The sequence below is a fragment of the Photobacterium kishitanii genome (genome assembly GCF_000613045.3).
In the GTDB taxonomy this organism is placed as follows: domain Bacteria; phylum Pseudomonadota; class Gammaproteobacteria; order Enterobacterales; family Vibrionaceae; genus Photobacterium; species Photobacterium kishitanii.
In genome coordinates this window covers 2,072,637-2,130,307 of the sequence record NZ_LN794352.1, presented here as the reverse complement: position 1 = coordinate 2,130,307, position 57,671 = coordinate 2,072,637, and the positions used below count along the sequence as shown (strand labels likewise).

The 57,671-nt window shown below is 38.4% G+C and carries 53 protein-coding genes (2 of these 53 cut by a window edge); 32 read left to right on the top strand and 21 right to left on the bottom strand.

Annotated features, from left to right (window positions below; all coding sequences use genetic code 11):
- Window positions 1-57, top strand: the final stretch of a protein-coding gene (gene lolE / locus PPBDW_RS10035; RefSeq protein WP_036795232.1) for a lipoprotein-releasing ABC transporter permease subunit LolE. The gene continues 1,188 nt to the left of window position 1, outside the view; the window shows 57 of its 1,245 coding nt (coding positions 1,189-1,245); its start codon lies beyond the left edge, outside the window; its stop codon occupies window positions 55-57.
- Window positions 58-664: 607 nt separating this feature from the next.
- Window positions 665-1,216, top strand: coding sequence for an outer membrane beta-barrel protein (locus tag PPBDW_RS10030; RefSeq protein ID WP_036795231.1), 552 nt, complete (start codon window positions 665-667; stop codon window positions 1,214-1,216).
- 78 nt (window positions 1,217-1,294) lie between these two features.
- Here PPBDW_RS10030 and PPBDW_RS10025 read toward each other — a convergent pair whose 3' ends face one another.
- From PPBDW_RS10025 to PPBDW_RS10010, 4 genes are all read right to left on the bottom strand, one after another.
- Window positions 1,295-1,960, bottom strand: a complete 666-nt coding sequence (locus PPBDW_RS10025) for a DedA family protein (RefSeq protein ID WP_036795230.1) — start codon at window positions 1,958-1,960, stop codon at window positions 1,295-1,297.
- Window positions 1,953-2,309 carry a hypothetical protein gene (locus PPBDW_RS10020; protein WP_146145947.1) on the bottom strand — a complete coding sequence of 119 codons (357 nt, stop codon included), beginning with the start codon at window positions 2,307-2,309 and terminating at the stop codon, window positions 1,953-1,955. Before PPBDW_RS10020 ends, PPBDW_RS10025 begins: the two co-directional genes overlap by 8 nt.
- 253 nt (window positions 2,310-2,562) lie before the next feature.
- Window positions 2,563-3,120, bottom strand: coding sequence for an HdeD family acid-resistance protein (locus tag PPBDW_RS10015; RefSeq protein WP_036795227.1), 558 nt, complete (start codon window positions 3,118-3,120; stop codon window positions 2,563-2,565).
- A gap of 313 nt (window positions 3,121-3,433) precedes the next feature.
- Complete coding sequence (locus tag PPBDW_RS10010) at window positions 3,434-3,958, bottom strand: DUF2062 domain-containing protein (RefSeq protein WP_036795225.1); 525 nt, start codon at window positions 3,956-3,958, stop codon at window positions 3,434-3,436.
- A 31-nt stretch (window positions 3,959-3,989) separates the two neighbouring features.
- Between PPBDW_RS10010 and PPBDW_RS10005 the strand changes: the two genes are divergently transcribed.
- From PPBDW_RS10005 to kdsB, 5 genes are all read left to right on the top strand, one after another.
- Window positions 3,990-6,302: a DNA internalization-related competence protein ComEC/Rec2 gene (locus PPBDW_RS10005; RefSeq protein ID WP_036795224.1), complete on the top strand. Its 2,313-nt coding sequence runs from the start codon at window positions 3,990-3,992 to the stop codon at window positions 6,300-6,302.
- Window positions 6,303-6,427: 125 nt separating this feature from the next.
- Window positions 6,428-8,185: a lipid A ABC transporter ATP-binding protein/permease MsbA gene (gene msbA, locus PPBDW_RS10000; protein ID WP_036795223.1), complete on the top strand. Its 1,758-nt coding sequence runs from the start codon at window positions 6,428-6,430 to the stop codon at window positions 8,183-8,185.
- Window positions 8,186-8,187: 2 nt separating this feature from the next.
- The gene (gene lpxK / locus PPBDW_RS09995) at window positions 8,188-9,222 is read left to right on the top strand and encodes a tetraacyldisaccharide 4'-kinase (protein WP_036795222.1); all 1,035 of its coding nucleotides are present in this window, start codon (window positions 8,188-8,190) and stop codon (window positions 9,220-9,222) included.
- Entirely contained in the window at window positions 9,203-9,382 is a 180-nt protein-coding gene (locus PPBDW_RS09990) for a Trm112 family protein (RefSeq protein WP_036795220.1), read from the top strand. Before lpxK ends, PPBDW_RS09990 begins: the two co-directional genes overlap by 20 nt.
- On the top strand, window positions 9,382-10,128 hold the full coding sequence (gene kdsB, locus PPBDW_RS09985) for a 3-deoxy-manno-octulosonate cytidylyltransferase (RefSeq protein WP_036795219.1): 747 nt from the start codon (window positions 9,382-9,384) through the stop codon (window positions 10,126-10,128). The genes PPBDW_RS09990 and kdsB overlap by 1 nt, the downstream gene beginning before the upstream one ends.
- Before the next feature lie 86 nt (window positions 10,129-10,214).
- On the opposite strand, the gene PPBDW_RS09980 is transcribed toward kdsB, so the two are convergent.
- Together PPBDW_RS09980 and elyC are read right to left on the bottom strand one after the other, a co-directional pair.
- Window positions 10,215-10,451 carry an RNA recognition motif domain-containing protein gene (locus PPBDW_RS09980; protein WP_036795218.1) on the bottom strand — a complete coding sequence of 79 codons (237 nt, stop codon included), beginning with the start codon at window positions 10,449-10,451 and terminating at the stop codon, window positions 10,215-10,217.
- A 212-nt stretch (window positions 10,452-10,663) separates the two neighbouring features.
- Entirely contained in the window at window positions 10,664-11,470 is an 807-nt protein-coding gene (gene elyC, locus PPBDW_RS09975) for an envelope biogenesis factor ElyC (RefSeq protein WP_036795217.1), read from the bottom strand.
- A 119-nt stretch (window positions 11,471-11,589) separates the two neighbouring features.
- Here elyC and cmoM point away from each other — a divergent pair, with 119 nt between their 5' ends.
- The 9 genes from cmoM (at window position 11,590) to PPBDW_RS09930 (ending at window position 24,557) form a co-directional block, all read left to right on the top strand.
- Complete coding sequence (gene cmoM / locus PPBDW_RS09970) at window positions 11,590-12,423, top strand: tRNA uridine 5-oxyacetic acid(34) methyltransferase CmoM (RefSeq protein WP_036795216.1); 834 nt, start codon at window positions 11,590-11,592, stop codon at window positions 12,421-12,423.
- Entirely contained in the window at window positions 12,420-13,742 is a 1,323-nt protein-coding gene (mukF, locus tag PPBDW_RS09965; protein ID WP_036795215.1) for a chromosome partition protein MukF, read from the top strand. Before cmoM ends, mukF begins: the two co-directional genes overlap by 4 nt.
- On the top strand, window positions 13,723-14,469 hold the full coding sequence (mukE, locus tag PPBDW_RS09960) for a chromosome partition protein MukE (RefSeq protein WP_036795214.1): 747 nt from the start codon (window positions 13,723-13,725) through the stop codon (window positions 14,467-14,469). The genes mukF and mukE overlap by 20 nt, the downstream gene beginning before the upstream one ends.
- Complete coding sequence (mukB, locus tag PPBDW_RS09955) at window positions 14,469-18,929, top strand: chromosome partition protein MukB (RefSeq protein WP_036795213.1); 4,461 nt, start codon at window positions 14,469-14,471, stop codon at window positions 18,927-18,929. The genes mukE and mukB overlap by 1 nt, the downstream gene beginning before the upstream one ends.
- Window positions 18,930-19,069: 140 nt before the next feature.
- Window positions 19,070-19,318 (top strand): periplasmic nitrate reductase, NapE protein, encoded by a 249-nt coding sequence (locus tag PPBDW_RS09950; RefSeq protein ID WP_373455510.1) that lies wholly within the window; start codon window positions 19,070-19,072, stop codon window positions 19,316-19,318.
- A gap of 42 nt (window positions 19,319-19,360) precedes the next feature.
- The gene (torC, locus tag PPBDW_RS09945) at window positions 19,361-20,545 is read left to right on the top strand and encodes a pentaheme c-type cytochrome TorC (RefSeq protein ID WP_036795212.1); all 1,185 of its coding nucleotides are present in this window, start codon (window positions 19,361-19,363) and stop codon (window positions 20,543-20,545) included.
- Between the two features lie 33 nt (window positions 20,546-20,578).
- Entirely contained in the window at window positions 20,579-23,062 is a 2,484-nt protein-coding gene (gene torA / locus PPBDW_RS09940) for a trimethylamine-N-oxide reductase TorA (protein ID WP_036795210.1), read from the top strand.
- A 100-nt stretch (window positions 23,063-23,162) separates the two neighbouring features.
- On the top strand, window positions 23,163-23,618 hold the full coding sequence (locus PPBDW_RS09935; RefSeq protein WP_036795208.1) for a group II truncated hemoglobin: 456 nt from the start codon (window positions 23,163-23,165) through the stop codon (window positions 23,616-23,618).
- 159 nt (window positions 23,619-23,777) lie between these two features.
- The gene (locus PPBDW_RS09930; RefSeq protein ID WP_036795207.1) at window positions 23,778-24,557 is read left to right on the top strand and encodes a TSUP family transporter; all 780 of its coding nucleotides are present in this window, start codon (window positions 23,778-23,780) and stop codon (window positions 24,555-24,557) included.
- On the opposite strand, the gene PPBDW_RS09925 is transcribed toward PPBDW_RS09930, so the two are convergent.
- The gene (locus PPBDW_RS09925; RefSeq protein WP_036795206.1) at window positions 24,508-25,353 is read right to left on the bottom strand and encodes a LysR family transcriptional regulator; all 846 of its coding nucleotides are present in this window, start codon (window positions 25,351-25,353) and stop codon (window positions 24,508-24,510) included. The genes PPBDW_RS09930 and PPBDW_RS09925 overlap by 50 nt on opposite strands.
- Window positions 25,354-25,679: 326 nt before the next feature.
- Between PPBDW_RS09925 and PPBDW_RS09920 the strand changes: the two genes are divergently transcribed.
- The 3 genes from PPBDW_RS09920 (at window position 25,680) to PPBDW_RS09910 (ending at window position 27,621) form a co-directional block, all read left to right on the top strand.
- Entirely contained in the window at window positions 25,680-26,045 is a 366-nt protein-coding gene (locus PPBDW_RS09920) for a DUF6404 family protein (protein ID WP_036795205.1), read from the top strand.
- Window positions 26,046-26,262: 217 nt separating this feature from the next.
- Window positions 26,263-26,946, top strand: a complete 684-nt coding sequence (locus tag PPBDW_RS09915) for a CPBP family intramembrane glutamic endopeptidase (protein ID WP_036795204.1) — start codon at window positions 26,263-26,265, stop codon at window positions 26,944-26,946.
- A gap of 309 nt (window positions 26,947-27,255) precedes the next feature.
- Complete coding sequence (locus PPBDW_RS09910) at window positions 27,256-27,621, top strand: DUF4870 family protein (protein WP_036795202.1); 366 nt, start codon at window positions 27,256-27,258, stop codon at window positions 27,619-27,621.
- An 88-nt stretch (window positions 27,622-27,709) separates the two neighbouring features.
- Here the strand turns inward: PPBDW_RS09910 and PPBDW_RS09905 are convergent, their stop codons facing one another.
- Window positions 27,710-28,210: a MarR family winged helix-turn-helix transcriptional regulator gene (locus PPBDW_RS09905; protein WP_036795200.1), complete on the bottom strand. Its 501-nt coding sequence runs from the start codon at window positions 28,208-28,210 to the stop codon at window positions 27,710-27,712.
- A gap of 556 nt (window positions 28,211-28,766) precedes the next feature.
- On the opposite strand from PPBDW_RS09905, the gene PPBDW_RS09900 reads away from it, so the two are divergent.
- The 6 genes from PPBDW_RS09900 to uhpC all read left to right on the top strand — a co-directional run bounded on the left by PPBDW_RS09900 (window position 28,767) and on the right by uhpC (window position 35,634).
- Window positions 28,767-30,479 carry a L,D-transpeptidase family protein gene (locus tag PPBDW_RS09900; protein ID WP_054262056.1) on the top strand — a complete coding sequence of 571 codons (1,713 nt, stop codon included), beginning with the start codon at window positions 28,767-28,769 and terminating at the stop codon, window positions 30,477-30,479.
- A 152-nt stretch (window positions 30,480-30,631) separates the two neighbouring features.
- Window positions 30,632-31,186 carry a peptidoglycan L,D-endopeptidase MepK gene (gene mepK / locus PPBDW_RS09895; protein WP_036795198.1) on the top strand — a complete coding sequence of 185 codons (555 nt, stop codon included), beginning with the start codon at window positions 30,632-30,634 and terminating at the stop codon, window positions 31,184-31,186.
- Window positions 31,187-31,265: 79 nt separating this feature from the next.
- Window positions 31,266-31,919, top strand: a complete 654-nt coding sequence (locus PPBDW_RS09890) for an MBL fold metallo-hydrolase (protein ID WP_036795197.1) — start codon at window positions 31,266-31,268, stop codon at window positions 31,917-31,919.
- A 217-nt stretch (window positions 31,920-32,136) separates the two neighbouring features.
- A complete protein-coding gene (gene uhpA / locus PPBDW_RS09885; RefSeq protein WP_036795196.1) occupies window positions 32,137-32,745 on the top strand; it encodes a response regulator transcription factor UhpA in 609 nt (202 codons plus the stop codon).
- The gene (gene uhpB / locus PPBDW_RS09880) at window positions 32,745-34,295 is read left to right on the top strand and encodes a signal transduction histidine-protein kinase/phosphatase UhpB (protein WP_036795195.1); all 1,551 of its coding nucleotides are present in this window, start codon (window positions 32,745-32,747) and stop codon (window positions 34,293-34,295) included. The genes uhpA and uhpB overlap by 1 nt, the downstream gene beginning before the upstream one ends.
- Window positions 34,296-34,332: 37 nt before the next feature.
- On the top strand, window positions 34,333-35,634 hold the full coding sequence (gene uhpC / locus PPBDW_RS09875; RefSeq protein WP_036795194.1) for an MFS transporter: 1,302 nt from the start codon (window positions 34,333-34,335) through the stop codon (window positions 35,632-35,634).
- Here the strand turns inward: uhpC and PPBDW_RS09870 are convergent.
- Complete coding sequence (locus tag PPBDW_RS09870) at window positions 35,631-36,128, bottom strand: DUF2982 domain-containing protein (protein WP_235604332.1); 498 nt, start codon at window positions 36,126-36,128, stop codon at window positions 35,631-35,633. The two genes, uhpC and PPBDW_RS09870, sit on opposite strands and share 4 nt — an antisense overlap.
- Before the next feature lie 465 nt (window positions 36,129-36,593).
- Here PPBDW_RS09870 and PPBDW_RS09865 point away from each other — a divergent pair, with 465 nt between their 5' ends.
- On the top strand, window positions 36,594-36,965 hold the full coding sequence (locus PPBDW_RS09865) for a hypothetical protein (protein ID WP_036795193.1): 372 nt from the start codon (window positions 36,594-36,596) through the stop codon (window positions 36,963-36,965).
- Window positions 36,966-37,185: 220 nt separating this feature from the next.
- Window positions 37,186-37,491, top strand: a complete 306-nt coding sequence (locus PPBDW_RS09860) for a hypothetical protein (RefSeq protein WP_036795192.1) — start codon at window positions 37,186-37,188, stop codon at window positions 37,489-37,491.
- A gap of 76 nt (window positions 37,492-37,567) precedes the next feature.
- Here the strand turns inward: PPBDW_RS09860 and PPBDW_RS09855 are convergent, their stop codons facing one another.
- From PPBDW_RS09855 to queE, 5 genes are all read right to left on the bottom strand, one after another.
- Window positions 37,568-38,758, bottom strand: a complete 1,191-nt coding sequence (locus PPBDW_RS09855) for an amino acid aminotransferase (RefSeq protein ID WP_036795191.1) — start codon at window positions 38,756-38,758, stop codon at window positions 37,568-37,570.
- A gap of 175 nt (window positions 38,759-38,933) precedes the next feature.
- Window positions 38,934-40,220, bottom strand: a complete 1,287-nt coding sequence (locus tag PPBDW_RS09850; RefSeq protein WP_036795189.1) for a GGDEF domain-containing protein — start codon at window positions 40,218-40,220, stop codon at window positions 38,934-38,936.
- A 190-nt stretch (window positions 40,221-40,410) separates the two neighbouring features.
- Window positions 40,411-41,715 carry a GGDEF domain-containing protein gene (locus tag PPBDW_RS09845; protein ID WP_036795186.1) on the bottom strand — a complete coding sequence of 435 codons (1,305 nt, stop codon included), beginning with the start codon at window positions 41,713-41,715 and terminating at the stop codon, window positions 40,411-40,413.
- Window positions 41,716-41,902: 187 nt separating this feature from the next.
- A complete protein-coding gene (gene asnS / locus PPBDW_RS09840) occupies window positions 41,903-43,303 on the bottom strand; it encodes an asparagine--tRNA ligase (protein ID WP_036795185.1) in 1,401 nt (466 codons plus the stop codon).
- Window positions 43,304-43,564: 261 nt separating this feature from the next.
- On the bottom strand, window positions 43,565-44,233 hold the full coding sequence (gene queE / locus PPBDW_RS09835; RefSeq protein ID WP_036795184.1) for a 7-carboxy-7-deazaguanine synthase QueE: 669 nt from the start codon (window positions 44,231-44,233) through the stop codon (window positions 43,565-43,567).
- A gap of 283 nt (window positions 44,234-44,516) precedes the next feature.
- On the opposite strand from queE, the gene mlc reads away from it, so the two are divergent.
- Entirely contained in the window at window positions 44,517-45,731 is a 1,215-nt protein-coding gene (gene mlc / locus PPBDW_RS09830) for a sugar metabolism global transcriptional regulator Mlc (protein WP_036795183.1), read from the top strand.
- Here mlc and PPBDW_RS09825 read toward each other — a convergent pair.
- From PPBDW_RS09825 to bioA, 7 genes are all read right to left on the bottom strand, one after another.
- Window positions 45,728-46,630, bottom strand: coding sequence for a LysR family transcriptional regulator (locus tag PPBDW_RS09825; RefSeq protein ID WP_036795182.1), 903 nt, complete (start codon window positions 46,628-46,630; stop codon window positions 45,728-45,730). The two genes, mlc and PPBDW_RS09825, sit on opposite strands and share 4 nt — an antisense overlap.
- 144 nt (window positions 46,631-46,774) lie before the next feature.
- A complete protein-coding gene (locus PPBDW_RS09820) occupies window positions 46,775-47,518 on the bottom strand; it encodes a LutC/YkgG family protein (RefSeq protein WP_036795181.1) in 744 nt (247 codons plus the stop codon).
- Window positions 47,519-47,529: 11 nt separating this feature from the next.
- Window positions 47,530-48,945 carry a LutB/LldF family L-lactate oxidation iron-sulfur protein gene (locus PPBDW_RS09815; protein WP_036795179.1) on the bottom strand — a complete coding sequence of 472 codons (1,416 nt, stop codon included), beginning with the start codon at window positions 48,943-48,945 and terminating at the stop codon, window positions 47,530-47,532.
- A 12-nt stretch (window positions 48,946-48,957) separates the two neighbouring features.
- A complete protein-coding gene (locus PPBDW_RS09810) occupies window positions 48,958-49,677 on the bottom strand; it encodes a (Fe-S)-binding protein (RefSeq protein ID WP_036795177.1) in 720 nt (239 codons plus the stop codon).
- Between the two features lie 86 nt (window positions 49,678-49,763).
- A complete protein-coding gene (locus PPBDW_RS09805; RefSeq protein ID WP_036795175.1) occupies window positions 49,764-51,344 on the bottom strand; it encodes an L-lactate permease in 1,581 nt (526 codons plus the stop codon).
- A gap of 612 nt (window positions 51,345-51,956) precedes the next feature.
- Window positions 51,957-52,520: an LON peptidase substrate-binding domain-containing protein gene (locus tag PPBDW_RS09800; RefSeq protein WP_036795173.1), complete on the bottom strand. Its 564-nt coding sequence runs from the start codon at window positions 52,518-52,520 to the stop codon at window positions 51,957-51,959.
- A 165-nt stretch (window positions 52,521-52,685) separates the two neighbouring features.
- A complete protein-coding gene (bioA, locus tag PPBDW_RS09795; protein ID WP_036796428.1) occupies window positions 52,686-53,948 on the bottom strand; it encodes an adenosylmethionine--8-amino-7-oxononanoate transaminase in 1,263 nt (420 codons plus the stop codon).
- A gap of 210 nt (window positions 53,949-54,158) precedes the next feature.
- On the opposite strand from bioA, the gene bioB reads away from it, so the two are divergent.
- The 4 genes in view from bioB to bioD are tightly spaced (each overlapping or abutting the next) and all read left to right on the top strand, a layout consistent with a single transcriptional unit that may run on beyond the window.
- Window positions 54,159-55,211 carry a biotin synthase BioB gene (bioB, locus tag PPBDW_RS09790; protein WP_036795171.1) on the top strand — a complete coding sequence of 351 codons (1,053 nt, stop codon included), beginning with the start codon at window positions 54,159-54,161 and terminating at the stop codon, window positions 55,209-55,211.
- Complete coding sequence (gene bioF, locus PPBDW_RS09785) at window positions 55,198-56,337, top strand: 8-amino-7-oxononanoate synthase (protein ID WP_036796427.1); 1,140 nt, start codon at window positions 55,198-55,200, stop codon at window positions 56,335-56,337. Before bioB ends, bioF begins: the two co-directional genes overlap by 14 nt.
- Window positions 56,327-57,151: a malonyl-ACP O-methyltransferase BioC gene (bioC, locus tag PPBDW_RS09780; RefSeq protein WP_036795170.1), complete on the top strand. Its 825-nt coding sequence runs from the start codon at window positions 56,327-56,329 to the stop codon at window positions 57,149-57,151. Before bioF ends, bioC begins: the two co-directional genes overlap by 11 nt.
- Window positions 57,144-57,671, top strand: partial view of a dethiobiotin synthase gene (gene bioD / locus PPBDW_RS09775; protein ID WP_036795169.1) — the 5' portion only. Its footprint extends 171 nt past the window's final position; 528 of the gene's 699 nt are visible here — the first part of the coding sequence; the start codon lies at window positions 57,144-57,146; its stop codon lies off the right edge, out of view. The genes bioC and bioD overlap by 8 nt, the downstream gene beginning before the upstream one ends.

Below are 57,671 nucleotides of genomic sequence, written 5' to 3'. Positions count from 1 at the left end.
TATCCAGCAACTCGAGCAAGTCGATTACAACCAGCACGAGTATTAAGTGCTAAGTAATAACTAGTAACGCTTTTATTCATGGTGTTAATTTCAAAACGGAGCTTAGGCTCCGTTTTTTGTTTGTGTTTTTTAGTTATCGGTATTATTGCGGTATTTGTAGCTATCATAATTGCTGAGAAATAACGTTTTTTGATGAGCATTAGAAAATAAGTTCATTTATAGCTGATAAATAAAAATAAAAAGCAGAGTAATTATGGATTATTTTGTCTTTTATTTGTATTTTATGGTTATTTTTTAACCAAAGATGTGATTTTTATGACATTGACAAGGTACGTTTTTTTTATTTTCTTTATTTTTATTTCAGCATTTAATGTTGGTAATTTATAAAAAATAAAGGTATCCCCAGTACTGATGTAGCCTACAGATTATCAAAAATTCTGAAAAATATTTTTTGGCACATATAAATTACGAACACTGTTCTTTTTTTTGTGAATTTATGTTGTTTAATTTAACAGTGTCATTTTTACGTGATAATTTGTCGTTACTTAAACACAAATATGTTGTTGTCGTTATTGGAAAGGGATTCATCCTGCATCGATATGACTGTTACTTTATAATAGACAGCTATTTGTTAATAAATAAAACAATTAGGATAGGAATTAACATGAAAAAGAATGCACTTGGTTTATTAGTAGCTTTTGCTGTAATGGCACCTGTTGCAGCACAAGCGGCTGTTCAACTTCCTGCTGGCACACAAGAGATTGGTGTTCAAGGTAACGCTAAACTAGGCAGCGGTTGGGATCTAAACCTAAACGGTTCTTACGGTACATTCGTAAAAGATAACTGGGAAGTTGGTGGTACAGCATCTGTTGCCGCTAAAGACGAAAATGATGCAGTTAGCGGTAAGCTAGGTGTGTTCACTGAGTACAACTTTGTTAACTCTACTAACTGGGTTCCTTATGTTGGTGCTGCAACTGAGCTTGCTGCGCTAAACTATAACAACAAAGACGGCGGAAGCACTGACTTTGGTAAGAGTGGTAATTCTTGGGCACTAAACCTTAAATTAGCTGGTGGTGTTAAGTACTTCATCAACCCTAACGTTGCTCTAAGCGCAGAAGTTAACTACAACATCGCAACTGACGATATTGAGTTCTCTAGCGGTAAAGCGAAAGACAGCCTAACAAACATCGTATTCGGTACTCGCTTCTACTTCTAAGTCTAAGCCCATATATGATGATAAAAAACCCGCTAATAGTTAGCGGGTTTTTTTATAGCTATTGATTGGTACAGATAATTAAGCAATGTTATTTTTTTTTATGCGTTTAATGAGCCAACTACTGAAAAGGCTTATGATCGCTATACCTAACGTAATGAAAGGAGCAACCATTAATACCATGGTCGTTACACGAGCGACACTTTCAGGTAGTAGTGTCAATAAGTAGCCTAGTCCAGTTAATACTAATACCCAAGCTGTTGCGCTTAGCCAAGCAAATCGAAAGAAATGTGCTTGGTTCTTGATTCTAAATCCCATCATTAAAGGTAATAAAGGCCGTACTACAGGAATAAATCGTGCAGCAAATAGTGCCACAATACCATGTCGAATAAGCAGTTTATCTACTGTTTGCATTCGATGAGGCGGAACCATATCTACCCATCGTTTTACTTTTGGCAAATGATCAAGCCAACGGCCTTGTAAGTAAGCTAACCAACTGCCAATTGCTGCAGCAACAATTAATAAAAATACAATCAGTTTGAAATCAATGATTCCCATTGCACCCAGTGTGCCAGCTAAAATAACAATACTGTCGCAAGGTAGTGGTGCTGCTGGTAAAAATGCGCTTTCCAACCAAATAACAAAGGTGACACAAAAATAAATCATTACAATACTTTCAGGGTTTTGTAATGCTGCAAAATCTTGTTGCCATAGCGCTGAAAAAATAGATACAAATGAATCAAGCATCTATGTAGTCCTTGTAGTCAGAGTCATAATTAAAGTAAATGTCGCGGTAATTGAGTAATCTTAACTGCCTACGACTATGGGTGAAACGGTATTGAAAATTAGCAAGTGCAAGAGGTGGATACCGTTGGTGCTTAGCGCAATGACTTATTGTTTGGTGTAAGTATAGGGCGACATTGTTGTCACAATTTAGAACAGGAACAAAATTCTTTTTCTCTGTTTTTGATAACTGTCGTGTTTTATGATTATTATTCGATAAAATAACGACATTATTGTTCCAGTTTTCTTGATTACTGGTAAGGCTAAATACTGAAACTTTATGTAAAGCATACTGAGGAGGTGCTGTAGGCACAGTCATACTCGTTGCGCTTATTAATAAAACGCTTAGCAGTAAGCTAAATAGAGTAAGGTAACCCATCAATAGTATCGCCCAAGTATAAAAAACACTCTTTTACTGAAATTTATAACCAAAGGCAATGTTTTTATAAGAAATTATAATAGAAATGAATTATTGATTATGCTTCTTATTGGTTATGCTATGAATTATAAAGAAAAAGCTTCAGCAATTAACTGAAGCTTGGATACTTTTGGGTAAATGTTAGTACTTACTTATGAAGCGCTTTTTTCATTTGTGAACCGATGAAAATAAAGCTAATTCCTTCAAATATTAACGAAACCCCAACAAAAATTCCTAAGAGTGACATTGAAAACTCAGGGTTATGCATTAAATTAAAAAAATAAACCCCAATTGCTGTTGATAATAAACCACTAAATACAATCCAACGCCAACCAGCAAGATGCTCGCGGCTACTAAAACCAAATACCATTCGCGTAATGCCATTAAATACCATGGTAGCAATCATAAGAACGGTAATAGTCACCAAGCCAATAAAGGGTTGTCCTAGGATGAATAAGCCACCAATGAGATAAAAGAGGGCACTAATGACATACCAAATTTTGGTTTTCCATTGTGGAATACTAAAGGTGTGATAAACCTGCACTAACCCTATCACTAAAAAGATCACACCAATAATGGTTGTAATAGTCATACCAGCTGCAACCGGTAAGCTAATGGCAAAAATACCCGCAAGTGCAACAATTACACCAACGATGACAAACCATTTCCAACCTTTTGTAAGTAAATTCTTCACTGGATTTTCCATATTATTTCCCTTTAATTAAATGACTAATGTTAATTAGCGACTAGTAAGTGATTGCTATTTAAGGATGTATTTCATTTTTAAATAGTAGACTGAACAATAATAATTACTAGGTATAAAATGCAGCTAATTAGCAATATAAGTTTTTGATGGCGCGATATATATAGAGAGAAGATAAAGAGGTGAGAGTTAGATCGATTAATCGTGAAATCTTGCGTATGGGAATGAAAAATGGTGTTAGTTGTTTCTCAAAAGAAGGTTTGTTAACAATAAAACTCCAAAATGATGGAGTTTTATTGTTATAACAAAGCAACAGTTAGTGGGTTTTAGGAATACGGAACTTACGCTTATTCCAGCTACGTACAACCGAGTAGCGCCATAACCATCGAATACCAAAATAACCGATTAAAGCGCTTAAGACGCTACAGATAAAGCAGCCCAATAAGAATGGAGGACCGATTTGACTCATTTGATTTAACAGGAAATCCCAAGTTAGCTCAAAATGAAATCCAACATCAGGACTATGCAAAACCCAAGCGCCTAGTTTGTAGGCACCGTAAAATAGTACCGGCATAGTCACGGGGTTACTGACCCATACTAATGCTACAGAGAGCGGTAAATTTACGCCAAACATAATAGCTAGGCCCGCAGCCATTAACATTTGACTTGGAAGTGGAACAAAAGCCATGAATAACCCGACAGCAAATGCGCCAGATGCTGAGCGACGATTTAGGCACCATAGGTTAGGGTTATAAAGTAGATTTCCAAATATTTTTAACGCTTTTTGGCGTTTAATTACTTCATGGCTAGGCAGAAATTTTTTAATGAAATGTCTTGGCATAATAATTTTTTTTCAAACTGGCTAAGGCCATATGGTTCAAATATTTATAGCGAGTATAAGCGGATTTCTGTCGTTACATTTTTTCAATGTATTACCACCATATTGGGCTTTACTATTAATCATAGTAATCGGTGTCATTATATTTATGGTGTATCGAAATGTTATTGTTATTAGCTTTTCGCTCGCTATATCATGGGCTGTTTTTGATGCTAATCAATATATTAACGATATAGATAGTATTCCAAAAAACAGAACTAATATTATCATAGATGTAAGCGTTAGTACGCTTTTTAATGAAAATATACCCACTGAGCATTTTGAGGTAAAGGTGCTTAATTTGCACTCACAGAATGTTGATTTTGTCTTTCCACTAAGATTGATGGTGGTCTGGAAAGATCCGCCGCAATTGAAACAAGGACAAATATGGCGTTTACCCGTAAGATTGAGTCGTATTGTTGGACGAGTCAATCAAGCTGGATTTGATGGTGAGCAATATGCACTAAGCCGTAGTATTCATGGTAGTGCCGTTGTGATAAACGGTGACACGTTGCCAATAAGATTATCATCTTCGGTGTCAGTACGGCAGCAATGGTTAGATAAAATTACCCCGTTGTTAAAAAGCACTAACAATCAAAGTTATTTAACCGCCTTAACCTTTGGACTTAGAGATGGACTTAAGGCCCAAGATTGGGTGTATTTACGTGATAGTGGCTTAGCGCATTTATTAGCCATTTCAGGGTTACATATTGGGCTAGCAATGTTAATGGGGTGGTGGTTAGGCTATTTATTGAGGTTATGCCTTCCACAAACGTACTATTGGCTGTGGTTACCTTTACTGAGTGGATTAATTTTTGCTTTGGGCTATGCGTGGTTGGCTGGATTTAGTTTGCCGACTATTCGTGCATTATTGATGTGTTTAATCGTCGGCATTTTAAGAATAACTGCAATTTATTGGCTACCTTGGCAAGTTTTGTTAATCACTTTAGGGTTATGTTTGCTGTGGGATCCCTTTGTGAGTTATAGCGCCGGATTTTGGCTATCTTTTGGTGCGGTTATCATCTTTTTAGTCATGATTATGACTGAGAATTCGCCAGTTTTAGCAAATTTAACGTGGTATCAGCGCTGCTATCAACGAATAAAGTATCTCTGTAAATTGCAAGGGTATTTATTGTTATTAATGTTACCGATGCAGTGGTGGTGGTTTGGTGGAGTATCTTTAGCTGCGCCATTGACAAATTTAATTGCTGTTCCTTGGTTAAGTATTATTACGGTTCCTTTAGTGTTAATTGGTGCGATCACTCCATGGTGGCCTTGGTTGTCGTCATGGTGTTGGCTAGTTGCTGACTTTTCTTTACTACCCGTTCTTAAAATTGCCGCATGGAGTCATGGTGCATGGATGATGTTACCGGCTTCGATAACGCCATGGTTAGTGTTGATCGCAATAATTACGGTGTCGTGGCCATTATTCCCCTTGATGCATTTTCGGTGGTTTTACAGCAGTATTATTTTTATTGTATTGAGTTGGCGGTGGGAAAACGATAACCAGAAACCGTCATTATGGACGCTTAGCGTGTTAGATGTAGGGCATGGGTTAGCAGTATTAATACAAAACCAACAACGTGTATTTGTTTATGACACCGGTAATGTTTGGGATGAAAATAGCATTGCAAAGTCAGTTATTGCACCGATATTGGCGGATAAGGGAATAACAGCTATTGATGGGCTAGTTTTGAGTCATGCTGATAGCGATCATGCTGGCGGTAGTGATTATCTTATAGATCGTTATCAACCTTTAGAAAAATACAGTAGCGATCACCGCTTAGGTTTTTCTGAGTGTATAACCGGACAAAGATGGCAATGGCAAGGACTTGAATTTGTCGTTAAGTGGCCACCTAAAGCAACGCCACGAGCCGCTAATTCAGATTCTTGTGTCATTCGCGTTCAGGCTATAAATGGTAACGGACCGAGTATCTTATTGACTGGAGATATTGACGCTAAGTCTGAACTAGTGATGTTAATGCAGGATCAAGATTGGCAATCCGATATTATAATTGTACCACACCATGGCAGCAGTAGTTCTTCAACACAAACTTTACTTGATGTAGTACAACCATCGTTAGCTGTTGTGTCTATTGGTTATTTTAACCCTTGGGGATTACCGTCAGCAGCGATTGCTGCACGTTATCAAACGAATAATATTGATTGGATTAGTACTCAAGATAGTGGCCAAGTAACGGTGACAATGAGTAATAATACCTACAGCGTAAAACAATACCGTTATCATTACTCTCAAACATGGTACAGGCCACAATGGTTAGCAAAACAATTAAATAACAGTTATTGACTGTGCTGACTGTTGTTTTTATGAGCAGAAAAAGCCCTTTAATAAAAAAGGATTGTGGACAAATTTGGTTGATAGCAATCTTAAGGGTAGAATAGAGACACTGTATTTTATCAATATTGGCATTCATGACGCAATTAACAGAAAAATCAACCAAAGATACTTATAAAAGACTATGGCCTTATATCAAGATCTATAAAGCAGGTATTATTGTCGCTGTTATTGCGCTGATTATTAATGCTGCTGGTGATACCTTGATGCTGTCGATGCTTAAACCGTTGCTTGATAAAAGTTTTGGTGGCTTTGACAGTATGGACTCAGGTTTCCTTGCCATGATGCCTATTTATCTTGTTGGCTTAATGATCATGCGTGGCGCTAGTGGTTTTGTATCAACTTACTGCTTATCGTGGGTTTCCGGTAATGTTGTAATGAGTTTACGCCGAGAACTCTTTCAGCATTTCATGAAAATGCCAGTGGCGTTCTTTGATAAAGAAGCATCTGGGGCATTATTATCACGTATTACTTATGATTCTGAGCAAGTCGCTTCTGCAACCAGTAGCGCATTAGTAAGCATTGTCCGTGAAGGCGCCTCTATTATTGGCTTAATGGTATTGATGTTTTGGAATAGCTGGCAGTTATCGGCTATTTTGATTGTCATTGCACCTATCGTTGCTATTAGTATTAGTATTGTTTCAAAACGTTTTCGGAAAATCTCGCGTAGTATGCAAGAGGCGATGGGGTCTGTGACTTCTTCGGCGGAGCAAATGCTAAAAGGCCATAAAGTCGTATTAAGTTATGGTGGTCAGGAAGTAGAGAAGCACCGCTTTGATTATGTGAGTAATTTAATGCGTCGCCAATCGATGAAATTGGTTTCTGCGCAGGCTATTGCCAATCCAATCATCCAGCTTATTGCTTCTTCTGCTTTAGTGGTGGTATTGATTCTTGCGAATACACCATCATTACGTGACTCATTAACGCCGGGTACTTTTGCAGTAGTATTTGGTGCGATGTTTGGCTTAATGCGTCCATTGAAATCATTAACGAATGTTACCTCTCAATTCCAACGTGGTATGGCTGCGTGTCATACGTTGTTTGATTTGATGGATTTAGAAACAGAAAAAGATAATGGTAAGCATGAAGTTGAGCGAGTTAAAGGTGATGTGTCAGTACAAAATGTTACTTTTACTTACCCAACCAAAGACACGCCAGCGCTACGTAATGTTAGCTTTGAACTTCCTGCGGGTAAAACGGTTGCACTTGTCGGTCGTTCCGGCTCGGGTAAAAGTACCATTGCTAATTTGTTGACTCGTTTTTACGATATCGATTCGGGCGCGCTACGTTTAGATAATGTTGAGCTACAAGATTACACTTTATTAAACTTACGTTCTCAAGTTGCGGTTGTATCGCAAAACGTCCATTTATTTAATGACACGATTGCTAATAATATCGCTTATGCTAGCGGTGAAGAATACACTCGCGAAGATATAGAACGCGTAGCAGAACTTGCTTATGCCATGGACTTTATTAAAGACATGGAGCATGGACTTGATACTGTTATTGGTGAAAATGGTGTGAGTTTATCTGGTGGTCAACGTCAACGTCTTGCCATTGCACGTGCATTGTTACGTAATGCCCCAGTACTGGTGCTTGATGAAGCAACCTCGGCTTTGGATACTGAATCTGAACGTGCTATTCAGCAGGCATTGGATGAATTGCAAAAAGATCGCACAGTATTAGTGATTGCTCACCGCTTGTCGACGATTGAAAATGCTGATCAGATCTTAGTGGTCGATGATGGTGAAATTATTGAACGTGGTACACATGGTGAATTAATTAGGCATGATGGTGCTTATGCGCAACTTCATCGTATTCAATTTGGTGATTAATTGTGGCGGCATTGATTGAAGCTATGTGGTATCAACCTGTTCTTAAAGGTAAAATGCGGGTTGCTTATTTACTGTTATGGCCATTATTGTGGCCTCTCAGTTTGTTATTTGGCGCATTAAGCCGTCGTAAGCGACAGCAATACGCCGATGGCAAAAAAATAGCATATCGAGCACCGGTGCCGGTTGTTATTGTCGGTAATATTACCGCAGGTGGTAATGGTAAAACGCCAGTAGTGGTGTGGTTAGTCGAACAGCTACTAGCACAAGGATTAAAACCCGGTGTTGTCTCACGTGGTTACGGCGGTAAAGCACCGTATTATCCGTATTTTGTTGATCATGATACCAGCACCAATATTGCAGGTGATGAGCCAGTACTTATTCGCCGTAGAACAGGGGTGCCAGTTGCTGTTGCTCCCGTTCGCAGTGATGCAGTAAAGCTACTATTAAAGCATGATGTTGATGTCATTATTACTGATGATGGGCTACAACATTATGCGCTTGCACGTGATATTGAATTAGTTGTCATTGATGGCCAACGTCGATTTGGTAATCAACATTTATTGCCATTGGGACCATTGCGTGAATCGTGTCAGCGTTTAAATGAGGTTGATTTTTTAATTTGCAATGGTGGCAAAGCGGAGATTAATGAAGCAGCAATGCATTTAGCACCGTCAGAATTAATCAATATTAAAACTGGCGCTCGTTGTGCTGTTACTTCTTTAACCGCTGTTGTAGCGATGGCTGGTATTGGTAATCCTACGAGATATTTTGCTACATTAGATGCGTTAGGAGTAAAGCCTGTTGTGTGCCAGCCTTTTGCTGATCACCAATCCTTTACTCATCAAACATTGTTAGATTTAGCCCAACAAGGGCAACATTTAGTTATGACTGAAAAAGATGCGGTAAAATGTTACCCATTTGCTGAGGATAATTGGTGGTATCTGCCTGTTGATGCAGTTATTTCCGAGCCACAAGCATCAGCTATTATTAAACGGATTATAGAGGTTAAGGAAAAGTATGGATCACCGTCTGCTTGAAATCGTTGCTTGCCCTGTATGTAAAGGTAAGTTGAATTTCGATAAAGAAAATAATGAATTAGTGTGTAAGTTTGATCGTCTTGCTTATCCTATCGATGACGGTATTCCAGTCTTACTTGACTCTGAAGCGCGTACATTAAGCTCTGATGAGGTTAAGTAATGGCATTTACTGTTATTATTCCAGCACGTTATCAATCAACTCGTTTACCAGGTAAGCCGTTAGCAGATATCGCGGGTAAGCCAATGGTACAATGGGTATATGAGCAAGCGTGTAAATCTGGTGCAGATCAAGTAATTGTAGCAACAGATGATCAGCGTATTGTTGATGTTGTACAAGGCTTTGGTGGTGAAGTATGTTTAACACGTGCTGATCACCAATCAGGCACTGAACGTTTAGCTGAAGTTGTGGCTAAATATCAACTTGCTGATGATCATATTGTGGTTAATGTGCAAGGTGATGAACCACTTATCCCTGATACGATTATTCGCCAAGTTGCAGACAATATTGCGCACTTTAATGCACCAATGGCAACTTTAGCGGTAGAAATCGATCATCATGATGAGATTTTTAATCCTAATGCCGTAAAAGTTGTGACCGATAAAGACGGTTACGCACTGTACTTTAGTCGCGCTGCGATTCCTTGGGATCGTGATAACTTTGCCCAGCAACCGCGTATTGTTCATCATAACCTTTTACGCCATATTGGGATTTATGCTTACCGTGCAGGGTTTATTAATACTTATATTAATTGGCAGCCAAGCCCACTGGAACATATTGAATCATTAGAGCAACTGCGAGTGCTTTGGTATGGTGAGAAAATTCACGTTGATGTCGCAATTGATGCGCCACCAGCAGGGGTTGATACACCAGAAGATTTAGAAAAAGTGCGCCAGTTAGTTGGCTAATTAGCTCGTAAAGTTAATACTGCATAATAAAAAACCGAGTCTTGTTTACTCGGTTTTTTGTCTTTAAATTAATCTACGGAAGTAGCTTATTCAGCGATTTTTACACGAATACGGCTTTTATCAACCATCATTTCATGAAGTGCTTTCATTGCGCGAATTGCTTGCTCGTCATCAGCCATTTCAACAAATGCAAATCCTTTTGATTTACCTGTTTTTTCGTCTAATACAAGGTTACACGCACTAATTTTGCCAAATTCTTCAAACATTTTATGAATTTGAACTTCAGTTGTGCTGCGAGAAAGGTTACGGATTAAAAGTTTCATGAATTAAATTCTTTATTAAGTAATAAGCGATTATTTTACCATGAAATAAAGCAAAGCATATTGAGATTAGAATGAAATAATAAGATTAAAGTAATTCTTGAGTAGTATTACTTTAATAGTTATGCAAAAACAGAATCGCTAAAAAAAATCAGATACCACATAATGTGGGATCTGACTTTAAATTAATTAACTAAAATATGACATTGTAAAACCTATAAAGTTTCGGGTTTTACCTTTTCTGCCTGTAGATGCTCAGTTTTTGGGTCTAGCAGTTTGCTGGTAATACGTTGCCATAATTGCCCTAAACGCTCATGTTCAACAATCTCCATTTGAGTCAGATAGGTTGCATCAGGAATGAAACTACGCATTTTATTACTGGCTCTAAAGTTAGTTGGTGCTGCAATTGGCTGCAATCCTGCTTGATGGAAATAATAAAGAGCACGTGACATTTGACTGGCAGATGTTACTAAAATCATATTCTTATCTTTAACGACATCGGCGGCTTGGAAAGCTTCTTCTTTCGTGTCTTTTGTTGATTCAAATAATAAAATATCACGCTTATTTACACCAAGTGCTATTGCTAAGTGAGCCATTAAACGCGCGTGGCTAATACCATGAGAAGCAATCCCTCCGAATCCTGATAAGATCAGCTTGGCATCAGGATACATGCGGAAAATACGGATTCCTTCGACTAAACGAGTAATAGCGGTTGGAGATAACTCTGAAGTTATAGGGAAGGTTTTATCAATTACTTGGCCACTGCCTAATACCATTACGTAGCTAATAGGTTTAGTGGTACTCACAAATGCTGGGTTTTCTTGTTCTAATGGTCGTAATAACGATGTTGTTAATGGTTGGAATGAACATAAAAAGATACCGATCAAAGAGACACTAACCAAAATAGAGGCTAATTTTTTTTGGCGAGTAAACCACAGTACGCATAAACCAATAGCGCCGACTAATAATAGAAACGGGAGCGGCATTAGTATCGCAGAGATGATTTTTTTTAGTATAAACATAATATGTCGTCCGAAATTTCAGCAGTTGAGCAATAAAACCGATCACAAGCCTTTATTCCTTTAGCGCTTGTGAGAAAATAAGTCACATTCTAGAGTCGCTATCATAACGTAAATTAGCCATGAAAAAAGACCGAAATTTTGACGATTTAGCGAAAAAGTTCGCTGAAAATATTTATGGCACAGCGAAAGGCCAAATACGACAAACTGTTGTTTGGCAAGATATTGAATATATATTGGAACAATTGAATGCAGCCTCACCTTTGCAGGTTTTGGACGCTGGTGGCGGCATTGGACAAATATCTCAAAAAATAGCAGCGCTTGGACATCAAGTGACGTTATGTGATCTTTCTAGCGAAATGTTGACATTAGCAGAACAAGAAATTGCTAAAAACGGCTTAGTTGAGCAATATCGATTAGTACATTCACCGATCCAAGAAATCAGTGAGCACATCTCAGCACCTGTTGATTTAATTCTCTTTCATGCAGTGATGGAATGGTTAGTTGATCCGATTACAACATTAATGGGTTTATTAGATAACGTAAAACCAGGTGGTGTTATTTCGGTGATGTTTTATAACTACAATGGATTACTGTTTAAGAATTTGATTTGTGGCAATCTAACCCATATAGAACAGGGTATGCCACATCGTAAACGGTTTAAGTTACAACCTCAGCAAGGTATAAAACCTGATGAAGTATATCAGTGTCTAACTGAGGCTGGGTTTGACATAATGGGTAAAACCGGTGTACGCACATTCCATGATTACATGCATCACGATCGAATGGGTGATTACAGTTTCGAACAAGTTCTTGATATGGAGCAAAAGCTTTGTCGTCAGGAACCTTTTTTGTCATTAGGCCGTTATATTCATGTGTATGCGCGTAAGCCACTCACAGAAGCAACGCTAACATTGATGGCAAATTTAAATCATAGCAATAAGGACAAGGGATGAGTGAAGTTACCCAGACTGTTCCTGAGTTGGTAAATTGGGTCAAAAATAATGAGTTTGCCCTTAATTTACCAACAGAACGGCTGGCGTTCTTGTTAGCGATTGCGGTATTAAGTGGCGATCGCTTTGATGAAGAATTAGGGGAAGGTGAGTTGGTTGATGCATTTCGTATTGTTAGCGATATGTTCGGCCAAACCAAGGAAACCCTGGCATTTCGCGCCAATAACGCCATTAATGAATTGGTAAGACAGCGGTTAATATCACGCTTTACCAGTGAGGTTACTGACGGTGCTAGCATTTATCGACTAAGTCCGTTAGCGCTCGGTATTACTGATTACTACGTGCGACAACGTGAGTTTTCAACGCTAAAACTATCCATTCAATTAGCAATGGTAGCAGATGAAATAAATAAAGCAGCGACAGCTGCACAAGAAGGCGGTGATGAAAAGCATTGGCGTCAAAATGTGCATGCAGTATTAAAATACTCAGTGGCTGAAATATTTGACCGTATTGATTTAAACCAACGCGCAATGGATGAGCAGCAGCAACAAGTTAAGCTCGATATTGCTGAATTATTAAATCAAGATTGGCAAGCCGCAATTAGTAGTTGTGAAGCATTACTTGATGAAACATCATCAACCTTACGTGAATTGCAAGATACGCTGCAAGCAGCCGGTGATCAGCTTCAAAGTCAGTTACTTGCTATTCAAGAAGCAACTCAAGGACATGATGATCTCGATTTTGTTGATGGTATGATTTATATCCTCCAAATGAAGTTAGATCGCATTATCAGTTGGGGTCAGCAAACAATTGATTTATGGATTGGTTATGACCGCCATGTACATAAATTTATTCGTACTGCGATTGATATGGATAAAAACCGCGCCTTTAGTCAACGACTGCGTCAATCTGTCACCGATTACTTTGATGCGCCGTGGTTGCTGACGTTTGCGGATGCTGAACGTTTACTTGATATGCGTGATGAAACCTTGATGTTACGTGATGATGAAGTAACAGGTATCGTTCCTGGAGAGATGGAATTCGAAGAGCTTGATTTGGTTAACGATCAATTGGCTGAGAAAGTCGGTTTGATGTTACAAGCACATAAAGCGACAGGTGCACCAATTAATTTGAGCGTTTTACTTAAAGACTATTTGTCACAACATCCGTATGCACAACACTTTGATTTAGCACGGATTGTGATTGATCAGGCAGTAAGGATGGGGTATTCCGAAGCTGATTTCAACGCCATTCAGCCTGATTGGGAAGCAATTAACGAATACGGAGCTAAGGTACAAGCCCATGTCATTGACAAATATTGAAGAATTTATGCCGGAGAAGTTGGCAAAAGCGATAGCTAATCCACTTTTCCCTGCGCTAGATAATGCATTACGTTCTGGCCGTCATATTTCAAGTGAAGATTTAGATAACCATTCTTTTTTAATTGAATTTGAGAAAGAATTAGCGATGTTTTACCGCCGCTATAATGCTGAATTAGTGCGTGCACCTGAAGGCTTTTTATACTTGCGTCCACGCTCAACATCATTGATTGGTCGTTCAGTATTATCTGAAATCGATATGCTCGTTGGTAAGGTATTGTGTTTTCTTTACCTTAGCCCGGAACGTTTAGCACATGAAGGTATTTTTACTAATCAAGAGCTTTTTGATGAGTTGCTAGTATTAGCAGATGAACAAAAGCTAATGAAGCTTGTTACTAATCGTGCCTCAGGTTCTGATCTCGATCGTGAAAAGCTGTTTGATAAAGTGAAAACAGCACTGCGTCGTTTACGTCGTCTAGGGATGCTAATTCCTATTGGCGAAAATGGCAAATTTCGTATCAGCGAATCTGTATTCCGTTTTGGTGCTGATGTCCGTACTGGCGATGATGTCCGTGAAGCGCAGTTACGATTAATTCGTGACGGTGAAGCCGTGGTGCACCAGCAAGCGTCAAGTCAGTCAAGTTTGCTTGATGATATTGACACCAATAATCAAGAAGCGCTTGAAATGCAGCAAGATGTAGAGCAAGCAGGACAGGAGAGTAGTATTTAATGGAACGCGGCAAGTATCAATCGCTCACCATGGTTAACTGGAACGGCTTTTTTGCACGTACCTTTGATATTGATAACCTGGTGACAACGCTTTCAGGCGGTAACGGTGCGGGTAAATCTACCACCATGGCAGCGTTTATCACTACACTGATCCCAGATCAAAGCTTACTTCACTTTCGTAATACCACAGAAGCGGGTAGTTCAAATGCATCTCGCGATAAAGGCCTTCACGGTAAATTAAAGCCGGGTGCCTGTTATGCTGCGCTGGATGTGGTTAACTCAAAGCAACAACGCATTATCTTTGCCGTTAAATTGCAGCAAGTTGCTGGTCGTGATAAGAAAGTAGACATTAAGCCTTTTTTGATTCAAGGCTTACCATCACATATCAAACCTGCTGAAATTTTAGTTGAAACGATTTCTGAAAACCAAGCACGTGTTCGTCAGCTTAATGATGTTAAAGACCTTGTTAGCCAATATGAAGGGGTGCAATTTAAAACATTTAACTCGGTAACTGATTACCATGTGCAAATGTTTGAAATGGGCGTATTACCAAAGAAATTACGTAATAGCCAAGATCGTTCAAAATTCTATCGTCTTATTGAAGCCTCTTTATACGGTGGTATTTCAAGTGCGATCACTCGCTCACTACGTGACTACTTATTACCGCATAATTCAGGGGTAAAAAAAGCCTTCCAAGATATGGAAGCGGCATTACGTGAAAACCGTATGACGTTAGAAGCGATTAAGTTAACTCAAAGTGATCGTGACTTATTTAAGCATTTAATCTCTGAAGCAACGAATTATGTTGCTGCTGACTATATGCGTCATGCTAACGAACGCCAACAGAAACTCGATCAAACACTACGTTTGCGTGGTGAGTTAATGGGGTCACGTCAAACGCTTATTGATCAGCAATCATCGTTAAATAACATGAATGCAGAACTAGCCGAGCTGATCGATCAGGAAAGCGCGCTAGAACAAGATCATCAATCAGCATCGGATCACTTACAACTGGTTCAAGCAGCAGTACGTCAAGCTGAGAAAATTGAACGTTATAAAGAAGATCTTGAAGAGCTGACAGAGCGTCTTGAAGAGCAAGTGATGGTGGTTGAAGAGGCTGCTGAACAATTAGCAATTGCCGAAGAACAATCACAGTTAACTGAAGAAGAAGTTGATAGCTTAAAAACTCAGTTGGCCGATTACCAGCAAGCGCTAGATATGCAGCAGACACGAGCTCTGCAATATCAACAAGCGTTACAAGCATTAGAAAAGGCGCGCCAGTTATCGGGTGATCACCAAATGCTTGCTGATCAAGCGCCACCTTATTTATCTCAGCTAAAACAACAGCAAGAACAACAAACCACCGCTTTATTGGCATTGAAGCATAAGCTTGATATGTCATCAGCAGCGGCGCAACAGTTTGAAAAAGGGTTAGCGATTGTTACCACTATTGCTGGTGTGGTTGATCGTACTAATGCTAGCGATAAAGCCCGTGAGTTAATTGAGCATGGCCGCCAACTTCGTTCGGTCTCTGAGCGCGGTGAGCAGCTAAAAGCACAATATCGTGATCTAGAACGCAGTGTGCGTAGTCAACGTCAAGCGATTGAATTAGCGGAAACTTACGCGAAAAAGTTTGCAACGACTATTGATGGCGAATTGGCATTAGCCGAAGAGCAAGCCCGTCATGAAGCAACATTAGAAAGTTTAGAACAAGATCAAGCAAGTTTGGTTGAGCAACGTAATGACATGCGTCATAACGAGCAAGGACTAGCTGTACGTATTACGGCACTTGAAGCCTCTGCTCCGGCGTGGATTGCGGCATCTGATGCACTGGAAGTTCTTGCAGATCAAGCGAATGCAGAATTAACCAGTAGCCAAGCCGTAATGGATGCGATGCAAGTAACACTTGATAATGAACGTCAAGTGTCAGCTAAACGTGATCAGTTAGCGCTACAAAAGCAAACGTTAGAGCATGATATTGAACGTTTGGCACAGCCGGGCGGCAGTGATGATTCGGGTTTACGAGCGTTAGCGGAGACTCTTGGCGGTACCATGTTATCTGAAATTTATGATGACATTACCCTTGCTGATGCTCCTTATTTCAGCGCAATGTATGGCCCATCTCGTCATGCGATTATTGTCCCTGATTTAAGCGGTATTAAAGAAAAGCTAATTGCACTTGATGATTGCCCTGATGATTTATATATCATTGAAGGTGATGCGGATTCATTTGATGACAGTGGCTTTGATGTTGATGAACTTGAAAATGCAGTATGTGTACATCTTAATGATCGCCAGCTACGTTATTCACGTTTTCCAAAAGTACCATTATTTGGTCGAGCAGCCCGTGAGCAGCGTTTAGAGTTTTTGCGTGATGAACGTGATCAAGTGGTCGAAGATCACGCTAAAGCGGCATTTGACTCGCAAAAACTGCAGCGTTTGTACCAAAGCTTTAACAGTTTTGTTGCGACGCATATGGCGATTGCGTTTAATGCCGATCCTGAAGTTGAACTTAAACAAGCACGTGATCAACGTAATCAGATCATGCGTCAGTTAGCTGAATCACAAGCGCAAGAGCAACAACAACGCGCTCAATTAGCCGCTGCGCGCGAAGGTTTAACTTTACTGGGTAAGTTAAATCCAGTGGTCACTTTGCTTGAAGACGAAACATTAACTGAGCGCTTTGCTGAGGTTGAACAACAACTTGCGCAAATGGATGAAGCTCGTAACTATCTTGATCGTTACGGAAAATCATTAATTGAACTTGAAAGTCTGGTATCAGCTCTTGATGCCGATCCTGAACAGTTTGATGCACTACAAGCTAATTACGAAGCCGCTGATCAAAAACTGCAACAATTGAAAACCTTGATTTTTGCGGTTGCTGATTTAGCCGAACGTCGTCATCACTTTAGCTATGCTGATTCAGTTGAGTTATTAAGTAAGAGTTCTGAGCTTAACGAGCAGCTAAAGCTAAAATTAGCGATAGCAGAACAGCAGCGTAACAGTGCCCGTGAAAGTTTAAAACAATCACGCGCACAAGCTAACCAATATAACCAGTTGATGGCATCACTGAAAAGTTCTCATCAAGCGAAAAATGAAACAGTGCTTGAGTTTGAACGTGAGCTTCAAGAACTTGGCGTTCGCGCTGATGTCGAAGCTGAAGGGCGAGCATTGGTTCGTCGTAATGAATTGAATGAACGTTTACACAGTTCTCGTAACCGTCGCAGTATGTTAGAAAAATCAACCACCTCAATTGAGCTTGAAATGAAAGGCTTGATGAAGCGTTTACGTAAAGTTGGTAAAGATTACCAAGATTTCCGTAAGCTGGTTGTAAATGCAAAAGCAGGCTGGTGTGCTGTCTTACGTCTTGCTCGTGAAAGTGATGTTGAGCGTCGTTTACACCGTCGTGAAATGGCATATATGTCTGCAGATGAATTACGTTCATTATCGGATAAAGCATTAGGTGCATTGCGTCTTGCGGTTTCAGATAATGAAAATTTACGTGATGCGCTACGGGCATCAGAAGATGTTGCGCGTCCTGAACGTAAAGTCTTGTTCTATATTGCGGTGTATCAGCATCTGCGTGAGCGTATTCGCCACGATATTATTCGTACTGATGATCCAGTCGAAGCCATTGAAGAAATGGAAGTTGAACTGGCACGTCTAACCGAAGAGTTGACTGCACGTGAGCAACGTCTAGCGATTAGCTCTGATTCAGTTGCTAATATTATTCGTAAGACAATTCAGCGTGAGCAAAACCGTATTCGTATGCTTAACCAAGGCTTACAAAATATTGGATTTGGTCAAGTGCGTGGTGTACGTCTTAACGTTAAAGTACGTGATACTCATGAATCGTTATTACTCGGCTTAATTGATCAAAAAGATCAGCATAATGATTTGTTTGGCAATAATCGCCTAACGTTCTCAGAAGCGATTGCGAAATTATTCCAACGTTTAAATCCACATATTGATATGGGTCAGCGTTCACCGCAAATTCTGGGTGAAGAGCTACTTGATTACCGTAACTATTTAGAGCTGAACATTGAAGTTAACCGTGGTACTGATGGCTGGCTCCAAGCTGAATCTGGTGCATTATCGACTGGTGAAGCGATTGGTACTGGTCAGGCAATTTTGTTGATGGTTGTACAAAGCTGGGAAGAAGAATCTCGTCGTTTACGCGGTAAAGATATTATTCCTTGTCGTTTGTTATTCCTCGATGAGGCAGCGCGTTTAGATGGTAAATCTATTGCGACCTTATTTGAGTTATGTGAACGTTTAGATATGCAGTTATTAATTGCGGCACCTGAAAATATTAGTCCTGAAAAAGGTACGACCTATAAATTAGTGCGTAAAATATTTAAGGATCGTGAACACGTACATGTAGTGGGTTTACGCGGTTTTGGTAACAAACCAAAAGTGGAAATGCCAGTACAGACACTCCTTGATATTGAACCTGTGTAAACAGTAATTATATTCAGTAACTCTCTTGAGTATGCCAATAAAGCCAGCAGTGATGCTGGCTTTTTTTATGGATTAAATTAGGTATTGAGTCTTTTTTTAATACAACTAATTCGAAGTTAGGACGTGAAGGTTAGTTATCATTGACTATAATTTCACCAATCCATTTATCATTTGATGAATGGTGTACCGCTATAGTAATGATTACAGAGAGGTCATCGATGGCTAATACTGAAATTACAGAGCAGGAAAGAGGTCGCTATGAATGGTGGGCCTTTTTATTCATCACTATTTTTTTATTTCCGTTGTTATCCGCAGCCTTAGTCGGCGGCTACGGTTTCACTGTATGGGCGTTGCAAGTCTTTGTCTTTGGTCCACCTGGACACGGTTAGGTTGTAATGCTGTGGGTGGAATAAATAACGGAGAGTGAAACAATGCTGACATTCATAAAAAAATTATGGCTGACTTTTTGGCGTCCAGCCGCAAAGATAAGTCTTGGTGTACTCACTCTCGGTGGGTTTATTTCAGGCATTATCTTTTGGGGAGGATTTAATACCGCATTAGAAGTGGCCAATACTGAAAAATTTTGTATTAGTTGCCATTCAATGCGGGATACGGTTTACCCTGAATTGCAAGGGACTATTCACTGGGAAAATAATGCCGGAGTGAGGGCGACGTGTCCTGATTGTCATGTTCCTCATAATTGGACTGATAAAATTGCTCGTAAGATGCAAGCCAGTAAAGAAGTTTTTGGTGCTATTGTCGGCACTATCGATACCCCGGCAAAATTTGAAGCCAAGCGGTTAGAACTGGCTCAGCATGAATGGAAACGTTTTGCTGCTAATAAATCCCTCGAATGTAAAAGTTGCCATAGCTACTCCAGTATGAAATGGGATGAAATGTCACCCCGTGCACAAGTACAAATGAAGCAGGCAGCCGCTAAAGATCAAAGCTGTATTGACTGCCACAAAGGTATCGCTCATCACTTACCCGCTAACATGGATTCTTCAGGTGGCATGATTTCTGAATTAGCCACAGTGGCGCAGAATACTGATTATGAAAAAGGCAATACTTACTACAGTATGCAGTTTATCCCTATGTTTGAAGATGAAGCGAAAACGCAAGATGGTGGTTCATTAGAGCCAGCTTCAGCAGTGAAAGTCGTTGCGGTAAAAGATGATATGTTACAAATTGAAATTAGTGGTTGGCGTAAAGAAAAAGGGTTTGGGCGAGTAATTAATCAAGACTTTGGGATGAATATTCCAACGGCAGCATTAAGTAAAACGGCCGCTCAAAATAATAAGATTGTGACTGGAACAACCGAGAAAGAAGATGATGTAACAGGACTGAAGTGGCAGCAAGTCAGCGCAACACTATGGGTAGAAAAAGCGAAGTTTGTCAGTAATATCAATGATATTTGGTCGGTTGCACAATCGGCTTATAAAACCAATTGTAGTGTTTGTCATACTCAACCTGCAGAAAATCATTTTGATGCTAATACTTGGCCGGGAATGTTTAATGGCATGTTAGCGTTTGTGAATTTTGATACCGACAGCGAAGCTATTGTTTTGAAATATTTACAAAATCACTCATCAGATTTTGCTAAAGAAAAACATTAACAGCGGATCCCGTTTATAAAAGAGGAAAGATCTATGTCTTTGAGTCGGCGCAAATTTTTACAAGGGTTAGCGACAACCAGTGCCGCTTCCGTGATTGGTCCTGGATTATTATTGCAAGTGGCACAAGCAACTGAAGCTAATGCGACGACAACAGGAGAAGCCCCTGGTATTTGGAAGGTATCAGGTTCTCATTGGGGGGCATTTCGAGCTCGTATTTATAATGGTCAAGTAGCTGAAATTAAGCCATTAGAATTCGATAAAAATCCGACAGATATGTTAAATGGGATCAAAGGATTAATTTATAGCCCTTCGCGGGTGCGTTATCCAATGGTGCGTCTAGATTGGCTCAAGAAAAATAAATACAGTGGTGATACTCGAGGTAATAATCGTTTTGTACGGGTGACATGGGATGAAGCGTTAGATTTGTTTTATCAAGAGTTACAACGGGTACAGAAAGATTATGGCCCGTGGGCATTACATGCCGGTCAAACCGGGTGGCGAGAAACGGGGCAGTTCCAAAGCTGTACTTCACATATGCAGCGCGCTGTTGGTATGCATGGTAATTTTATTAAGAAGGTCGGTGATTATTCTACAGGTGCAGGTCAAACTATTTTGCCTTATGTTTTAGGCTCGACAGAAGTTTATGCGCAAGCAACGACATGGTCGACAGTACTTAAAGATTGTAAGACATTGATATGGTGGTCAAATGATCCGATTAAAAATGGTCAAGTTGGCTGGCAATGCGAAACTCATGGTGCGTATGATTATTATGCCCAATTAAAGCAGAAGGTGGCTGACGGTAAGATCCGCATGATCTCTGTCGATCCAGTGGTATCAAAATCGCAAAAATATTTTAATTGTGAACACCAATACGTCAACCCTCAAACTGATGTGCCTTTCATGCTTGCTATTGCTCATACACTGTATAAAGAAGATCTGTACGATAAGCAATTTCTTAAAATCTATACGCTGGGTTTCAATGAATTTTTGCCTTATTTACTGGGTACTGGCAAAGATAAAATAGCCAAAACACCGGAATGGGCAGAGCCTATTTGTGGCGTTAAAGCTGATGCTATTCGAGAGTTTGCCCGTAGTTTAGTTAAAGATCGTACTATGTTGATGTTTGGCTGGGCAGTACAACGCCAACAACATGGCGAGCAGCCATACTGGATGGGGGCGGTGTTGGCATCGATGCTGGGTCAGATTGGCTTACCGGGTGGTGGAGTGTCTTATTCACATTTCTATAGTGGTGTCGGTTTACCATTTAGTACTGCAGCAGGGCCTGGGGGATTTCCTCGAAATGTTGATGAAGGTCAGGAGCCTATTTGGAATAATAATGACTTTAAAGGCTACAGCTCAACGATTCCAGTTGCTAGATGGATTGATGCCATTATGGAACCCGGCAAAAATATTCAATATAACGGCAGCAAGGTCGTATTACCTGATATTAAGATGATGGTATTTAGTGGTTGCAACCCATGGAATCATCATCAGCAACGTAATCGAATGAAAGAGGCCTTTAGAAAGCTTCAAACCGTGGTTAATATTGATTATACATGGACACCAACATGCCGTTTCTCCGATATTGTATTACCTGCCTGCACTCAATTTGAACGTAGCGATTTAGATCAATACGGTACATATTCAACCAGCGGTGTATTGGCTATGCATAAACTGGTTGATCCTCTTTTCCAATCAAAAACAGATTTTCAGATATTCACTGAATTAACCCAGCGCTTTGGTAAAAGTAAACAATATACTCGCGGTATGACAGAAATGCAGTGGATTGAACAACTGTATAATGATTGTCGTAAAGCCAATAAAGGTAAGCATGAAATGCCAGAGTTTAAACAGTTTTGGCAACAAGGATTAGTCGAATTTCCAACAGATCAAACCTATGTTAGTCATGCTGCTTTTAGAGAGGATCCTGAAATTAACGGTCTCGGAACGCCTTCTGGATTTATTGAAATTTATAGCCGTAAAATTGCTCGTTATAACTACCAGCATTGTCAAGGCCACCCGATGTGGTTTGAAAAAGAAGAACGTTCACATGGCGGACCTAAATCGGATAAATTCCCTTTTTGGCTTCAATCTTGTCATCCAAATAAACGCTTACACTCACAGATGTGTGATTCCGAAGAATTTCGTAATACCTATGCGGTAAAAGGCCATGAACCGGTATATATCAACCCACAAGATGCCAAGAAAAAAGGCATTAAAGATGGTGATATTGTGAGGGTGTTTAATGATCGTGGGCAGTTGTTAGCGGGGGCGGTGCTTTCTGAGCATTATCCTACGGGGGTTATTCGTATTCAAGAAGGAGCGTGGTTCGGACCTCTTAATAATGATATTGGTGCTATCGATACTTATGGCGATCCTAATACATTAACGATTGATATTCCTACGTCTGAACTTGCGCAAGCAACCAGTGCTAATACCGTCGTGGTCGATTTTGAAAAGTACACTGGCAAAGTGCCTCCCGTTACGTCATTCAGTGGGCCTATCTATGTTAGTTAATTAAAAACATAGATTGTGATCAATAATAAAGAGCGACTACGGTAGCTCTTTATTCATTTATTATACTATTAACAGGTGATTGTAATTAAGAGAGTATGAAATGGTTGATAATAATGAATTTCCTGAAGGTGATGATTTATCCGGTGTAAAAAAGCGTAATGTGCCAGTATTTGGACAAGGTAATAGTACTTTGGTCGCTGCGGGTGGTGAAGCTGGTGTACAGCAGTTGGTGACAGATTTTTACCATTACATTGATAGTTTGCCTGAAGCTGCAACAATACGTGCAATGCATAGTGATGATCTTAGTGAATCCCGGCAGAAATTAGCCACATTTTTGATTGGATGGATGGGAGGAGAAGATCGTTATGTTGAGCGTTATGGACGTATGAATCTTGCAGGTGCTCATCGACATATGGCTATTGGTCAGGATGAGAAACAAGCATGGCTAATGTGTATGCAAAAAGCATTAGATGCTCAACCTTATGATGAGTTATTAAAACGATTTATTATGGTGCAATTATCTTTTCCTGCAGAAATGTGCCGTAATCGCAATTAATCTTAATGGTATTAAGTTGTTGGTAAAATAGATGTGCTTTCATTGAGTTTGAATCTATTCCAAACTGGAATGGATTGCTATCCTAGCTTTCACTATTCGATATCCCAAATCACCGTTATTATTCTGCTATCAATGTGTTAACTAATAAAGTGATAGTAAATGGAATTAGGTGTAGATGTACTTGCTATTTTATTTTGTGTAGCGCTGGCTGCTGGGTTTATTGATGCTATTGCTGGTGGCGGCGGTATGCTTACGGTTCCTGCGCTATTATCTGTTGGTATTCCTCCGGCTCAAGCATTAGCGACTAATAAATTACAAAGCTCATTTGGTAGTTTTTCAGCTTCTTGGTATTTCGTACGCAATGGGTTAGTGAGTTTAAAACAAATGCGGTTAGCGATTGCCTGTACATTTGCTGGCTCAGCAATTGGAGCCATATTAGTACAACATATTGATGCTAGTGTATTAACAAGCCTTATTCCAGTTTTACTGATTTGTATTTCATTATATTTTTTATTGTCACCAAATATTGGTGTAGGTGGTGGTACTCCTAAGTTATCAGAAGCAGCATTTGCATTTTCCGTCGGTACGAGTATTGGTTTTTATGATGGTTTTTTTGGCCCAGGTACAGGGTCATTTTTTACTATTTGTTTTGTTGTGCTTGCGCAATTAGGATTGGTTGAAGCGACCGCTCGCACTAAGATTTTAAATTTCACTTCCAACATTGCCGCGTTGATATTATTTATTTTAGCTGGATTACCTATTTGGAAAGTAGGTTTAATTATGGCAGCAGGCGGTTTTATAGGTGCACGATTAGGCGCACATATTGTTATCAGTAAAGGGCAACGTTTTATTCGCCCCATGGTGGTAATTATGTCGATGGGAATGGCAATTAAATTGCTGTGGCAACAGCATCCGCAATGGTTTCAATTAGCGTTTTAACCCGTGGTGATTTATAACTATTTTGACGGTAAATGAGGTTAATAGGGCGAGTGAGTTCCACTAATTCCTCAAACTCAAAACAGAATTTATCCTTAATCGCTAATGTTTTTACGATTGATTTAGGAACAAGGGCCGGTGCCATACCGGCCAGCGCTAATTGTGCCGAAGCGGTGTAAGAGTCCATCTCCATTAAAGGCGTAATCCCATGCTTTTGCAGCACCGCCGCTTGGGAAATATTTGAAGGGTTTTTTAAGTCATTAACTACAATGGCTTTAGGTAGTGTCGTTAGCGGCTGATTAAATATCACCTTAAAAGGCTCATCCATTAAATGCTCAGCAATAAAGTTATAGTTTGCTGGTAAATGACCTGCACAAAATCCAATTGAGGCCTTCCCTGATTGGACGTTTTCGACAATGACAGGGGTGTGATGAGTTGTTATAGAAATATACTTATCGTATTGAAAATACTGTCCCAGCGCATCGGATAAATAACCTGTCACCAAGGTTTCAGAGCAATCTAACGTAATAATAGTTTGGTCGTCTAAATTCTGGTGTTCAAAAATCAACCCGCGAATCTCATTAAAGCTTGGCCCAACATTTTTGATCAGCGCATGCGCATCGGGGGTTAGCTTAATTAACCTGCCTGCAGGAATAATCAGCTTGGTGCCTAATGTTGTTTCTAATTTGGCAATGCGTTTACTCACTGCCGATTGGCTGATATATAAACGGCTACCCGTTCGACTCATGGTACCTTCTTCGGCTAACACTAATAAGGTTTCAATACCTTCAAGTAACATCGGTTCATTCCATTGATGAAAGAGAGGAATTAATGATACGGGATGATCGCGGTAGAGGCGAGGTAAGACGCATGAGAATGTGGTATGTCGTGAGTAATATCGACAAAAGAGGTAGGGCCAAAGTATCTCTAAAAGTGTAATGAGCCTTTATCACGTATTGCGTTAATCTTTGCAGTGAATGACATGAGTAATTCTGAGCTTGATCAATGAATGGATTCTAATCAGCTACACAAAGTAGTGTTTGAAATTATGAGTGATATATTTTGTCGCACTACTGATCTTTAGACAGTTAAAGCCTCTCCACTTTAGTGCGCAAGGAAGTGATTATGAATAAGATAGAATTTATCCAGCAACACTTAATTGAAAAAGGTGTGCCAGCCGATTTAACGAAGTTCAATTCTAATTTCTTATCAAAGTTTATATTCTTGGAAGACAGACCGCTTGTTTTTCAATCTTTGGTTACGCTTTTTTTTAGAGAAAGTTTAATTCTCAGCGTGATATGGGGAGCATTGATGTGGTTGATGGTTTGGCATCCAACGCCAGAGAATTGGATCCGTTACACTCTATCTAGTTTGGCTTTTGGTTGTATTATGGGAGCAACCTTGGTCTTTCGTATCATCAGAGCCAAAAATAAATTGGGTAATGTAAGTTGGGAAACGTGGTGCCATAAAAATTATAATTCAGTATCTTAATATTATGCTGATCATTATTGATATAAAAGTTGAGACGGTATTCAATATCAACAAAAAATAATAAATTAATGGTAACAATATGTATAAATTATCAGAAATTAAAATTACATATAGTGATTTTTTTACTATTAGCAAGCATTTCATTTGATGTTTTTATTAATCCGCTTTCTCTATCAAATTATAATTTTTGGAATGAAGTTTTAAGAGGCTATTATTATTGCGTTATACTGTTAGTTTTTTATTGTTTATTTTTTGGAAAAAAGGTTTACGCTTCTGTGAGGTGGTTGGTACATTTAATCGTAAAAATTTACCATTTGCATTGGAGGTGGTTTTTTTTAATATCATAGTATCGTATTCGACGATTTATATAATATTTTATCCACTTTCGTTTGCTTACCCGAACTATATTTATGAATGGTTGAGTTCTGGACCTATCATTTTCTATACCTATGAGGGAGGATATCCATTATTGCCGAACTTTTTAATGGCTATTTTGATGGTGATATTTGTTCCTATTATTGAAGAATTGGTATTTCGTGGCATATTGATTAATCGATTATCTGTAACATTTAAGACTAAGACTGCCGTAATAATAAGCTCAATTTTATTTGGTGTATTACATACAGATCCGCTAAGTGCAACACTCTTTGGTGTGGTTATGGCTATGATTTATATTCAAACTCAGAAGCTTATTATTCTAATCATATGTCATTGCTTAAATAATTTGACAGCGTACGTATTTATTATTGTCGAAAGTATGACTGATGACACCCCGACAAGTGATGCTATTGTGGCATTTCAAGCCAGTTGGCGAATAGGATTATTCAGTATAATAACACTAATGATATTATCATTAATATATTTAAAACGCGGTCGATTGTATAACAAATTGTATGCTTAGCTAATCAAAATGAGAATTTTCTATTTAGCATTTTATATTGCTCCATGTAGTACCGACTTTTCAAACTATCATTGAATATGTTGAGCGTTCTCATAATAAATATTTAGATATGGGTCGAATAAAAGTATGTATGTTGTTACAAATAAAGTCATAATATTGTAAGAAAAAAATGCTCTCATATAATATTTCACGATTATTGATTTATAAAAGTGTATGCATGTGATTAAAATTGCTAATGGTAGTGGCAGTTTAATGTGTGCGTATTACAACTACAACGGATTTATAGATAGACAGCATAAGGAGTTCTACATGTCAGAAATACAAGAAGAGGTCGTTGTAAGTCCAACCATGACAATGAAAGATGAAGCGGCAAAAAACAATGCATTGATTGCTTATGGACTGATGGTTGTTGGTTTATTTACGGGGATTTTTTGGATTGTTGGTGCTATTTGGGCAATGATAAAAAAAGATGAAGCTAAAGGTACAATCTTTGAAGATCACTATACCAATATTACCAAAACCTTTTGGTGGGGGCTGGGTTTATCTATTGTATCGTTTGTATTAGCTTTTGTTGTTGTCGGTTACTTTTTAGCAGTTGCAGTATGGATTTGGTCTATTTTTAGAGTTATTAAAGGTTTGGCTAAACTGACTTCAAACAAGGCATACAATGCGTAATCGGTGATAAACGTATTGATAGCTATCTATACGCAAAAACCGATCAAGTGATCGGTTTTTTATTGCCTAGATATAAGCGGTTATCCGTTTATTCTTCTAATTCGCTATTCGCTTTTTCTTGTTTAGTAATACTGCCAACTTCAAGTAGAGGTGCAACATCAAGGTGTTCTGCATTCATCATGGTTGAAATACGTTGTACAGAAGAAAGCAGTAACGATTGTTCCCAATCTTCTAAATCATGGTATTGAGAGATAAAACTATCTTGTAATGGCATCGGTGCTTTATCAAGTAAGACAAGCCCAGCTTCCGTGAGATGTGCATGCACCTTACGTTTATCAAGCACACTACGTTTACGAACAACGAGGCCTCGTTTTTCTAAACGATCAAGAATAGTGGTAGCTGTTGCTTGGCTCATATTGGTATTGTTAGATAGTTGACGAATAGTAATCTCGCCTGATCCTCGAATTGCACGCATTAATACTAACTGTGGACCGGTAAGTCCGGCGCTTTTATTCAATTTTCTAGAATGTAGGTCAATTGCTCGAATAATTTGTCTCAGAGCAATAAGTACTTCTTCGTGCCTATCCATCTTACTTTCCCAATTAAATTTGTGTGCAATTACCGTATAAAATCATTGTGATATATAGGGTATTTTTATAGTGAGATTATACAATAATTATAACATTTTCATTGGTATTTATCGGGATCTAATGAATGTTTTCATAGAAAATGTAATTGTACGACATTACATCTACCCTTAGTTGTTACAATAGTGTCGTTGTGATGTTTTATTTTTAAGTGAAAATGATTATCGGTTGCATTATCGTTTTTCGGTGAACTGAAGAAATCATGTAGCTGTTATTAGACAATTAAAAGGTGAACCAAAGGACTGTTCTTTGGGATAATCATTGGTGTTCTATACCTGTCACTTAAGTATCAAAATGCTATTTCACGCTCTTGTGGCAATAAACTATTCATCTGCTTTGGGTAACATTTTCTTGTTTTTATCTAGTTAAAATAGCTTGTTACCTTAGACACTAATTTACCGTTGTACTTCTAAGATTTGCGAACATTATCGTCTTCTACATTTAATCATCGAATAAAGTTTTATTTGTCATGCTGAAAGTGTGGAATGGAGGTATTGAATGGCATTAGTTAAAGATATTTTGTTAATTATCATATTACTATTTGTCAGTTTTTATTGGCAAATATCATGTGCATATTCTCAATCTAGTGTTACTCAAGAGAATAATAGATTATTGCATTTAAATAACCCCAGAGCTTCTTTTTCGGCAGTTGATCGGTCAAGCAATATGTTAAGTCGTGCTCAAGGATGGGTTGCAGATGCCAATGCAAATATGACGCGTCTTAAATATCCAACTACATTGGTCGAGTTATATTTATCAACAGGGTTTAGCCAATTTTGGAAAAACCAACGTACAATCAATGATTTTATTGATCAATTACGCATCATTAGTTTATCTCAAACTAATAAAGAACTTACTGCAAGATATCACTTACTCATTCAATTACAGCCACAACAAAACTGGCAGCAATATGATGTTATCGCAACAGACACGTTATTAATCTATCTCAGCTTTATTGAACAATTACATGGTAAAGGAAAAATGTGGCTATTTGGTGAAAAGACATCTTCACGATTACCTCGGCCTAGTCAAATGGTCATTGAAGATATGCTAATGAATTATGAAAATAATCAGTTTCATCAATTCATTATTCGCTTAAAACCACAAACATCTGAATATAACCAATTAGTAGCATCAATTAATCGGCTGGAATCTCACCCCACATTACGTTGGCCTGTATTTATATTTCACGGCAAAGTGAATCCAGGCAGTAAAATTCAATTTATGCCCAGTTTGATAACGGTACTTAAGCGCCTTGGCGATCTTTCTCCACGTGAGGCTAAGCGGCATCAACAACAACGTAGATCGTTATATACTGGTAGTATTGTCTTAGCTGTAAAACGTTTTCAAGCACGACATGGTTTAAAACGCGATGGTATTATTGGTACCGAAACCCAGAAATGGTTAGCATTAAACTTAACCCAACGAGTACGATTATTAGCGTTAAATGCTCAGCGATTACGGTTATGGTCGACAAGTCTTTATACCGGTATTGTAGTGAATATCCCTAATTATTATATGAACTTATGGCTAGATGGTCGTTGGGTTATGAATAGTAAAGTAATTGTTGGCCGGCCATCACGGCAAACACCGATTTTTAATTCAATAGTAAACTCGGTAGTATTTAATCCATATTGGAATGTACCTAATTCAATTACGAAAAGAGATATATTACCAAAAGTAAGACGTAGTCGAAGTTATTTAAGGCGTCATAACTATGAGGTTCTTCGTAGTTGGGGCAGTTCTGAAAAAATAAATATAAATTCAATTCCTTATAACTTATTAGCATCTAATAAATTTCCTTATCGGCTACGTCAAAAGCCAGGTAAAAAGAACGCGTTAGGTTTATATAAGTTTAATATTCCTAATACCCAGTCTATTTACTTACACGATACGTCATATCCAGTCTTATTTAATAAGCATGAACGCGCACTGAGTTCTGGTTGTGTGCGTGTGCTTGAGTCTAAATCACTGGCATTAGCATTATTACAATATTCAGGAAGAAGTGAGTCGCAATTTAATATGTTTTCTAAGAGTAAAAAAACGCGCACAATTAGACTCAATAAAAGTAAAAAAGTTCCAGTAGAAATTATTTATCAAACCGCATGGATTAATGATGACGGTGAGGTGAATTACCGGTTTGATATTTACGAATATGATAGAGAACAACAAAATAAAGTGTCATTAACCTCTGCTTACAATAATAATTGAATGTAACTTAATGATATTTAAAAATAGATTTGTCAGCTTTATTTTATGTGACTTTTGTATTTGACTGCTTTATTAACTGAAGATAATGTCTTGCAACATTGGTATATGAATTGCTTTAGAAATAAAGATCATTTTTTTCGGTTGTGTGAATTATGTCAAATCTAGATATTAGTCGTCGTAAATTTTTAACATATGGTGGGTTGGCTGTTGGTGCATGTATGTTACCTAATATTGCGCTAGCCAGCGCTTTTCAAGCAACAACACCTCGAACAATGTTACTGCGTAATTTGCATACAGGTGAAGAACTAGAAACTAAATACTTTAATGGTAAGACTTATGTAGGTAAAGAAGTTCGACGTTTAGATCATCTTTGTCGTGATTTTCGCCAAAATGAAATTGCTCGCATAGATCGCCGTTTGTATGATGCGATTGCACAAATCCAATCGTATCTTGGTCACGAAGGCTACGCGCAGCTATTTTCGGGTTACCGTTCGCCTAAGACCAATAAAATGCTAGCCAAACGTGGTGGGGTAGCAAAGAAAAGTTACCATATGAAAGCACAGGCGATCGATTTTAATCTTGAAGGGGTTCCTTTAGCTAAAATACGTAAAGCGGCACAAGATTTAAATATTGGTGGTGTTGGTTATTATCCAAATAGCCAATTTGTGCATATTGACACTGGCCCCGTTCGTAATTGGAGAGGGTAGTTTATTCCAGCACGAATCTGTATTTTTAATGATATTCATGGCATGCTTCGTTACATAATGTCTCAGTTAGGAAGTATGAATGAGCCTTCAATACAAAATTGTGCCAGTTACGCCATTTCAGCAAAACTGCTCTATTATATGGTGTGACGAAACACATCAAGCAGCGATTATTGATCCCGGTGGTGATATTCAGCAACTTCAGCAAGTGGTTGAAGAACTTGGTGTTAACGTTACTCAATTATTATTAACCCACGGACATTTAGATCATGTTGGTGGTACTGAGCCTCTTTCTCAGATTCTGAATGTGCCGATTATTGGCCCACAGCAAAATGATGAATTTTGGCTGCAAGGATTACCTCGTCAAAGTGAAATGTTTGGTTTCCCAATGACAGAAGCATTTGCGCCGACTCAATGGCTAAATGATGGCGACGTAGTTAAAGTTGGTAATCAAGCTTTACAAGTATTTCATACTCCTGGTCACACTCCTGGCCATGTGATTTTTTATAGTGCGGATGCTAACGTAGCGTTTGTGGGGGATGTATTATTTAAAGGTGGTATCGGTCGTACTGATTTCCCACAAGGTGATCATCCAACATTGGTAAATTCTATTAAGACAAAACTGTGGCCTTTAGGTAATGAAGTGACATTTGTTCCTGGTCATGGCCCATTGTCTACGTTTGGTCATGAGCGTGTGACAAACCCATTTGTGGCTGATGAAATGCCCCTGTATTAATAATGTCTGTGTGTCAGGCTAGCACTTAGTTAGCAGGATTCAAGCACGAGATTAAATTGAAACCACTGATCGTTTTATGAGCAGTGGTTTTTTTATATCGTTTATTAAGCAATAAACAATTTAGCAGTCTAAAGCTTGCGTGAGGTTAACCTAAACGGTATTTTATGCTCGTTAGGGCTTTCCTATCGTTTTTTAGTGCCTATAGGTATATCTCATCATGATTACAGTCGCTTTAGTTGACGATCACGTTATTGTCCGTTCTGGTTTTGCTCAATTATTATCACTAGAGTCAGACATGATGGTTATTAGTCAATTTAGCTCAGCACAAGAAGCACGTAACGGATTAGCTAAGTTGACTGTCGATGTATGTATTATTGACATATCAATGCCTAATGAAAGTGGCCTGACGTTACTTGAAGATTTATCACGAGATATGGCGTGTATTATGCTTAGCGTTCATGATACTGCAACAGTTGTGAATAAAGCGTTATCTACAGGAGCGAAAGGTTATTTAAGCAAACGTTGCAGCCCCGATGAGCTTATACGCGCAGTTCGAAAGGTGGCGAATGGCGAACGTTATTTAGCCTCTGATATAGAAGCCCAATTGGGTACAGCCGATCCTTATCAGCAATCTATAGCGTGTTTAACTAAACGTGAACGTCAAATTGGCGAGATGTTAGCCACTGGTTTAGATGTTAAAGCGGTTGCGATCGAATTAGGTTTGAGCCATAAAACCGTTCATGTACATCGCTCTAATGCAATGGATAAACTTAATGTTAGTAATAATGTTGAGTTAGCAAAGTATTTCCCACAAGAAGTATTGTAATGCGACATTATTTTCTCACGTCATTAGGCGGGTGTTCATTTTTTATTTGTAGTTGGTTTTGTTTGTGGGTAATTGCTTTTTATTTTGTGGGTGACCCTGCATTAGCTATTTTATTTTTCCCTTTTGCACTACGATTAGGAATAACATTACATACGGCAAGTCGTTATTGGATAATAATTTACGCTGCTGAATGGGGTTTAATTTTACTTCTTTCAAAAGTGCTTAATGATTTACCGTGGTGGCCTATTTTAATGGCGAGTGGTTTATCGTGGCCGTTGTTATGGTATGGTCGGCGTTATTATTATGGCGAACAATGGCGACAGTTATTAGTAATGGCTGTAGCTATTCTATCTACTGCAAGTATTAATATTGCGATGGTGATCGGATTTGGTTCCATTGCTAAAATCCCCGTATCGTCAGTAGGCATGATCTTCCTTATTAGTATAACGGGAGGATTAATGTTGGTGCCAACGTGCTATTTACTATGGAGCTTTTTATTTAATCGGTCATGGATCCCATTGACGGTTGCTTTAATTTCTCGACCATTAGAATTACGCCATCGCGATTTATGTTTATACGCTTTACTTTTTGTCGCTAATATTTTATTGCAAATAAACTTACCTGATGAATTAAGTCGTTTTGCTCCATTTTGTTTAGCGATACCTATTATTGTATTTGCTTTTCGGCATGGATGGCAAGGTGCATTATTAGGGACGCTACTCAATAGTGTTGCATTAATAGCTGCAAGAAGTGGTGTCAGTAAGATGGAGATCACTGATTTACTCTTATCGTTATCAGCACAAAGTTTAACGGGTATTTTATTGGGGCTTGGTATTCAACGACAACGGGATCTTAATCATAAATTATCTGCTGAGTTAGGACGAAATCAGGTATTATCGCGGCAATTAATTAAAACTGAAGAATCTGTTAGACGAGATGTTGCCAGAGAATTGCATGATGAAATAGGTCAAAATATTACCGCGATTAGAATGCAAGCGAGTATATTAAAACGTGTTGAAATAACGCCTGTAACCCAGCAGTGCGCTTCTACAATCGAACAATTATCACTCAATGTTTATGATACAGCGAAAGGTTTATTATCACGGCTGCGTCCCAAAACATTAGATGATCTTGGTTTAGCTAAAGCTGTTGAGCAGGTTGTTTGTGATTTAAAATTGGAAGATAAAGGCATTGAGGTAGCAATGGCATGGGGCCATTATCAACAATTATTATGCGATACTACTAGCGTTACCTTATATCGTATTTGCCAAGAAGCATTAAATAATATCGCTAAGTATTCACACGCGACAGAAGTTATTATTGAATTAGAGATTGACCAAAAAATCAGATTACAAATTGAAGATAATGGGATTGGCTTTAAAGCTGAAGATGCATTTAAAGGCTTCGGTTTACGGGGGATTCGTGAGCGAGTTGAAGTATTGGGAGGGCAATGTTCAATAGTGAGCAATTATCATGATGAGTCCCAAAAAATATCATTACCAAAAAAAGATACAGGTACAACGCTGGTAATCTTATTACCAATAGCATAATTCCAACGATAAATTCATTTATATTTTCAGGTATATCATGGCCGTAATATCACATTCAACAGTTGATCAACGCTATAAATATTGGCGTTTGCATATTATGGTTAGTATGTATATTGGCTATGCGGGATTTTATTTAACCCGTAAAAACTTTACTTATGCAATGCCGGCAATGATTGCTGATTTAGGTTGGGATAAATCAGATATCGGTATGATGGGAACTTTGTTTTATCTTACTTATGGCTGTTCAAAATTTATATCAGGTATGATCTCTGATCGTTCCAACCCGCGCTACTTTATGGGTATAGGTTTGATAGCAACCGGCATTATAAATATCTGCTTTGGTTTCTCAAGTTCGATTATGGCATTTACGTTATTATGGATAGCTAATGCCTGGTTTCAAGGTTGGGGATGGCCTGCGTGTTCTAAATTGCTCACAAGCTGGTATTCTCGTTCTGAACGTGGATTATGGTGGTCTTGTTGGAATACTGCTCATAATGTTGGTGGGGCGCTGATTCCTTTATTAGTTGGCTTTTTAACTGTGCATTATGGATGGCGCTATGGGTTCTTTATTCCCGGCATAATAGCGATTTTTATTGGTTTTAGTTTATGTTGGCGTTTACGAAATAAACCGACAGCGATAGGGTTACCAAGTATTGGGTTATGGCGCCATGACCATTTGGAAATTGCGCAAGAAAATGAAGGAATTGACCTTACACAACGACAAATATTGTTTAAATATGTATTAACCAATAAATATTTATGGCTACTTGCGATGAGTTATGTCTTGGTTTATATCGTTCGAACAGCGATCAATGACTGGGGAAATCTTTATCTAACGGAGCAGCATCATTATAGTTTATTCTCAGCTAATGGCGCGTTGTCATTATTTGAAGTTGGCGGATTTTTAGGTTCATTAGTTGGCGGTTGGGGATCTGATAAATTATTTGGAGGCAACCGAGGCCCGATGATTTTATTGTTTGCAATGGGAATATTTTTGGCCGTTGCCGCACTATGGGTTATGCCAGTAACAAGTTATATATTGCAGTCGGGATGTTTTTTTGCGATAGGTTTCTTTGTCTTTGGGCCACAAATGTTAATTGGTATGGCTGCTGCAGAATGCTCCCATAAAGATTCAGTTGGTGCTGCGACAGGTTTTGTGGGTTTATTTGCTTATATGGGAGCAGCGTTAGCTGGATATCCACTGGCTATTATTATGAACCATTATCATTGGACTGGCTTTTTTGTCGTAATTTCAGTAGCTGCCGCTTTTATTGGGTTACTTTTATTGCCTTTTCTTAAAGTCCAAACCTCAGCGACTAGTCATTCATCGCCATGTTAAGTAGCGGCGGCTTTGTAGCGCCGTAATAAACCAATGAAATCAGCAATAGGACGATCGATAACGTCATCAGCAATAAAAAAATCGAACCCTAATAATTCTCTGTTATAGCGCATTCGATTAGCAAGCATGGCTTGTAGCCCTATAAATTGCTCCCCATCTTGAGTGATAAAAGGTGAGTCATCAAATAATATGTCTTCAAGCTGGTGATGTGAATCGACATTATATTTAAGTGCCATTATTAATAAAACCCGTTGTTCAAGTAATAATCTTGAGGCTACTCGGGGGCATATACTGCTAATAAAATTATCATAACTGTTTAAACGAATACCTATCCAGGGCAGGGATGTATGCCAGCCTTGTGTCCCAACAGTAGCATGACCTATATGTGCTACGTTGTGCCATGTTGTAGCCCAACCACCATAGCGACTATGATATTGGCAATGCATAAAAGTTAACGTAAAACTTATGCTAGGTGTAGTAATAATTTTAATCATCACTAACAATATCGTTATCATTAACGATAGCACGATAAATATACTGATTACTGATAATTGCGTATTAAAATAACTTAAAAAGGTGAGGCTTATGGTGATTACGATGATAACCAACCAGACATAATGTTTTGCAGTTATTTTGTCTGAATGAATATGAAGTGTCTCCATCACTGTCTCCTTAAATCATTATTACATTATAGTCACATTGTACCGTTACCCAATATCGACAACTTGTATATATGCACTGAAGGCATTTCGATGGATATGCTGATTTTTAGCGTTATTTTTGCTATTAGTATGTCAAAATCCACCATTATTTGATGCTCACCTGTTAAGGATCATATTTATTGATGGATAAATAATCGTTTGCTGGTAATTGTCAAATAACCTTGGTATAAAACGCGCTCACTTTTTCTCGCTGAAAATAGTGGTGATCGAAAGTAGTGTAACGGAGTAAATAAAGTAATGAGAATTTCTCACAAACGTAATATCCAGCGTAAACTGCATAAACAGAAACCTCTTTTAACGAATACAGTCTCTGCAGCTAAAAACGTACAGAAAGTTGAAACAGCAGTTGTTGCTGAAGTTGTTGTCGCTTCTAAGCCTGTTGTAGCTTCTAAATCAGCTGTAACGTTAACACCTAAACAACAACAAGTTTTAGATATTATTGTTAAGCATACTGATGGATTAAATCCAAAGGGGATTGGTTTACAAGCAGGCCAAGAAGATGCAAAAGCTGCATCTTGGGCTACCGGTGCGTTAAAAAAATTAACTGAAGAAGGGTTAGTTGAGCGTATCCAAATGGCAGGGAATAAAGTGTTATATAAAGCACTTTAAGATATGCTTATCCCGCTTCTTGTTCAGAAGCGGGCATTTCTATGTTTTTCTTATATTTCTCCTCTGCAATATGATTCTATTTCCCCCTCATACTACAGTTATTATTTATACTATTATTATCTTTAATACATAAAACTGACGGTTATTTTTCACTCTGCTATAACTATTAATATGGAGAGAGACTCTCAAGGAGTACGTAGAATTCGGAGAAACTGATCTTATGACAATGATAAGTGCAAAGGAATTTTCTGGTTGGCTACTTGAACGGTTTGCAGATGAAACACAGGGAGTATCCCTCAGTCGCGAAGATATTAATATGCTAACTGGGAGACAAAGTTTTTCTCTCGGTTATATTCACGATATACATTATGAAGTTATGCGACATGGAATGGCGTTTGTAACTGATACTACAAGAGAAATGTTTTATCTTGTACCAATAGCAGAGCGACCTTGGCGTAAGCAATTAGAGAAGCATTATGAACATGATCTTTATTGTAATGTACTGCCATTGAATAAATCAGGCTAATATTATTGGTGTCATTATAGTCGATAAAAAAGAGGACAATTATCCTCTTTTTTATGATTGTTTTAGGGACTATAGATTATAAAACTGCAGCAATTCCCTGACATAGCGGAAGCATATTTGATTTTGTCATGCCTGCAACACTGATGCGCCCAGAACCAACAATATAGATAGCAAACTCATCTTTTAAGCGGTTTACTTGATCTTTGTTTAGGCCTGAAAATGAAAACATACCGTTTTGACGTTCGATAAAGCTAAAGTCTGCATCTACACCACATTGTTTTAATGTTGCAACAAAGAGTACTCGCATTTCTTGAATACGATCACGCATGTCAGCAACTTCTTGCTCCCACTCAGCACGTAATACCGCATCATTTAGAATTTGAGTTACAATTGCAGCACCGTGAGCGGGGGGATTTGAATAAATAACACGCGCAATAGATTTTACTTGGCTAAAAGAGACTGCTGCTTGTTCTGCATTTTTGGCGACTAAAGTAAATGCGCCGACACGCTCGTTGTAAAGACCAAAGTTTTTAGAGAATGAGCTTGCAACAAGTAGTTCGGGCATTTGATCTGCGAAAATACGTAAACCTTGAGCATCTTCTTCAACACCGTAAGCAAAGCCTTGATAAGCAAAGTCAAACATTGGTAGCAAATCTTTTTCAAGGCAGAGTTTAGCCAAGGTTTGCCATTGTTGGTTGGTAGGATCAATACCGGTTGGATTATGACAGCAACCGTGGAATAGCACTACATCACCAGCATTGGCTTGGCTTAAATCAGCAATAGTTGCCTCAAAATCAATGTCTTTTGTTTGGGCATTATAGTAGCCGTAAGTTTTAGTTTCTAAACCAGCAGCACCAAATACACCGTGGTGGTTAGCCCATGTAGGGTTACTAATCCAAACGGTAACATTGCCTAACTGGCGTTTGATAAACTCAGCAGCAACGCGTAGGGCTCCTGTACCACCGGGTGCTTGTGCTGTTTGAATACGTTTTTCGGCAATAAGGGTTGAGTCAGCCCCGAAAAGTAGTTGCTGTACAGCAAGGCCATATTCTGGCGTACCTGGAATACTAAGGTAAGATTTAGTTGTTTCTTGTGCTAGTAGGATTGCTTCTGCTTTTTTTACTGTCGCTAAAACAGGTGTGTTACCTGCTTCATTTTTGTAAATACCCACGCCGAGGTTAATTTTATGTGTTCTAGGATCAGCTTTAAATTCTTCTGTTAAACCGAGAATTGGATCAGCGGGTGCTGCTGTAATCTTTTCAAACATATCGTTCATCCATGGGTAATTAAATAGTTATATGCCTATTTATACCCTTAGTGATGGAAGTTTGACAAGAGGATGCAACAAATTTGTGAATTTATATTTATAGTTTTTAGTATATTTGTATGATCGCAAGCATAATAATCTCTGATTGTTGATGCTGAATTGAATTTATCCCTATTTAAATAATGGTAACTTGATTACGGCCATTATTTTTTGAATGATAAAGAGCCTGATCTGCGGCTTTATAAGCATCGTTAAAATGTATACTCGTTGCGCTAATTCCGCCAATGGAAACGCTGATATCAATATCTGATATAGGATATAACGCAATTGAGTCACAAATTTGTTGTGCTTTTTTTGTGAGTTGTTCACTATTCATTTTTGGAAAAGAAAGCATAAATTCCTCTCCACCCCAACGAATCGCGATATCATTTTTACGGATACAATTATTAATGCGTTTTGTCACCCCACGAATAACCTCATCACCAACTTCGTGGCCATAGGTATCATTGACTGTTTTAAAGTGATCTATATCGATGATCAATAAATTAAAATCAGCTTGATTCAGCAGTTTTGCTTCATAGTAATCACGGCGATAAAAGCGAGTCATTTGGTCATAACGTAAAATATAATTTTTATTAGCAATGAGCTTTGTTAGTGAGTGGTATAAAAACATTAATAATATAGAGGGTAAAAAGGTGAATTTAAACAAAGTATAAAAATTAATCCCTAAATTAATAGGATCAACTTCTGAACATGGTAATAACTCACTTTTTTGATAAAGGTTATTATCTTTCATACTAATAATTGTTATTTTATTACGGTTATATTTTTTTAATATATTTTTGAATATTGAGTTATTAATATCAATAGCTAATAAAGCGTCTAGTTTTTTATTGTTATATATAGGGAAATAAACAGTACGAAGAATTTCATTTGTACCTTGTTCTTTATATATGTCTGTTAATTTTATATTACAACCATAAAATGATTGATAGGTATCTGTTAGGCCTTCATTTTTAACAATAGAGTTAAGTACAACGTGGTCATAGAGTTTTAAATAAATAGATCTAAGTGGGTCAAAATGTGAGTATTTCGCCGAAGTTTCAAAAACAGCCACTGTCCAAATATGATTTTCAGTTATTTTATTTATTTGTAAACGTAGTTTATTTATACCTGTAGATAATATTTTAGCTTGCGTTGGTGTATTTACGACTACAGAAACACCATTAAATAAATATTGCCCTTTTTTTAAATCCTCTGTGCCAGTATTATTATAAAATGAACCAAATCGACGCGCACCTGAATAAACATTCTCTAATGTAGTAATATATTTTTGATGTAATTTATTAATATTAAAAATATTATAAATTAGATATAAGCTAGAACAAACAATGAAAAATAAAGTAAAAAGCTTTAAATTTGAAAGTGATTTTTTTAAAAAGCTATTTAAATTTATAATCATTACTATCCATAGGTACTAAAGAGTCGTCGAGGCTGCATTTTATATATTCATATCATAGATTAAAATGAAAAATACACATCATAACCATAAAGGATTTTTATTGATATAGTTTTAATACCTCTGTGGAATAATAAGGGCATTTATCAGAGTCTCATTATCTAAATTGATGATTATATAGTCATTTATAGGATTATTCAGCAATGGTGTACTGATTCCTTCCCTGATTTTTGGAAACATACAGTGCTTTATCTGCAGCTTTATAAGCATCATTAAAATTAATATCTGTTGCAGATATACCACCAATAGAAACCGTAATACTAAGGTTTAATATAGGAACTGACGCTATTGAATGGCAGATTTGTCCTGCTTTAATATGCAATTGTGGAGGAGTCATATCTGTAAAAGTAATGATAAATTCTTCGCCTCCCCAACGAACTGCAATATCTTTATTTCGAATAGAATTATTAATTCGTTGTGCAACGTGACGTATAACATCATCACCAACTTCATGACCATAGGTGTCATTAATTTTTTTAAAATGGTCAATATCTATTATTAATAAATTAAAATTACGCTGTTTTAACCATTTTTTTTCATAATAATCACGACGATAAAAGTTTGTCATTTGATCTCGTTGTATATTATGTCTTTTTTTAACTAAATAAATATTAAAGTAGCTATATAAAATAGTTAATAATAAAGCAGGAAAAAAGACGACTTTAAATACAGATAAGATATTAATACCAATACTGATAGGATTTAATTGTGAACAAGGAAGTAACCCTTTTATTTTATAAATATTACTATTGTCATTCATATTGATCATTGTTAAATAACTCTTATTATATTTTTTTAGAGCTTCAGAAAAAACTTTAGTCTTTATATCGATAGCTAATAATGCATCAAGATGCATTTTATTATAAATAGGGTAGTAAAGGGTTCTAATTCTCGTTTGTGAGCCATCTTCAATATAACTTTCAGTTAGTTTGAGATTACAGCCATAAAAAGATTGATAAGTATTTGTTAAACCCTCTCGTTCAACTATGCGATGCATAACAGAATTTTCACCATATTTATCAAATTGATCCAAGTATTCTGGTCTGATAGGATCAAAATGAGCATAGTCAGCAGGGTTTTCAAATACGGCAATCGTCCAAATATTATTATTAGTGAGTTGGTTTAATTCTGAACGTAATTTACTTATGCCGTCGGAAAGTATTTTTACTTTACTTTTTGTATTAACAATTAATGAAACATTACCTGTTGTATAGATACTTTTGTGTTTATATTCTTCTGGGGAATTGTCGTAATATGATCCAAAACGACGGGTGTAGGAATATACAGCTTGAATTTTAGTAATATATTTTTGATGAAATTTTTCAATATGATAGATATTATAAATTAAATAAAGACTAGAGAACATGCAAAAAAATAAAGCAAAAATTTTCAATAGGGTAAGAGGGTGCTGATTAGTATTTTTATTACTTGTTCTCATAGGATACTTCGTTGCATCAGCAGCTTATATATTCTGCGCATGAATTGTTTTTCGAAATTTAATCCATTTTTGAAATTAAAGCAATAATTATAAGTTTTATGGGTATTTTATATTCACTTGTAGCATATGATTGCAATAAAAAAGCCACTCGAAAGTGGCTTTTTAGACGTCTAATTTAATATAAAAATTAGAAGTTTGCTGAGCGTGGTGTACGTGGGAATGGAATCACGTCACGAACGTTACTCATACCTGTTACGTAAGAAACTAGACGCTCAAAGCCAAGACCGAATCCTGCATGAGGAACAGTGCCATAACGGCGTAAATCACGGTACCAGCCCATATGTTCAGGGTCGATACCCATCGCAATCATACGTGCATCAAGAATGTCTAAACGCTCTTCACGTTGTGCACCACCAATGATTTCACCAATACCTGGTGCCAGAACATCCATAGCAGCAACAGTTTTACCGTCATCATTTAAGCGCATGTAGAAAGCTTTAATGTCTTTCGGGTAGTTCTTAACGATAACAGGTGCTTTGAAGTGTTCTTCTGCAAGGTAACGCTCATGCTCAGAAGACATATCAATACCCCACTCAACGTCGAATTCAAATTTCTTACCAGAATCAATAAGAATTTGGATTGCGTCAGTGTAATCAACTTGTGCGAAATCAGCGTTAACAAATTGCTCAAGACGAGTGATAGCTTCTTTATCAATGCGAGAAGCAAAGAACTCAAGATCATCACGACGCTCTTCAAGAACAGCGGCGAAAACGTACTTAAGCATATCTTCAGCTAGTTTTGCGACATCGTTTAGATCAGCAAAAGCAACTTCAGGTTCAACCATCCAGAATTCTGCTAGGTGACGACTCGTATTTGAGTTTTCAGCGCGGAATGTTGGACCGAAGGTGTAAACTTTGCTTAATGCACACGCATAAGCCTCTGCATTTAATTGGCCAGAAACTGTTAGGAACGTTTCTTTACCAAAGAAATCTTTATCGTAATCAACGCTGCCTTTGTCATCCAAAGGAAGGTTGTTTAGATCAAGCGTTGATACACGGAACATTTCACCTGCACCTTCACAATCAGATGATGTGATTAGTGGTGATGACGTCCAGAAGAAGCCTTGCTCGTGGTAAAAACGGTGAATTGCTTGTGATAGGCAGTTACGAACACGTGCTACAGCACCAATTACGTTAGTACGTGGGCGTAGGTGTGCAACTTCACGTAAATACTCAATTGAGTGGCGTGTTTTTGCCATTGGGTAAGTGTTAGCATCTTCTACCCAACCAACAACTTTAACGGCTGTTGCTGCTAGCTCAAAATCTTGACCTTTAGCAGGAGAGGCAACAATAGTACCAGTGACTTCAACAGAGCAACCTGTTGTTAATTTAAGTACTTCTTCCTGGTAATTATTTAACTCATTAGAGACCACGGCCTGAATCGGGTCGAAACAAGAGCCGTCATAAATGGCAAGGAAAGAAATTCCAGCTTTGGAATCACGACGTGAACGGATCCAGCCACGGACAGTAATTTCACTGTCAACTGCTAGCTTACCGCTTAATACGTCTGTTACAGGCGCGTAAGTCATGTTTAAGTCATTCTCCGTTTAGGCACTCACTTTGGAATTAAAGTATTACGTGCTTAAAGATATCGTTGTATAAGTAATATTACCTTTCTTACGTCAAGCATCAAGCATTGATCTCATTAGATTGATAAATTGATGTGGGAAAGAGGTAATTTATACATGGGGTTGGTTAAGAAATGATCATTTTGGCAATGATAAGCAAACTAAGTCTTATCATTGCACTATTATTTGTTGAACTACATTATGGTGAGTAATGAGTTGGTGTTAAGCAATCGCTAAATATTTATGAGTTTGGATTGATAAACGCCAGTTACGGGTAATGCAAGTTGAAATGCATAATTCAGTTGCGCGTGGCTTTTGGCTGATAGGCTGCAAGGCGATAGTAACATCGTTACGTAATGTTGCCGTTGCTAGCAGAGCGTCTAATTGATCAATATCTTTATGAGTACCAACTGGGTGTTTAACTTCGTTAGCACGAGCTAAAGCAGATGTTAATACTGGCAATTTTGCTTTCATATTTATTTTTGGTGATACCGTAACCCAAGTATTATCACTGGCTAAGATCTCTGAAGTACCACTGGTCTCAATTTGACAATTAAAGCCTGCTGTCTCTAATGCAGCAGTGAGCGGACGTAGATCATAGATGCAAGGCTCACCACCAGTGATTACCACGTGTTTGGCTGTATAGCCTTGCTTTATTAATAGATCGACAACGCCATTAGCATCAAGTTGTGTCCAAAGTGGAGAGTCTTCTGTTTTTACCATGATGCGTTCAACGCTGACTAAATCTTCAGGTTCAGCTGCCCATGTTTGTTTAGTATCACACCATGAACAACCAACAGGGCAGACTTGTAAACGAACAAAAATAGCTGGGACGCCGGTGAATACACCTTCACCTTGAATGGTTTCGAAGACTTCATTTATTTTGTACACGTGGAACCTCGTATTCTCTTACTGCTACTCTTGTCATTACAATTTAGACATCATAATAAATGCCGTTTAGTAAAAGTACGTGCAGAGATTAAATTTGCTAGTCGAATTTATACTCGACGAAATGTCGATTTATTATTATGTCAGAAGCGAAAGCGGAAGTCTTTAAGGATTCCTCGTGACGCCTGTCACGTCCTGAGTACAAGACACTTCACAATTAGTTCGCAAAGTAAAAAAATTAGAAACTAAATGATATTTATCACTGTTTTCCCCTAGGAGTATCGACATGTACGTCGCTCAGCCAGGTCATATTGATCATATTAAAAGAAATAATGCCGGGAGCGTATATAAACTTATTGATCTCTACGGACCTATTTCGCGGATTGAATTATCTAAGCGTAGTCAATTAGCACCCGCAAGTATTACAAAAATCACCCGTGAATTAATCGAAGCGCATTTGATAAAAGAGACACAATATCAAGAATCTACTAGTCGAGGACGACCTGCAATAGGACTAGTTCCTGCTAATGAGGGTTGGCAGTTTTTATCAATCCGATTGGGCAGAGGCTATTTAACCATCGCCTTGCATTCATTGAGTGGTGATATATTAGTTGAAGAACGTCAAAATATTAAGCAATTAGAGCAAGATGATGTCGTTGCTAAATTATTGACTGAAATTAATGTTTTTTTTGCCAATCACGTCAGTGCTCTTGATCGTATTTCAGCAATTGCCGTTTCATTACCAGGGTTAGTGAATGCAGCTGAAGGTATTGTGTTACAGATGCCGCATTACACCATAAAAAACTTACCATTGAGTGATGTCATTCATCAGGCGACAGGGTTACCAGTATTTGTCGGCAATGATACTCGTTCATGGGCTTTAGCCGAAAAGTTGTTTGGTAATTCACGAGGTATATCAAATTCTATTTTAGTATCAGTGCATCACGGTGTTGGAGCGGGGATTATTTTAGATGATACTGTGCTTCAAGGCCGTACTGGTAATATTGGTGAGCTTGGACATATTCAGATTAAACCTTATGGTAAACGCTGTTTTTGCGGTAATCATGGATGTTTAGAGACGGTTGCGAGTTTATCTGCGGTATTGGAGCAAACATTAGTCCGTTTACAAGAAGGGCACACGTCGATATTAACAGCATCCAAATTGACCATTGAAGCCATTTGCGATGCTGCCGTTGCTGGCGATACTCTTGCTCGTCAAATTATTATTGATCTTGGGCATCACCTAGGCCAAGCGATAGCGATTATGGTGAATTTGTTTAATCCGCAACGGATCTTAATTGGGGGCGAATTAAATCGCGCTAAATCGGTATTATATCCGGCGATTATGGAATGTATTATCGCTCAAACACTGCCTATTTATAATCGCGATTTAGAACTTCAAGAAAGTTGTTTCTATACTCAAGCAACCATGCCTGGTGCGGCTCTAGTAAAACAAGCGCTGTATGATGGCCATTTACTAATGAAACTTGTTGATGGCTAAAATTGCTCTTTAATTTCCATGTAGCTCTCTCGTATATGTTCAATAAGAGCTTGGATACGTTTGGCTGGTTTACGGGTATAAGGGTAAACAGCATAGATACCGACAACTTTACCAGCATGCGCTGCTAAGATTTCGATCAGTTGCCCTTGTTGTAATTCGTCATACACTAAACACGTTGGTAAATATGCAATGCCATTGCCCGCTAGCGTGACTTTTTTTAATGCAGCGGCATTATCAGATGAGAAGTTACCACTTACTTTATGGGTATAAATTTTATTTTGGCGAATAAATTGCCAATCAAATGGCCCTGAACTTTGAGGGTTGTAGCCTAAGCAATTATGACTATTTAATGCTTTTGGTGTCTCAGGTATACCATGTTGCTCAAAGTAGCTAGGAGAAGCGCAGATAACCCACCGAGAATTAAAAATATGTCGCGCAATCAGGCTTGAGTCTTCAAGATAGCCTGTACGAATAACCAGATCATAGTTATCAGCAACCAGATCAACAAAATGATTATTAAGCGACATATCAACTGTTAGCCCTGGATGTTTTTGGCAAAAAGTAGAGACCGCGTTGGCCAGTACTAATTCACCTGAGATCGTCGGGACTGACATGCGTATTTTGCCTGAGAGTGCTTCACTATAACCCGTCACTGAATCAAAAGCGGTTTGTGCAATATTGCTGATACTTTTAGCTCGATGATAGAGTACTTCACCCGGTTCAGTAAGTGTTAGTTTACGAGTGGTTCGATAAATAAGTTGTAGTCCTAAACTCGTCTCAAGCTTGCTAATGCGTTTGCTGACGACAGATTTAGTGATGTTATTGAGTTCAGCAACTTTACTGAACGATCCATGTTCAATAACTTGAGTAAAAAGAACGAGATCATCAATGGCTGGCATGTCATTATTCCAATAGTCGGCTTATTGCCGAATTATACGCGAAAAAAAACGCAGTCCGATAACTGCGTTTTTTCATATTCCCGTTTAAGTGCTTAACCACTAGCATCCTGCTAGTTTGATTATCACTATTGGTGATAGGTAAAATTACATATCATCAATAATGATGTAGGTGGCAAAGACGGGCCCATGCACACCAACAACCTTGATCAGCTCGATATCTGCTGTCGAACTAGGACCTGAAATAAAATTAACACATGATGGTATACGTTCACCATTAAGTGCTTTTTGATGTAATACTTCTGTCGCTTGGGTTAAGCGAGGGACAATATTACTTTTAGGTACAATAAAAACAGACGCTTCAGGGAGCAAACTTACAGCTCGACCTTGCGCAGCTTGGCTATAAAGTACCATTGTGCCTGATTCTGCTAATGCCTGTTCGGCAAATACTACGCCGACTTTAGCTCGTTCTGCAACTGCAATATTTGCCTCGTAGCCTGTACTATGATCCCAAATATAAACACTGTGCTGTTTTTCAGTCAAATCTTTCGGATTTATGATATCTAGCAGACGATTATCTGCTGTAAAGATAGTTTCACCGATAGGATTTAGCCCTTCACCATTATCTGTGCAATATTGGAAACATACATTACGTAGTGTTTCTGTGAGCTTATCTTTAGTTGTAACAACTGCTTGTGATGCTAATGTCGTTTCAGTGTAGTCAACTAAAATGTTTTTTAGCTCATCTGAACTTTTATCAGCAAAAACGTCTTTGTGGCAGTTATATTTTAAGTTTGGGCGAGCTACAGGTGTAGTTATACGCTCACGACCAAGTTGTTTGGCGATATTATCAAGGAAACTATCGCGGTTAAAAATGCGTTGCTCTGACATGCGGAAGCCCCTTATTTGTCGTCTCTATTTTTGAACCAGCTACGGAATGATTGACCGGCAGGTTCGGGTAAATCACGAGTTTGTGTCCAAGCATTGAGCAAGCCAACTTTGAACGGTAATTTGCCATTTTTAATCAGTTTTCCAGCGATAATTGCGCCCATTTTAACTGTTTTATCCCAGATGAAAGGGTGGGAATTGACAAAGTTAAAGCCAGTGATAGCTGCACGCTCAGCTGGAGCGGTGATTTTTTCTTCACCCATAATTTGACGATGTTTTAGCAATAAATCAGACAGTGGGATTTTCACTGGACAAACGTCATGGCAAGCGCGGCATAAGCTACAAGCGTTAGGTAAGTCTTTAAAGTCTTTATAGCCGCCAAGTAGTGGTGATAATACGGCACCAATTGGGCCTGAGTAGATTGAACCGTAAGATTGGCCACCAATATGACGGTAAGCTGGACAAGTGTTAACACATGCCGCACAGCGGATACAACGAAGTATTGAACGGAACTCTGAGCCTAAAATCTTTGAGCGACCGTTATCAACAATAACTAAATGGAACTCTTCAGGGCCGTCACAGTTATCATCTTCACGAGGACCGGTTAGCGCGGTAACGTAACCTGTTAACGGTAAGCCAACTGCGCTACGACAAAGTAGGCTTGCAACAATATCAAACTCTTCAAACGTAGGAACAATACGCTCCATACCCATGACAGCAATATGTGTATTAGGCAGGCTAGTTGCAAGACGAGCGTTACCTTCGTTAGTAACTAAGGTGACAGTACCTGATTCGGCAATGGCAAAGTTACAGCCAGTAATACCGATTTCCGCTTCAAGGAAGTCATGACGAATATGCTCACGGACAAAGCGGGTCATTGCTTCAGGATCCGATGATCCTTCATAACCGAGCTTTTCTTTGAACACTTCGCGAATTTGAGTACGATTTTTGTGTAATGCTGGTACAACAATGTGCGATGGCGCATCGCAATCGTCAACTTGTAGAATATATTCGCCTAAATCGGTCTCGATGATTTCACAATTATTGCGTTGAATCATTTGGTTCATGCCGATTTCTTCGGTCACCATTGATTTTGATTTTACAATTTTCTTTGCGTTCTTTTTCTTAACAATAGTTTCGATGTAATTGGTTGCATCTTCTGCTGTGGCGGCAAAGAATACATGACCACCATTTTTTTCTACATTTTCGCTAAGTTGTTGTAAGTAGTAGTCTAGATTTTCAAGCACATGGTTACGAATATCCATGCCCATTTCACGCCACTCTTCCCAATTACCTAATTTTTCAGCGGCAACAGCACGACTTTTGAACATCCGTTCTTGTGCGTTGGCAACGGCGGCACGCATCGATTCGTCTTTCATTTTTAGATGAATACGATCTTTAAATTTAACGTTGCTAGTTTTCATTGACATAATAATGACCTCTTAACGACTCATCAGCACATCAACAATGTGCATTACTTTAATAGGTTGACCTTCACGGCTAATACGACCACCAATATTTAGTAAGCAGCTAATATCAGCACCAATCAAGAAGTCAGGTTTTACAGCACTAATGTGTTGTACTTTTTCTGTCACCATTTCACCTGAAATTTCAGACATCTTGACTGAGAATGTACCGCCAAAACCGCAACACGTTTCTTGGTTATCAATGGGTAGTAGTTCAAGCCCTTCAACGTTATTCAGTAAAATAAGCGGTTCTTCACGTACGCCTAATTTACGGATAAGGCTACAAGAGGGGTGATAAACACCTTTACCTTCAAGACGAGCACCAACATTTTCTACGCCTAATTGACGTACAACAAATTGGGTTAGCTCAAATAAACGGTCAGCAACTTTTTTCGCTCGTGCTGCCCACTCCGGCTCATCTTCTAAATAATGTGGATACTTTTTTACAGAAGCGGCACATGAACCTGCAGGTGTCACAATCGGATAATCGTTGATTTCGAAAGCTTCGATCATGCTTTTCATTGCGGGTTTGCTTTTTTCTATATAGCCACTATTTAGTGCGGGTTGACCACAACAACCTTGGCGTTCAGGAAAGATCACTTCACACTCTAGTTGTTCAAGCAGTTGTACGGTCTTTTTAGCAACCTCTGCTTTTACGGTATCGCCAAGACAAGTGACAAAAAAGTTTACCTTCATTTTATTGCTCCAGTGGCGTAAAGGCGCCTGAGATATTATTGGTTTACGGCTGTTGTACAGCGCGTAAACCTATTTTCGTTAACCGATTAAAGAAAAGTACTCACGATAGCGACAATTACGCCATATAAAACCATAGGAATAACTGTTCGTTTGATGATGTAGCCTTCTTTATTCGCAATACCAAGTATGGCTGATACTGCGATAATATTATTTATACACACCATATTACCCATCGCACCGCCGACAGATTGCAAGGCAAGAATGATGGTTTCTGGTAGACCGACAGTGTGAGCAATACTTTGTTGAATCGCACCAAAAGTAAGATTGGAAACTGTTGCTGAACCTGAGAAAAAGGCACCTAAAGCACCAAGATACGCGGCACAGTATTGCCAATTTTTACCTAAGAGATCTGCAAAGGCATTACCAGTAGTCATAATTGGTGAATGATCACCGCCAATCATCATGAATTTCACCATAATTAACGCACCAATAAGGGCGATAAAAGGGGTCTTTATTCGTGATGCAGTATCACTAAATACAGCTTTTACTTGATGTGAACTCATTTTTAGAAAAGGAATTGAGACGAACACGACCAAGAAAAACGGGATTAATGCTGGTACATAAAGTGTTTTGTATGCCCATGCTGTATCAGTGCCTAAAATTTGGTTTATGTGAATAATTAGAGCTTGGCTAATATGCAAGTCGGCAAATCCTAAGTGAATATTCCACATTGGCGTTGCATCATTTAACATTCCCTTTAGTCCTAATTGTTTAATTCGAGTAACAATTAAGATAACAATTAACAATAGGGTTGGTGCCATCGCTTTAAATACACGCCCAAACGGTAAAGAATCCGTTGTATTTTCTTCTGTGATATCCTTTTTTTCTAAGCCAACGTTATAGCGCGCAAAAAGTATTGATAAGGTTAAGCCAATGGCACCACCAATCAGAGCAGGGAACTCATAGTTCCATTGTGCTAACCAGACATAAGGGAGTGTGCATGACCAAATACTGAGCTGAATAAAAATAATGTTGCGACGAATTTGTTGCCAGCTAACAATAAATTTCAGAGCAATAACGGGTATCACTATTGCTGCAACGGTATGCATGATTGCGGATAAACTTCCCACATGCAGTAATTCCGTATCAGAAAGCCCTAAGTTACCGAATCCAAACCATGTTGGTGTACCTACAGCACCGAAAGATACTGGTACTGAGTTCATTACTAACGCTAACATTGCAACGCGTAGCGGATTAAAACCTAATCCAACAAGAATCGGCGCTGCAATTGCTGCTGGTGTACCAAATCCAGATGCTCCTTCAATCATAAAAGCAAATGCCCAACCAATGATCATTAGCTGACCAATCTGGTTTTTACTAATACCTTCTAACCATTGTTTTATGACATCTTCACAGCCTGAAACTGAGAGGGTACGATTTAATAAAATCGCACCAGCAATAATCGAAATAGGAGTAATTGCTGATAAAGTGCCAGAAATAATATTTGCAGTTAATAGCCGTCCACTAGTGCCAAAATAAATTAATTGTAAAATACCAATAATTATTGCGGTTAAAGGTAATGCGATATGTGATGGTAGTGCATTTTTCTTTGTCATCATCCAAATTAATAATAAAATTGGAATGATCGATATAGCTAGATTAAGCATATTTTTTCCCTGACTGAGTCGTCTTATTCCGTATTTCAATAGACGATTTTTGTTTTTATTTATTATTACTATATGAATAGTATTTTTTTTACTGATAACCTCAGTGGGGAGATTATTGTAGGCAGGAAAAAGAAACTTTCTATCTATTTTTTTTCTGTATTTATCATACTTATCAATTAAATGTGATGTGAATATAAATATAGTAGGTGATGAATTTTTAATTAGTCCCAAAAAATCAATACGTTATAACGTTATGCTCAGTAGGTAAAGATCATGATTATATCACTATTGGAAACAATATATTTGCATACATAAGCTAATATTTTAGGTATTTATTTTAATGAAGATATTAGTTATTTTTTATTAAAGATAATGATTATCACTACAGTGATTATTTAAGCGTGAAAATTAGTGTTAATACGATTAAGAATGCATTTAATATAGTTAATTGAAATATAATAAACGTTATTTGGTAAGCTTGAAATATATTTAATGAAGTAAATAATAATATATTTATATTCTTTTTGAACGTTATGTCATTTTCTATTAAAAATAAGAAACAATCACTCATAAGTGGCTGGGTGGATTATGCGTGGTTGTAGAGAAATAGACTTATTTTAAGCTAGCATTATTATTGATCACCGTATGTAGAAAAGATAACGCGGCACTACAGTCGTTGCGACTCATAAACCATTGCTTTTGATTCACTTCTAATGGCAGAATTTCGAGCCATCGTTGACATACCCATGTAATATCATCAAATTTTGGCTCGGGATAATAACGAGCATGATCTGGGTGCTGTTGGAAGAGTTGTTTTAAGTTATCTGAGATGTTTTGATCGATAAAGTTTATATCTTTGCTATGCCAGTTTGGAACTGGCGAAGTATCACCGACATAAAGATAGTCACTATCTTGCCAATGATTATTAATTAAAAACATCTCAACCCCCTTAATGGTAATACTCATAAAGCCATCGGGGAGGGGATCAAAATCGGTAATAATGGCGCGAGTCCCAAAATGACACAAAGTATCATCAATTTTCATGCATAACCCGAAGCCATGATGATTGGTCGTCGCTAGTTTTACTAATCGAATATAACGTTGCTCGTAAATACGTAATTTGCAAATACCATTGGGCAATAAGTAAATATCCAGAGGGAAGAGAGGTAATTGCATAATGATAACCCTAGCTAATGTGTTTAAACATAAGTAAATGGTCGCTCGATATATCATTATTATTATGTTGGTCGGGCACCTTTAATCAGTATAAGCAGACTAAAATAGAATAATGTCTGCTTTATGATACTGCGGTAAAATAAAAGGCTGCTTAGTAAAGTAGCATTATGTGTTTAATATTTGATATATCGCTTGAGTTAAACATGATAATTGGGCTGAGGTTATAATATAGGGTGGCATAATATAAACGAAGCAACCAAAAGGACGAATCCATACGCCTGCATTAACAAAAGCCTGTTGAATTTCAGTCATATTCACGGCTTGATGTAATTCTATCACTCCTATAGCACCTAACCAGCGTACCTGCTTTACTTTTTCAAGTGTTTCAATTTTAGGTAACTCGTTAGCAAGTTGTGCTTCAATGTCTGCAACTTGTTGTTTCCATTTGTTTTGTTCTAGTATTTCAAGGCTAGCATTAGCAACGGCACAAGCGAGGGGATTACCCATAAATGTTGGCCCATGCATAAAACACCCAGCATCGCCACTGCATACTGTATCTGCGATCTTTTTATGAGTGATGGTTGCCGATAATGTCATATACCCGCCAGTGAGAGCTTTACCAACACACATAATATCAGGGCTAATATTGGCATGCTCACAGGCAAATAGTTTTCCTGTTCGTCCAAAACCGACGGCAATTTCATCTGCAATTAATAATACCCCATAATCATCACATAATTTGCGTACTCGACGTAGATAGGTTGGATGATACAGCCGCATTCCTCCAGCACCTTGTACGATAGGTTCTAAAATAACGGCGGCAATTTGCTGGTGGTGTTGCGCTAATTTATTGGAAAAATCACTAATATCATTTTCATTCCACTCGTCCCAGAAATTGCATTGTGGGGAGTTAGCAAAAATATGTTCTGGTAAAAAACCTTTATAAATACTGTGCATGGAGTTATCGGGATCGGTCACTGACATCGCGGCAAAAGTATCTCCATGATAACCGTGACTGAGGGTTAAAAACTTGGATCTAGGCTCACCTTTAGCATGCCAGTATTGCAACGCCATTTTAAGTGCAACTTCAACGGCTACCGAACCTGAATCAGCAAGAAAAACGGTATCTAATCCTTGAGGTGTCATTGCAACTAACTTCTTACATAGATCAACCGCTGGTTGATGGGTAATGCCGCCGAACATCACATGCGACATTTTATCGAGTTGTGTTTTTGCCGCAGCAGTTAGTTGTGGGTGGTTATAACCGTGAATAGCAGACCACCATGAAGACATGCCATCGATTAATTGAGTACCATTTTCAAGGGTAAGGTATACGCCATGAGCTTCAGTGACAGGGTAACAAGGGAGCGGTGTAATGGTTGATGTATAAGGGTGCCAAATATGCTGTTGGTCAAAATTAAGGTCAATATTGTTTTCTTTATGCACTGTTGTAAACCAAGTTTATGTTTTGTGGTTGACAGTTTACGTGCTGTTAGTAGACTAGCCAACATCTAAAAGGCAATCAAATGTCTGGTTGGTTATTTATCACGCAACCTGTCGTAAATCGGTAATGGCTCTACATCGTTATTGTATTTATTTCAATATATTAACAATAAAGCATAAAAAGAGGGACGCATTGTGGAAGTTCGTTGTAATTGGACCGTTGAGGAAGTACAGGCTTTATTTAATAAGCCGTTTATGGATTTAGTGTTTGAAGCGCAACAAATTCATCGTCAATTTCATCAGCCTAATCAAGTACAAGTTAGCACCTTGCTTTCAATTAAAACTGGCGCTTGTCCTGAAGATTGTAAGTATTGTCCTCAAAGTGCACATTATCGCACTGATATAGAGAAAGAACGCTTATTGGAAGTTGATCGAGTACTTGATGCTGCGATAAAAGCCAAGCAATCAGGTGCGACTCGATTTTGTATGGGTGCGGCATGGAAAAATCCTAAAGATAGAGATATGCCTTACTTACTTGATATGGTGCAAGGCGTTAAGAAGTTAGGCTTAGAAACGTGTATGACATTAGGTATGATCACCACTGATCAAGCGAATACTTTAGCTGCTGCTGGATTGGATTATTATAACCATAATCTTGATACCTCTCCTGAATACTACGGTAATGTGATTACCACGCGCACTTATCAAGATCGATTAGATACCTTAGCGCATGTGCGTGATGCTGGGATGAAAATTTGTTCTGGTGGCATTATTGGCATGGGAGAAAGTGCACGAGATCGCGCTGGATTGTTGGTGGAGTTAGCCAATTTACCGGTTCATCCTGAAAGCGTACCGATTAACATGCTGGTGAAAGTAAAAGGCACACCACTTGAAAATGCAGAAGATGTCGATCCGTTTGATTTCATTCGTATTATTGCGGTCGCTCGTATCATTATGCCTCAATCAGCAGTAAGGCTTTCTGCTGGCCGTGAGGATATGAATGAGCAAATGCAAGCGTTGTGCTTTATGGCTGGGGCTAATTCAGTGTTCTATGGTTGTAAATTATTAACCACACCAAATCCTGGTGAGGATAAGGACATGCAATTATTTGCCAAGCTAGGTATTAATAGCCAGCAGCAAACGGCTAAGCCTGATGATATTCAAGCAGAAGCACTTTTTGCCCAAGTTGCAGAACGTGTTGCAGCACGCCCAACCAAAGATGACATTTTCTATGATGCCTCTCTTTAATCAGCGTCACCAACAAGCGCTTGTGCAGCGCCACCAACAAGGGCTTTACCGACAATTAAAATGTGTTGAGGAAAATCCGCAATGGTTGAATTTTGCTAGTAATGATTATCTTGGTTTAGCACAAGATCCTGAAATTATAGCGGCATGGCAATTTGGATTGGGTAAATATGGCGCTGGAAGTGGTGCCTCACCCTTAGTTACTGGCTTTCAGCCCCCACATGCTGATTTAGAACAACAATTAACTGAGTGGCTAGGGTATCAACGGGCACTGTTATTTAACAGTGGTTTTAGTGCTAATCAAGCGGTGTTATTTACTTTATTACAGGCACAAGATCATCTCTTTCAAGATAAGCTTAATCATGCCTCTTTAATTGAAGCTGGCATGTTATCACCTGCAAAAATGAAGCGGTTTGCACATAATGATATTACTGCTCTGGTTCGTAAATTGACGACAATGAATGCTGAAGTTGATGCTGCGTCATTGGTTGTGACTGAAGGTGTTTTCAGCATGGATGGCGACTGTGCACCGCTGGCATTATTACGACAAATAACAGAGCAGCATCAAAGTTGGCTGATGGTGGATGATGCTCATGGTTGTGGGGTATTAGGCGAAGCAGGACAAGGTAGCTGTCATCTGGCAGGAATAAAAGCTGATATATTAGTTGTTACCTTTGGTAAAGCATTTGGAATACAAGGTGCTGCTGTCTTATGCAGTCAAGAGACCGCAGAATATTTAATTCAATTTGCTCGACATTTTATCTATTCGACAGCGATGCCACCAGCGCAAGCGGTCGCATTAAGCCGGGCGTGTTCTTTGATTCAAACTCAATCTTGGCGCCGAGAAAAATTGCAGGTGCTGTCTGCACACTTGGATCATTACCTTGATAATAGTATTGACCTCATGCCAACGATCACACCGATAAAACCGATCATTATTGGTGATAGTAGTCAAACAATGGCGATTGCTACTCAATTACAGCAACGCGGTATTAAGGTCGGTGCTATTCGTCCACCAACAGTGCCGCCGCACAGTGCACGTTTGCGAATTACACTCACAGCTAATCATAATGAAACTGATATTCGGCAGTTGGCGGTTGCTATTAATGAGGTGGTTGATGTTGGATAGCTTAATAGATAAATCTGCATTCTCAATTGATCTATCAAAGAAACAAGCTATTGCAAATGCATTTGGACGTGCAGCCCAACATTACGATAAATCTGCTGCATTTCAACGACAGGTTGGGCATCAATTGTTATCTTTAATGCCGACAAGATCTTCTGTTATATCAACGCCGAGAGTGATTGATCTCGGTTGCGGAACGGGTTATTTCAGTGCAATGCTGCATCAACAAGGTTTTGCTGTTACTGCTGCAGATCTTTCTACGGCAATGTTGTTACAAGCTCAACAACGATGCGGGCAAGATTGCCAATATTTACAAACGGATGCTGAAAAGATTGTGATGGCTGATAATAGTTATGATCTTGCATTTAGTAATCTAGCTTTGCAATGGTGCGATGATTTAAGTGTGCCATTGCGAGAGTTACGACGAGTCGTTCGGTCTGAGGGGAGGATTTTTTTTACTACTCTTATTGATGGCTCATTAGGTGAGCTAAAACAAGCATGGTCACAAATTGATACTCAGCAACATGTTAATACGTTTAAATCACAACATGTTATTGCAGCAGAAATTGCTCGGTCAGGTTTAGTTATTGAAGCGTTAGAATGTAAACCTATAACGGTATATTACCCAACCGCGATGAAATTAATGAAAGATTTAAAAGGTATTGGTGCTACACACTTACAGCAACAGCGACAATCAGGACTTATTGGCCGACAGACATTCATTGATTTAGAAGATGCATATGAACGTTTTCGTTTAGACAGTGGCCTATTACCAGCAACTTATCAAGTATGTTTTGGAGTATTGATCAATGAATAAAGCCTATTTTGTCGCTGGTACTGATACCGATGTAGGGAAAACTGTCTGTAGTTGTGCCATTTTAAATGCTGCTAAACAGGCAGGTTTTGCTATGGTGGGCTATAAACCGATTGCATCTGGTAGTGATAATACAGCGCAAGGATTACGTAATAGTGATGCATTGTTACTCCAACAAGCATCATCTATTGTAGTGACATATGACGAAGTTAATCCATATACGTTTTATCGTCCTGTTTCACCTCATATTGCTGCAACTGAAGAAAATAAAGCAATTAAATTTAGTGTGTTGTCGCAAGGGTTAGCGGCTCTTAAGACTAAATCTGAATGCGTGCTTATTGAAGGTGCTGGTGGTTGGCGAGTCCCTATAAATAATGGTGATTATCTTTCATCATGGGTAAAGCAAGAACAATTACCGGTTATTTTAGTGGTGGGTATTAAACTTGGATGCTTAAATCATGCTTTATTAACCGCTGAAGCTATTCAAGCTGATGGATTAACAATTGTTGGTTGGATTGCCAAT

Bases quoted from the DNA above. Each gene is read 5' to 3' on its own strand.
- PPBDW_RS09980 (WP_036795218.1), bottom strand. From the start codon at position 10,451: ATGAAACTTTTAATCCGTAACCTTTCTCGCAGCACAACTGAAGTTCAA.
- kdsB (WP_036795219.1), top strand. From the start codon at position 9,382: ATGGCATTTACTGTTATTATTCCAGCACGTTATCAATCAACTCGTTTA.
- cmoM (WP_036795216.1), top strand. From the start codon at position 11,590: ATGAAAAAAGACCGAAATTTTGACGATTTAGCGAAAAAGTTCGCTGAA.
- PPBDW_RS10025 (WP_036795230.1), bottom strand. From the start codon at position 1,960: ATGCTTGATTCATTTGTATCTATTTTTTCAGCGCTATGGCAACAAGAT.
- PPBDW_RS09930 (WP_036795207.1), top strand. From the start codon at position 23,778: ATGGAATTAGGTGTAGATGTACTTGCTATTTTATTTTGTGTAGCGCTG.
- asnS (WP_036795185.1), bottom strand. From the start codon at position 43,303: ATGACTTACGCGCCTGTAACAGACGTATTAAGCGGTAAGCTAGCAGTT.
- PPBDW_RS09845 (WP_036795186.1), bottom strand. From the start codon at position 41,715: ATGAGAACAAGTAATAAAAATACTAATCAGCACCCTCTTACCCTATTG.
- PPBDW_RS09810 (WP_036795177.1), bottom strand. From the start codon at position 49,677: ATGAAGGTAAACTTTTTTGTCACTTGTCTTGGCGATACCGTAAAAGCA.
- PPBDW_RS10010 (WP_036795225.1), bottom strand. From the start codon at position 3,958: ATGCCAAGACATTTCATTAAAAAATTTCTGCCTAGCCATGAAGTAATT.
- uhpB (WP_036795195.1), top strand. From the start codon at position 32,745: ATGCGACATTATTTTCTCACGTCATTAGGCGGGTGTTCATTTTTTATT.
- PPBDW_RS09990 (WP_036795220.1), top strand. From the start codon at position 9,203: ATGGATCACCGTCTGCTTGAAATCGTTGCTTGCCCTGTATGTAAAGGT.
- PPBDW_RS09815 (WP_036795179.1), bottom strand. From the start codon at position 48,945: ATGTCAATGAAAACTAGCAACGTTAAATTTAAAGATCGTATTCATCTA.
- PPBDW_RS10005 (WP_036795224.1), top strand. From the start codon at position 3,990: ATGGTTCAAATATTTATAGCGAGTATAAGCGGATTTCTGTCGTTACAT.
- PPBDW_RS09925 (WP_036795206.1), bottom strand. From the start codon at position 25,353: ATGTTACTTGAAGGTATTGAAACCTTATTAGTGTTAGCCGAAGAAGGT.
- PPBDW_RS09935 (WP_036795208.1), top strand. From the start codon at position 23,163: ATGGTTGATAATAATGAATTTCCTGAAGGTGATGATTTATCCGGTGTA.
- PPBDW_RS09855 (WP_036795191.1), bottom strand. From the start codon at position 38,758: ATGTTTGAAAAGATTACAGCAGCACCCGCTGATCCAATTCTCGGTTTA.
- PPBDW_RS09905 (WP_036795200.1), bottom strand. From the start codon at position 28,210: ATGGATAGGCACGAAGAAGTACTTATTGCTCTGAGACAAATTATTCGA.
- torA (WP_036795210.1), top strand. From the start codon at position 20,579: ATGTCTTTGAGTCGGCGCAAATTTTTACAAGGGTTAGCGACAACCAGT.
- mlc (WP_036795183.1), top strand. From the start codon at position 44,517: ATGTACGTCGCTCAGCCAGGTCATATTGATCATATTAAAAGAAATAAT.
- PPBDW_RS09805 (WP_036795175.1), bottom strand. From the start codon at position 51,344: ATGCTTAATCTAGCTATATCGATCATTCCAATTTTATTATTAATTTGG.
- msbA (WP_036795223.1), top strand. From the start codon at position 6,428: ATGACGCAATTAACAGAAAAATCAACCAAAGATACTTATAAAAGACTA.
- uhpC (WP_036795194.1), top strand. From the start codon at position 34,333: ATGGCCGTAATATCACATTCAACAGTTGATCAACGCTATAAATATTGG.
- PPBDW_RS09800 (WP_036795173.1), bottom strand. From the start codon at position 52,520: ATGCAATTACCTCTCTTCCCTCTGGATATTTACTTATTGCCCAATGGT.
- PPBDW_RS09860 (WP_036795192.1), top strand. From the start codon at position 37,186: ATGACAATGATAAGTGCAAAGGAATTTTCTGGTTGGCTACTTGAACGG.
- mepK (WP_036795198.1), top strand. From the start codon at position 30,632: ATGTCAAATCTAGATATTAGTCGTCGTAAATTTTTAACATATGGTGGG.
- PPBDW_RS09850 (WP_036795189.1), bottom strand. From the start codon at position 40,220: ATGATTATAAATTTAAATAGCTTTTTAAAAAAATCACTTTCAAATTTA.
- PPBDW_RS09920 (WP_036795205.1), top strand. From the start codon at position 25,680: ATGAATAAGATAGAATTTATCCAGCAACACTTAATTGAAAAAGGTGTG.
- elyC (WP_036795217.1), bottom strand. From the start codon at position 11,470: ATGTTTATACTAAAAAAAATCATCTCTGCGATACTAATGCCGCTCCCG.
- PPBDW_RS09900 (WP_054262056.1), top strand. From the start codon at position 28,767: ATGGCATTAGTTAAAGATATTTTGTTAATTATCATATTACTATTTGTC.
- bioF (WP_036796427.1), top strand. From the start codon at position 55,198: ATGCCTCTCTTTAATCAGCGTCACCAACAAGCGCTTGTGCAGCGCCAC.
- mukF (WP_036795215.1), top strand. From the start codon at position 12,420: ATGAGTGAAGTTACCCAGACTGTTCCTGAGTTGGTAAATTGGGTCAAA.
- torC (WP_036795212.1), top strand. From the start codon at position 19,361: ATGCTGACATTCATAAAAAAATTATGGCTGACTTTTTGGCGTCCAGCC.
- bioC (WP_036795170.1), top strand. From the start codon at position 56,327: ATGTTGGATAGCTTAATAGATAAATCTGCATTCTCAATTGATCTATCA.
- PPBDW_RS10015 (WP_036795227.1), bottom strand. From the start codon at position 3,120: ATGGAAAATCCAGTGAAGAATTTACTTACAAAAGGTTGGAAATGGTTT.
- uhpA (WP_036795196.1), top strand. From the start codon at position 32,137: ATGATTACAGTCGCTTTAGTTGACGATCACGTTATTGTCCGTTCTGGT.
- mukE (WP_036795214.1), top strand. From the start codon at position 13,723: ATGTCATTGACAAATATTGAAGAATTTATGCCGGAGAAGTTGGCAAAA.
- PPBDW_RS10030 (WP_036795231.1), top strand. From the start codon at position 665: ATGAAAAAGAATGCACTTGGTTTATTAGTAGCTTTTGCTGTAATGGCA.
- PPBDW_RS09870 (WP_235604332.1), bottom strand. From the start codon at position 36,128: ATGATTAAAATTATTACTACACCTAGCATAAGTTTTACGTTAACTTTT.
- PPBDW_RS09825 (WP_036795182.1), bottom strand. From the start codon at position 46,630: ATGCCAGCCATTGATGATCTCGTTCTTTTTACTCAAGTTATTGAACAT.
- PPBDW_RS09890 (WP_036795197.1), top strand. From the start codon at position 31,266: ATGAGCCTTCAATACAAAATTGTGCCAGTTACGCCATTTCAGCAAAAC.
- mukB (WP_036795213.1), top strand. From the start codon at position 14,469: ATGGAACGCGGCAAGTATCAATCGCTCACCATGGTTAACTGGAACGGC.
- PPBDW_RS09910 (WP_036795202.1), top strand. From the start codon at position 27,256: ATGTCAGAAATACAAGAAGAGGTCGTTGTAAGTCCAACCATGACAATG.
- PPBDW_RS09820 (WP_036795181.1), bottom strand. From the start codon at position 47,518: ATGTCAGAGCAACGCATTTTTAACCGCGATAGTTTCCTTGATAATATC.
- PPBDW_RS09865 (WP_036795193.1), top strand. From the start codon at position 36,594: ATGAGAATTTCTCACAAACGTAATATCCAGCGTAAACTGCATAAACAG.